This is a genomic window from Bacillus sp. FJAT-27225, from assembly GCF_001685025.1.
Classification (GTDB): Bacteria; Bacillota; Bacilli; order Bacillales; family Cytobacillaceae; genus Bacillus_D.
Window position 1 is genome coordinate 115,343 of record NZ_MAYU01000025.1, and the last position, 57,671, is coordinate 173,013.

At 43.0% G+C, this 57,671-nt stretch carries 58 protein-coding genes, 1 pseudogene, 1 riboswitch and 1 other annotated feature (2 of these 61 running past the window's edge); of the genes and pseudogenes, 35 read left to right on the forward strand and 24 right to left on the reverse strand.

Annotated features, from left to right (window positions below; genetic code table 11):
- On the forward strand, positions 1–740 hold the 3' portion of the coding sequence (locus A8F94_RS23065) for an exonuclease SbcCD subunit D (RefSeq protein WP_066206952.1). Its footprint begins 409 nt before the window's first position; the window shows 740 of its 1,149 coding nt (coding positions 410–1,149); the start codon falls outside the window, past its left edge; the stop codon is at positions 738–740.
- Positions 737–3,874, forward strand: coding sequence for an AAA family ATPase (locus A8F94_RS23070; RefSeq protein ID WP_066206358.1), 3,138 nt, complete (start codon positions 737–739; stop codon positions 3,872–3,874). Before A8F94_RS23065 ends, A8F94_RS23070 begins: the two co-directional genes overlap by 4 nt.
- A gap of 54 nt (positions 3,875–3,928) precedes the next feature.
- Here the strand turns inward: A8F94_RS23070 and A8F94_RS23075 are convergent, their stop codons facing one another.
- The gene (locus A8F94_RS23075; RefSeq protein WP_066206361.1) at positions 3,929–4,180 is read right to left on the reverse strand and encodes a hypothetical protein; all 252 of its coding nucleotides are present in this window, start codon (positions 4,178–4,180) and stop codon (positions 3,929–3,931) included.
- A 228-nt stretch (positions 4,181–4,408) separates the two neighbouring features.
- Here A8F94_RS23075 and A8F94_RS23080 point away from each other — a divergent pair, with 228 nt between their 5' ends.
- Positions 4,409–6,286, forward strand: a complete 1,878-nt coding sequence (locus tag A8F94_RS23080) for an MASE3 domain-containing protein (protein ID WP_066206364.1) — start codon at positions 4,409–4,411, stop codon at positions 6,284–6,286.
- A 211-nt stretch (positions 6,287–6,497) separates the two neighbouring features.
- On the opposite strand, the gene A8F94_RS23085 is transcribed toward A8F94_RS23080, so the two are convergent.
- Positions 6,498–6,971, reverse strand: a complete 474-nt coding sequence (locus A8F94_RS23085) for a GNAT family N-acetyltransferase (protein ID WP_066206368.1) — start codon at positions 6,969–6,971, stop codon at positions 6,498–6,500.
- Between the two features lie 251 nt (positions 6,972–7,222).
- On the opposite strand from A8F94_RS23085, the gene A8F94_RS23090 reads away from it, so the two are divergent.
- Entirely contained in the window at positions 7,223–7,534 is a 312-nt protein-coding gene (locus A8F94_RS23090) for a hypothetical protein (RefSeq protein ID WP_066206370.1), read from the forward strand.
- 38 nt (positions 7,535–7,572) lie between these two features.
- On the opposite strand, the gene A8F94_RS23095 is transcribed toward A8F94_RS23090, so the two are convergent.
- The gene (locus tag A8F94_RS23095; RefSeq protein WP_066206372.1) at positions 7,573–8,085 is read right to left on the reverse strand and encodes a DUF3231 family protein; all 513 of its coding nucleotides are present in this window, start codon (positions 8,083–8,085) and stop codon (positions 7,573–7,575) included.
- Positions 8,086–8,182: 97 nt separating this feature from the next.
- Positions 8,183–8,920, reverse strand: a complete 738-nt coding sequence (locus A8F94_RS23100) for a hypothetical protein (protein WP_066206375.1) — start codon at positions 8,918–8,920, stop codon at positions 8,183–8,185.
- Positions 8,921–9,093: 173 nt separating this feature from the next.
- Between A8F94_RS23100 and A8F94_RS23105 the strand changes: the two genes are divergently transcribed.
- Positions 9,094–9,810: a hypothetical protein gene (locus tag A8F94_RS23105; RefSeq protein WP_077247882.1), complete on the forward strand. Its 717-nt coding sequence runs from the start codon at positions 9,094–9,096 to the stop codon at positions 9,808–9,810.
- Between the two features lie 172 nt (positions 9,811–9,982).
- Positions 9,983–11,866: a selenocysteine-specific translation elongation factor gene (gene selB / locus A8F94_RS23110; RefSeq protein ID WP_302621327.1), complete on the forward strand. Its 1,884-nt coding sequence runs from the start codon at positions 9,983–9,985 to the stop codon at positions 11,864–11,866.
- A 112-nt stretch (positions 11,867–11,978) separates the two neighbouring features.
- On the opposite strand, the gene A8F94_RS23115 is transcribed toward selB, so the two are convergent.
- Entirely contained in the window at positions 11,979–13,052 is a 1,074-nt protein-coding gene (locus A8F94_RS23115; protein ID WP_066206379.1) for an AI-2E family transporter, read from the reverse strand.
- 1,055 nt (positions 13,053–14,107) lie between these two features.
- Between A8F94_RS23115 and A8F94_RS23120 the strand changes: the two genes are divergently transcribed.
- Together A8F94_RS23120 and A8F94_RS23125 are read left to right on the forward strand one after the other, a co-directional pair.
- Entirely contained in the window at positions 14,108–14,941 is an 834-nt protein-coding gene (locus tag A8F94_RS23120) for a nuclease-related domain-containing protein (protein WP_066206381.1), read from the forward strand.
- A gap of 239 nt (positions 14,942–15,180) precedes the next feature.
- Positions 15,181–15,525, forward strand: a complete 345-nt coding sequence (locus A8F94_RS23125; protein WP_066206386.1) for a hypothetical protein — start codon at positions 15,181–15,183, stop codon at positions 15,523–15,525.
- 98 nt (positions 15,526–15,623) lie between these two features.
- Here the strand turns inward: A8F94_RS23125 and A8F94_RS23130 are convergent, their stop codons facing one another.
- Entirely contained in the window at positions 15,624–16,370 is a 747-nt protein-coding gene (locus tag A8F94_RS23130) for a TPM domain-containing protein (protein WP_066206389.1), read from the reverse strand.
- Positions 16,370–16,948 carry a LemA family protein gene (locus A8F94_RS23135; protein WP_066206393.1) on the reverse strand — a complete coding sequence of 193 codons (579 nt, stop codon included), beginning with the start codon at positions 16,946–16,948 and terminating at the stop codon, positions 16,370–16,372. Before A8F94_RS23135 ends, A8F94_RS23130 begins: the two co-directional genes overlap by 1 nt.
- Before the next feature lie 233 nt (positions 16,949–17,181).
- Between A8F94_RS23135 and A8F94_RS23140 the strand changes: the two genes are divergently transcribed.
- The 11 genes from A8F94_RS23140 to A8F94_RS23190 all read left to right on the forward strand — a co-directional run bounded on the left by A8F94_RS23140 (position 17,182) and on the right by A8F94_RS23190 (position 27,420).
- Positions 17,182–17,775 (forward strand): DedA family protein, encoded by a 594-nt coding sequence (locus A8F94_RS23140; protein WP_066206396.1) that lies wholly within the window; start codon positions 17,182–17,184, stop codon positions 17,773–17,775.
- A 238-nt stretch (positions 17,776–18,013) separates the two neighbouring features.
- A complete protein-coding gene (locus A8F94_RS23145; protein ID WP_139070165.1) occupies positions 18,014–18,811 on the forward strand; it encodes an SGNH/GDSL hydrolase family protein in 798 nt (265 codons plus the stop codon).
- A complete protein-coding gene (locus A8F94_RS23150) occupies positions 18,811–19,722 on the forward strand; it encodes an ABC transporter ATP-binding protein (protein WP_066206399.1) in 912 nt (303 codons plus the stop codon). The genes A8F94_RS23145 and A8F94_RS23150 overlap by 1 nt, the downstream gene beginning before the upstream one ends.
- Positions 19,715–20,695, forward strand: a complete 981-nt coding sequence (locus A8F94_RS23155; protein WP_066206402.1) for an ABC transporter permease — start codon at positions 19,715–19,717, stop codon at positions 20,693–20,695. The genes A8F94_RS23150 and A8F94_RS23155 overlap by 8 nt, the downstream gene beginning before the upstream one ends.
- A gap of 189 nt (positions 20,696–20,884) precedes the next feature.
- Entirely contained in the window at positions 20,885–21,520 is a 636-nt protein-coding gene (locus A8F94_RS23160; protein ID WP_066206405.1) for an FMN-dependent NADH-azoreductase, read from the forward strand.
- A gap of 219 nt (positions 21,521–21,739) precedes the next feature.
- Positions 21,740–23,047 carry a hypothetical protein gene (locus A8F94_RS23165; protein WP_066206409.1) on the forward strand — a complete coding sequence of 436 codons (1,308 nt, stop codon included), beginning with the start codon at positions 21,740–21,742 and terminating at the stop codon, positions 23,045–23,047.
- Entirely contained in the window at positions 23,044–24,267 is a 1,224-nt protein-coding gene (locus A8F94_RS23170) for a hypothetical protein (protein ID WP_066206412.1), read from the forward strand. The genes A8F94_RS23165 and A8F94_RS23170 overlap by 4 nt, the downstream gene beginning before the upstream one ends.
- A 196-nt stretch (positions 24,268–24,463) precedes the next feature.
- Positions 24,464–24,946, forward strand: coding sequence for an RNA polymerase sigma factor (locus A8F94_RS23175; RefSeq protein ID WP_066206414.1), 483 nt, complete (start codon positions 24,464–24,466; stop codon positions 24,944–24,946).
- A gap of 1 nt (position 24,947) precedes the next feature.
- Complete coding sequence (locus A8F94_RS23180; protein ID WP_066206416.1) at positions 24,948–26,402, forward strand: anti-sigma factor; 1,455 nt, start codon at positions 24,948–24,950, stop codon at positions 26,400–26,402.
- 16 nt (positions 26,403–26,418) lie between these two features.
- Positions 26,419–26,976, forward strand: a complete 558-nt coding sequence (locus tag A8F94_RS23185) for an HD domain-containing protein (protein ID WP_066206418.1) — start codon at positions 26,419–26,421, stop codon at positions 26,974–26,976.
- 75 nt (positions 26,977–27,051) lie between these two features.
- Entirely contained in the window at positions 27,052–27,420 is a 369-nt protein-coding gene (locus tag A8F94_RS23190) for a VOC family protein (protein WP_066206420.1), read from the forward strand.
- A 141-nt stretch (positions 27,421–27,561) separates the two neighbouring features.
- On the opposite strand, the gene A8F94_RS23195 is transcribed toward A8F94_RS23190, so the two are convergent.
- Together A8F94_RS23195 and A8F94_RS23200 are read right to left on the reverse strand one after the other, a co-directional pair.
- Positions 27,562–28,791: an MFS transporter gene (locus A8F94_RS23195; protein ID WP_139070166.1), complete on the reverse strand. Its 1,230-nt coding sequence runs from the start codon at positions 28,789–28,791 to the stop codon at positions 27,562–27,564.
- Positions 28,792–29,140: 349 nt separating this feature from the next.
- A complete protein-coding gene (locus A8F94_RS23200) occupies positions 29,141–30,367 on the reverse strand; it encodes an NAD(P)/FAD-dependent oxidoreductase (protein WP_066206426.1) in 1,227 nt (408 codons plus the stop codon).
- Between the two features lie 256 nt (positions 30,368–30,623).
- Here A8F94_RS23200 and A8F94_RS23205 point away from each other — a divergent pair, with 256 nt between their 5' ends.
- Complete coding sequence (locus A8F94_RS23205) at positions 30,624–31,187, forward strand: hypothetical protein (RefSeq protein WP_066206429.1); 564 nt, start codon at positions 30,624–30,626, stop codon at positions 31,185–31,187.
- A gap of 474 nt (positions 31,188–31,661) precedes the next feature.
- Here A8F94_RS23205 and A8F94_RS23210 read toward each other — a convergent pair whose 3' ends face one another.
- Both A8F94_RS23210 and A8F94_RS23215 read right to left on the reverse strand, forming a co-directional pair.
- On the reverse strand, positions 31,662–31,913 hold the full coding sequence (locus tag A8F94_RS23210) for a hypothetical protein (RefSeq protein ID WP_066206432.1): 252 nt from the start codon (positions 31,911–31,913) through the stop codon (positions 31,662–31,664).
- Between the two features lie 164 nt (positions 31,914–32,077).
- Positions 32,078–32,539, reverse strand: coding sequence for a hypothetical protein (locus A8F94_RS23215; protein WP_066206435.1), 462 nt, complete (start codon positions 32,537–32,539; stop codon positions 32,078–32,080).
- Between the two features lie 295 nt (positions 32,540–32,834).
- Between A8F94_RS23215 and A8F94_RS23220 the strand changes: the two genes are divergently transcribed.
- Positions 32,835–33,563 (forward strand): GDSL-type esterase/lipase family protein, encoded by a 729-nt coding sequence (locus A8F94_RS23220; protein WP_066206438.1) that lies wholly within the window; start codon positions 32,835–32,837, stop codon positions 33,561–33,563.
- Between the two features lie 69 nt (positions 33,564–33,632).
- The gene (locus A8F94_RS23225; RefSeq protein WP_254660934.1) at positions 33,633–34,220 is read left to right on the forward strand and encodes a M15 family metallopeptidase; all 588 of its coding nucleotides are present in this window, start codon (positions 33,633–33,635) and stop codon (positions 34,218–34,220) included.
- 50 nt (positions 34,221–34,270) lie between these two features.
- Here the strand turns inward: A8F94_RS23225 and A8F94_RS23230 are convergent, their stop codons facing one another.
- The 5 genes from A8F94_RS23230 to A8F94_RS23250 all read right to left on the reverse strand — a co-directional run bounded on the left by A8F94_RS23230 (position 34,271) and on the right by A8F94_RS23250 (position 39,266).
- A complete protein-coding gene (locus A8F94_RS23230) occupies positions 34,271–35,581 on the reverse strand; it encodes a hypothetical protein (protein ID WP_066206441.1) in 1,311 nt (436 codons plus the stop codon).
- A gap of 182 nt (positions 35,582–35,763) precedes the next feature.
- Positions 35,764–36,138 carry a response regulator gene (locus A8F94_RS23235; RefSeq protein ID WP_066206445.1) on the reverse strand — a complete coding sequence of 125 codons (375 nt, stop codon included), beginning with the start codon at positions 36,136–36,138 and terminating at the stop codon, positions 35,764–35,766.
- A 60-nt stretch (positions 36,139–36,198) separates the two neighbouring features.
- Positions 36,199–36,285, reverse strand: a riboswitch (cyclic di-GMP riboswitch).
- Between the two features lie 326 nt (positions 36,286–36,611).
- The gene (locus tag A8F94_RS23240; protein WP_066206448.1) at positions 36,612–36,812 is read right to left on the reverse strand and encodes a CsbD family protein; all 201 of its coding nucleotides are present in this window, start codon (positions 36,810–36,812) and stop codon (positions 36,612–36,614) included.
- A 78-nt stretch (positions 36,813–36,890) separates the two neighbouring features.
- Positions 36,891–38,153, reverse strand: a complete 1,263-nt coding sequence (locus A8F94_RS23245) for a dicarboxylate/amino acid:cation symporter (RefSeq protein ID WP_066206451.1) — start codon at positions 38,151–38,153, stop codon at positions 36,891–36,893.
- Positions 38,154–38,249: 96 nt separating this feature from the next.
- Positions 38,250–39,266 (reverse strand): M42 family metallopeptidase, encoded by a 1,017-nt coding sequence (locus A8F94_RS23250; RefSeq protein WP_066206965.1) that lies wholly within the window; start codon positions 39,264–39,266, stop codon positions 38,250–38,252.
- A gap of 265 nt (positions 39,267–39,531) precedes the next feature.
- On the opposite strand from A8F94_RS23250, the gene A8F94_RS23255 reads away from it, so the two are divergent.
- Positions 39,532–39,840 carry a hypothetical protein gene (locus A8F94_RS23255; protein WP_066206454.1) on the forward strand — a complete coding sequence of 103 codons (309 nt, stop codon included), beginning with the start codon at positions 39,532–39,534 and terminating at the stop codon, positions 39,838–39,840.
- A gap of 366 nt (positions 39,841–40,206) precedes the next feature.
- On the opposite strand, the gene corA is transcribed toward A8F94_RS23255, so the two are convergent.
- A complete protein-coding gene (gene corA, locus A8F94_RS23260; protein ID WP_066206457.1) occupies positions 40,207–41,160 on the reverse strand; it encodes a magnesium/cobalt transporter CorA in 954 nt (317 codons plus the stop codon).
- Between the two features lie 499 nt (positions 41,161–41,659).
- Positions 41,660–41,872 (forward strand) — a binding site (T-box leader).
- 73 nt (positions 41,873–41,945) lie between these two features.
- Between corA and proS the strand changes: the two genes are divergently transcribed.
- The gene (gene proS, locus A8F94_RS23265; RefSeq protein ID WP_139070167.1) at positions 41,946–43,376 is read left to right on the forward strand and encodes a proline--tRNA ligase; all 1,431 of its coding nucleotides are present in this window, start codon (positions 41,946–41,948) and stop codon (positions 43,374–43,376) included.
- A 72-nt stretch (positions 43,377–43,448) separates the two neighbouring features.
- Here proS and A8F94_RS25990 read toward each other — a convergent pair whose 3' ends face one another.
- On the reverse strand, positions 43,449–43,625 hold the full coding sequence (locus A8F94_RS25990; protein WP_175384505.1) for a hypothetical protein: 177 nt from the start codon (positions 43,623–43,625) through the stop codon (positions 43,449–43,451).
- Between the two features lie 20 nt (positions 43,626–43,645).
- Positions 43,646–43,846 carry a hypothetical protein gene (locus A8F94_RS23270; RefSeq protein ID WP_066206460.1) on the reverse strand — a complete coding sequence of 67 codons (201 nt, stop codon included), beginning with the start codon at positions 43,844–43,846 and terminating at the stop codon, positions 43,646–43,648.
- A 97-nt stretch (positions 43,847–43,943) separates the two neighbouring features.
- Here A8F94_RS23270 and A8F94_RS23275 point away from each other — a divergent pair, with 97 nt between their 5' ends.
- Positions 43,944–44,519: an HAD-IA family hydrolase gene (locus tag A8F94_RS23275; protein ID WP_066206463.1), complete on the forward strand. Its 576-nt coding sequence runs from the start codon at positions 43,944–43,946 to the stop codon at positions 44,517–44,519.
- A gap of 304 nt (positions 44,520–44,823) precedes the next feature.
- Here A8F94_RS23275 and A8F94_RS23280 read toward each other — a convergent pair whose 3' ends face one another.
- On the reverse strand, positions 44,824–46,029 hold the full coding sequence (locus tag A8F94_RS23280) for a TIGR04053 family radical SAM/SPASM domain-containing protein (protein ID WP_077247907.1): 1,206 nt from the start codon (positions 46,027–46,029) through the stop codon (positions 44,824–44,826).
- 386 nt (positions 46,030–46,415) lie between these two features.
- Here A8F94_RS23280 and A8F94_RS23285 point away from each other — a divergent pair, with 386 nt between their 5' ends.
- Entirely contained in the window at positions 46,416–47,423 is a 1,008-nt protein-coding gene (locus A8F94_RS23285; protein ID WP_066206466.1) for a C40 family peptidase, read from the forward strand.
- Between the two features lie 219 nt (positions 47,424–47,642).
- On the opposite strand, the gene A8F94_RS23290 is transcribed toward A8F94_RS23285, so the two are convergent.
- Together A8F94_RS23290 and A8F94_RS23295 are read right to left on the reverse strand one after the other, a co-directional pair.
- Entirely contained in the window at positions 47,643–47,978 is a 336-nt protein-coding gene (locus A8F94_RS23290; protein WP_066206476.1) for a DUF3243 family protein, read from the reverse strand.
- Between the two features lie 64 nt (positions 47,979–48,042).
- Entirely contained in the window at positions 48,043–48,372 is a 330-nt protein-coding gene (locus A8F94_RS23295; protein WP_066206478.1) for a hypothetical protein, read from the reverse strand.
- A gap of 131 nt (positions 48,373–48,503) precedes the next feature.
- On the opposite strand from A8F94_RS23295, the gene A8F94_RS23300 reads away from it, so the two are divergent.
- From A8F94_RS23300 to A8F94_RS23310, 3 genes are all read left to right on the forward strand, one after another.
- A complete protein-coding gene (locus A8F94_RS23300) occupies positions 48,504–49,331 on the forward strand; it encodes an STAS domain-containing protein (protein WP_066206481.1) in 828 nt (275 codons plus the stop codon).
- A gap of 173 nt (positions 49,332–49,504) precedes the next feature.
- Positions 49,505–49,939: a DUF2243 domain-containing protein gene (locus tag A8F94_RS23305; RefSeq protein WP_066206483.1), complete on the forward strand. Its 435-nt coding sequence runs from the start codon at positions 49,505–49,507 to the stop codon at positions 49,937–49,939.
- A 52-nt stretch (positions 49,940–49,991) separates the two neighbouring features.
- A complete protein-coding gene (locus A8F94_RS23310; protein ID WP_066206486.1) occupies positions 49,992–50,888 on the forward strand; it encodes an NAD-dependent epimerase/dehydratase family protein in 897 nt (298 codons plus the stop codon).
- 79 nt (positions 50,889–50,967) lie between these two features.
- Here the strand turns inward: A8F94_RS23310 and A8F94_RS23315 are convergent, their stop codons facing one another.
- Entirely contained in the window at positions 50,968–51,306 is a 339-nt protein-coding gene (locus A8F94_RS23315; RefSeq protein ID WP_066206489.1) for a DUF948 domain-containing protein, read from the reverse strand.
- A 265-nt stretch (positions 51,307–51,571) separates the two neighbouring features.
- Between A8F94_RS23315 and A8F94_RS23320 the strand changes: the two genes are divergently transcribed.
- Together A8F94_RS23320 and A8F94_RS26605 are read left to right on the forward strand one after the other, a co-directional pair.
- Positions 51,572–53,035, forward strand: a complete 1,464-nt coding sequence (locus A8F94_RS23320; RefSeq protein ID WP_254660935.1) for a PstS family phosphate ABC transporter substrate-binding protein — start codon at positions 51,572–51,574, stop codon at positions 53,033–53,035.
- 121 nt (positions 53,036–53,156) lie between these two features.
- Positions 53,157–53,581 (forward strand): annotated as a pseudogene (locus A8F94_RS26605) (GNAT family N-acetyltransferase).
- 254 nt (positions 53,582–53,835) lie between these two features.
- Here the strand turns inward: A8F94_RS26605 and A8F94_RS23325 are convergent.
- Complete coding sequence (locus tag A8F94_RS23325) at positions 53,836–54,759, reverse strand: carbon-nitrogen hydrolase family protein (RefSeq protein WP_066206493.1); 924 nt, start codon at positions 54,757–54,759, stop codon at positions 53,836–53,838.
- Positions 54,760–55,140: 381 nt separating this feature from the next.
- Between A8F94_RS23325 and A8F94_RS23330 the strand changes: the two genes are divergently transcribed.
- The 4 genes from A8F94_RS23330 to A8F94_RS23345 form a co-directional block, all read left to right on the forward strand.
- Positions 55,141–55,341 carry a PLD nuclease N-terminal domain-containing protein gene (locus tag A8F94_RS23330; RefSeq protein WP_066206497.1) on the forward strand — a complete coding sequence of 67 codons (201 nt, stop codon included), beginning with the start codon at positions 55,141–55,143 and terminating at the stop codon, positions 55,339–55,341.
- Complete coding sequence (locus A8F94_RS23335) at positions 55,341–56,249, forward strand: ABC transporter ATP-binding protein (RefSeq protein WP_066206503.1); 909 nt, start codon at positions 55,341–55,343, stop codon at positions 56,247–56,249. Before A8F94_RS23330 ends, A8F94_RS23335 begins: the two co-directional genes overlap by 1 nt.
- Complete coding sequence (locus A8F94_RS23340) at positions 56,246–57,025, forward strand: ABC transporter permease (RefSeq protein WP_066206506.1); 780 nt, start codon at positions 56,246–56,248, stop codon at positions 57,023–57,025. Before A8F94_RS23335 ends, A8F94_RS23340 begins: the two co-directional genes overlap by 4 nt.
- Before the next feature lie 131 nt (positions 57,026–57,156).
- Positions 57,157–57,671, forward strand: partial view of a M20 family metallopeptidase gene (locus A8F94_RS23345; protein WP_066206509.1) — the beginning only. It continues 670 nt past the right edge of the window; the window shows 515 of its 1,185 coding nt (coding positions 1–515); its start codon is at positions 57,157–57,159; the stop codon falls past the right edge of the window.

Here is a 57,671-nt window from a genome sequence, read left to right on the forward strand (position 1 = left end):
TGCTTGATGACCCTTCTATCCATACCCATCATGATGCAATGAAGGCCTTGATCGGCAAACTGGAAGAAACGATTAATCCTGATGAGCCGAATGTGTTTGTCGGGCATGCATTTGTGACCGGGGGGCAAAGCTGTGATTCAGAAAGGCTTTTATCAGTGGGTGCATCCGGGAGTGTCGGTGCCGAACTATTCGCACCTTTTTCCTACACCGCGCTTGGCCATCTTCACAGCCCGGACGCAATCAGGCACAATACAATTAAATATTCAGGCTCTCTATTAAAATATTCTTTTTCAGAAGCAAGGCATAAAAAAGGTGTTTCCATCATCGAGATGGAAAACGACGGAAGCTTTACACATCGATTCAGGCCGCTCGCGCCAAATCAGGATATGCGCGAGCTTGAAGGGTACATCGACGAGCTGCTAGACCCTTCTTTCTTTGAAAAACAAAAACGTGATGATTTCCTGAAAGTAACTCTCCTCGATGAAGGAAGCCTCCTCGACCCGATGGGCAAACTTCGCCAGGTTTATCCGAACGTTCTTCATTTGGAAAAAAGAATCGATGCACTTGACCAAAGAAGAAAACAATCCTTCTCTGTCGGGGAGTCGCGGCAAAAGAAAACCGAACTTGAATTGTTCGAGCAGTTTTACAAGGAAATGACGTCGTCCGATTTCACAGACGAAAAACGGTCGATCATGGCCAGTGTCATCGAAACAGCGGTTAAGGAGGAGGTTCCTGTATGAGGCCGATAAAATTAACAATGCAGGCATTTGGCCCATACGCGGGCAAAGAAGAAATTGACTTTTCCGAACTCGGAAACAGGACCATGTTCGTCATTTCCGGAAAAACAGGTTCAGGCAAGACAACCATCTTTGATGCAATCAGCTACGCAATCTATGGAAAAGCGAGCGGTGAAGACCGGACAGGAGCCGATTTGCGCAGCCAGTTTGCCGATGAAAAGCTGCCGACGGAAGTTTCACTTGATTTCTCGCTCCGCGGGAAAATGTACACCATTACCCGGACCCCCCAGCAGGAACGTAAAAAAGAACGGGGCGAAGGGACAACAACGGTTCCAGCAACCGCTTCTCTTTACGAAATGGACGATAGCGGCAATCCAAAGCTGCTGGCCACAAAAATCACCGAGGTAGAAGACAAGATAAAGGAAATCATGCTGATCGACGCGAACCAGTTCAGGCAAATCCTGATGATTCCCCAAGGTGAATTCAGAAAGCTGCTAACCTCCGACAGCCGTGAAAAAGAGGCAATCCTTCAGCGGCTTTTCCATACCCAGCTCTACAAGCTAGTGGAAGAAAAACTGAAAACGGAAGCCCAGGAACTAAAGAAAAAGGTCGAAGAAAAAGTTGGAAGGCGCTCCGAAACACTTAAACAAATCCATTCAGTCTTTCACGAGGAGCTAAAGGAGCTGCTCGAAGCCGGAAGTACCAACGATACGCTGTTACTCCCGCTCTTGCGCGAAGAAATCTCGGAAATGGATGCTGAAATCGAAAAACTTTCACAGCAAGCAGAGCAAAAAAGGGTTGAGCAGGATAAATTGAAACAGGACTATTTTGCTGCCGAAACAATCCTGAAGCAAATGAAAGACCATGAAGAACTCGAAGTAAAGAAGCAAGCCCTTGAAGGACAAAAAGACATATATTTGGAAAAAGAGCGGCACATTTCTCTCGCCAGAAAGGCAGCCCTCCTTGCATCACAGGAACAGCTTTGCCACCGCTTGAAAAAGGAGGTCGATGACGCGACCCGGTCGGCCGACGCGCTCAAGGACAGTGTAAAAAGGCTCGCCGAACTAAAAGACGTCCGCCAAAAGGAATATGAAATAGAAAAACTCCGTGAGCAGGAGCGCCAGCAAGCAACGGAAGCTGAAAATAAATTAGCGGCAATGAAAGAAGATGTTTATTCCCTTGACTCGGTGCAGAAGGAAGTTGAAAAGATAAAAATCCTTCATGCCAAGAAAAAGGAACAGGAAGGAATGGCTGAAAAAAAGCTTGCAGAAACGGATAAGGCTGAACAGCAACTTCTGTTACAAAAGGCTGAAATAGATAAGGCGTATATTTCCAAGATGGAAGCCGAGCACAAGCTTGAAAAGGTTCAAGCGGCTCTCGCCAACCTTGCCAAACTGGAGAAGCTCCAGGAGAGTCTGCAAAAGGCAACATCCGACACCGAAACTAAATCAAAGCTTTTCCAGCAGTCTGAAGCCCGGTTCCTGGCTGCAAGGGAAAAAGTTGAGAAACTTGAGGAAAACTGGCTGAAGGGCCAGGCATCCATACTGGCGGGAACACTTCATGATGGCAGCCCGTGCCCGGTTTGCGGCTCTGCCCATCATCCATCTCCTGCAGCAAAAAATGCAGCAGATATTCCAAACGAACAACAGATTAAGGAAACAAAACAAATTGCCGCTTCCCTTGAAAAAGAAAAGAGTGAAGCAGAAGCTGCCTATTCAGGAAGCCGGTTTTTGGCCGGGAGATTGTCAGAGGACGAAAAGGCCGCAACGGCTGACCTTGCTGCAAGCAACCCTGGGTACACCCAAGGTCAAGAGCCGGAATTTCGGACATACTTACTGAAAGAACAAACTGAACTTAGTGCTGCCATGAGCAATTCCATTCGGGTCCTTGGAAACAAGGGCAAAGTCGAAAAAGGATTAGCTGATGCAATCAATTCCAAACAGGCACTGCAAAAGGAAATCGAGGAATGCCGGACCGCGGTCAGCGGGCTTGCCATCCGCGAAGCCGAGTTGAAAACCCAGCTGGAACGGATGCTGGCCGTAGTCCCTGAAGGGTTGCGCTCTGCCCGGAACTACGAGAATGCTCTCCAACAGGCTAAAGCAAATCGTGAGCAGTTGTTCGCTAAGTTTGAACATGCAACAAACCTTTACCAGGAGGCAGTACAGAGGCATGGTGCTGAAGCAGCGCGGCTTGAAGAGGCCGACCGCTTGCTTGAGCGGAAGAATACTGAACTGGCACAGGAGAGGGAGACCTTTAAGTCGCAAATGCAATCCCAGGGCTTCTCAACCTATGGAGCATATGCGGAGGCCAGACTTACCGACGGGCAAATCGGCGTCCTGGAGCAGGAAGTCCGCAAGTACAACGAAGAAGTTAATCTCTGTACGGTTAAATTGACTGAGCTTACTGCCCAGCTTGCAGGAAAAGCCCGCCCTGATTTGGAAAGCATTTCTGCCGCGCTCGGGAAAGTTGCTGACGAAATTTCCGTGCTCACTAAGCAGGCCAACGACTTGTTTTTAAAAAAGAGCCAAAACCAGAATATTCTTGAGCGGGTTGAAGCGTTGAATAAGGAAGTGAAGGAGCTTGAGGGCAGGTACACAGTCATCGGGCATCTCTCGGATATCGCACGTGGCCAGAACAGCCAAAAGCTGACGTTTGAGCGATATGTGCTTGCCGCTTTCCTGGATGACATTTTACGCGAAGCAAATGGAAGGCTTTCAAAAATGACATCCGGCCGCTTTGAACTCCGCAGGAAAACCGACCGTTCAAAAGGAAATGTGCAAAGTGGCTTGGAACTGCTTGTTTTCGACCAATATACAGCACAGGAACGACATGTTAAAACGTTGTCAGGAGGCGAAAGCTTTAAGGCGTCCCTTTCATTGGCCCTCGGCCTTGCTGATGTAGTCCAGGCCCATGCCGGTGGGGTTTCGCTTGAAACGATGTTCATTGATGAGGGATTTGGTACACTCGACCCTGAATCACTTGATCAGGCGATCGATACATTAATCGATATCCAGTCGAGCGGGCGGCTGGTCGGAATCATTTCCCACGTACCTGAACTGAAAGAGCGAATTGATGCAAGGCTTGAAGTTACCTCAACCCAGGCTGGAAGTAAAACAGAGTTTGTTGTAGGAGTATAAGAAGTGAACTGTACCCTAATTGTTAGGCAGACTTAACAATTGGGGTGCAGTTTTTCACAATAATATGCTATAACCTGCCTTTGTAGATAAAAACCATTGTTTTATCTTCTTAATCAATCTGATTGTCCAATAAACAAATACATAATTTATAAATAGCCCCAATGGATTGAAGCTAAGAAATATTTCATCGGCTACATGGACAACAAGGGTTGCCATTGGAAACCCGAAATTACCTGCCTCGCCATAAGAAACCAACGATAGTAAACCTGCTAAAATCCAACAGAAGACATGCCAATTTTTCGACATCGCGCACCTACCTCAATTTTGCTCTTTCCTTATTTTAACATATTTTTAACCTTGGTATTTTAAGGAGATTTAACCCCCATTGTATGAACATGCCCACTTTAGAGGGTCGCTTCAAGGAGCTGGGGCTCTTTCCTTATTACTAAATATGTAAAATAGTAATTTACTCATTACTATTTTCCTGTATAATCTAATTAACTGAATTTTCTTAAGTCTGAAAGTGGTGTTAAGGTGACTCTACTATCAAAGTTGGAAAAGAAATTCTTTTTCTACTCACTTCTCTTGAGTGCAACATTCATTTTTGTTGTCCTGAATTCAAGTGAACTGGCAAACATGGCGAATCCTAGAAACTCTCGCGCTTTTCATACAATATCCGAATTAATTTCAATTGCTATATCGTTTACTATTTATACATATTCCTGGAGGAAATATAAACATACGAAGTCCAATCAGCTCCTTTACCTTTCCCTTGTCTTTTTCATCATAGGGATACTGGACTTTTTTCATATACTAACCGGTGCAGAAATGCCCTATTTTTTTGGTGAAGGATCTGTTCAAAAAACGGTTTGGTTCTGGATTTTTGCTCGCGGCAGCGGTGCAATTCTGATGCTAATCGTACTCTTTTCACCGTTGAAAGTTCAAAAAGTAGACAGGCGTGTTCCACTAATTATGGCTGCAGCTGGATACATAATCCTCATAGCGTTGATGGTGTTCCGTTATGAACATGCCTTGCCAGTACTAATCCGGGAAGGCGAAGGACCGACCTTATTAAAAAATCTGCTTGAATACGGGATTTCCACACTTTATTTGATTGGATTCATACTGACATTAAGAATTTACCGGTTAACTGGAAGGTCGATTTACCTGTACCTTTCGCTCGCATGTCTTTGTATCTTTATGTCCGAACTGGTATTCACTCTGATTCACAGTGTCCATGATGTTTTGCATTTCACTGGCCATGTTTACAAAGTTATTGGCTACTATTTCGTTCTTCAGGCTGTCTTTTTCAAGCTGATTGACGATGACCAGGAAAGGGAAAAAGAAATCAAGCGTGCCAGACAGGAACTGGATATAATTCTATCCGAAGTTCAGGGAATTATTTTTAAAGTAAGAAAGATTGAAAATGGCAGGTTCGTCTATACGTTCTGTAATGGTGAAGTAATGCGTCTCCTAAATTTATGCTCTTCCGAGATAGTTGGAAAATCAATAAGAGAGATAGATGAGACAATGGCTGACAGGGTGGAAGGATATTATGCACTGGCCTGGGACAAGCTTTGCCATGTCGATTATGAAGTTGAATTGAACGGAACAAAGCTATTTGTTTCGTTGAAACCGCTCATTTTTGAAGGGGAAGTGTATGAGCTTGTCGGGTCTGCATTGGATATTACCAGAGTCAAAGAAATGGAGGAGGTCATCCGCAATAATGAAAAGCTGGGCGTCCTCGGCGAGCTTGCTGCCGGAATTGCCCATGAAGTGCGGAATCCACTGACTACATTGAAAGGATTCCTTCAGCTTATAAATTCAGATCTCGACGAGCATAAAAAGACATTCGTTACTCTGATGCTTTCCGAGGTTGACCGGATTGAGATGATAACCGACGAATTCATGACCGTCGCCCGTCCGCACTCAAGACCTTACAAAAGGGAAAACATTCTGGAAATCGTAGACCAGGTGTATAAATTCATGCAGCCGCAGGCTCTGTTAAAAAGTGTCTCCATGAATATTGAAATCAAGACCCAGCCTGAAATGATCGTCTGTGAAAAGAACCAGCTTAAACAAATTTTTATCAATATTATTAAAAATGCGATTGATGCGATGCCGGGTGGCGGCAATCTGTATATCCGGGTCACCCAGCCCAATTCGGAGGAAGTCAAGCTCGATTTTGTCGATGAAGGTGTTGGGATACCCGAAGATATGCTTGAAAAAATCGGCCAGCCTTTTTTCACTTCAAAAACGGGAGGCCATGGCCTCGGATTGATGATGTCTCGGCGAATCATTGAACAGCATAATGGCAGAATGGAAATACGGAGCAAACTTGGGGTTGGAACGACTTTTTCAATCATTTTTCCGACTCATCAAATCGTTGAAAAAGAAAAAATAGCAATTTAACTACTCCAACTAGGTCGGTTTTCGAGCACAAAACCGAAGAATTCGAAGATAAACTTGAAGAATTAGCCCTAAATTTAATTGACTTTAAAAGGGATAGTATCATTTGAGTCATTCGATTTCTTATCAAAAAATTGCCTGGAGGCAAGCTCCAGGCAATTTTTAATGCAAGCTTACCAAATTGCCTGCTATTTCAAGTTTCTACTTAAAGTTTTTAAGGAAGACAGAATTCTTGAACGGTCCTATTCTTTTCATCAGTAGTCTCTGTAAAATTTCCACCCGTATATGAGCCAATAGCGCTCCTCCAAAAAACTTGGGCTAGGGTGTTTGCCTCGATTTGAGTAATTCGCCAGTGCCCGCGAAACATCTCAAACAAGAGGCAGGCAGCCTGTTTGCCAAGTCCGCGTCCTGTGTATTTTCTGATAATATGGAACTCTTCGATTTGGTTAGGCTCTTGTTCATTCCCTTCAGCAATTAGCGCAAACCCAATGAGCTCATCCTTTCTCTTGATAAAAAAAGGATGATAACGGGTGTCCTGCCAGTAGTGCCGCAAGTCAAAACGTTTATACGTTCCATCCGCTTCAAGCGAGATGTCATTTTTATAGAATGCAAATTCATAAATGTAAAATTGCATTAAATGATGCAAAGTCTCTTCCTCATGTTTATCTACTCTCACTAGTTTTAGCATCTTTATTCCCCCTTATTAAAACCAATTCGCCATTGGGAGGATAAATCCTCTTGGTTTGATAATCCATAAATTTGGCTAAGTATAAAGTAAACTTCAATCAATTAACTGATTGTTAGTCCCATTCTAATGGGGGATAATTGGCCGAAAGACCGCGCCGGTAAGCGGTACTACGAATCTAATTGGTTCAACTAATCGGCACAGCGGTAAGTTTCGTGTCACATTCGCTTCATATAAAGAGAGGAGACTTCCATATGAAAATAGTATATGGATTAATGACAAACACAGGAAGCGGCAATGAACTTTTACATGATCTGGGGGTATGGGAAACAGAAGAAGCAGCCAGCGAGTACCTCGAGCATAAATTGCCGCATTCCACTGGGATCTGGGTAGAGAAAATTGAGATAAATGATGCATCAACAGAACAGTTTATACCACTTACAGATGAAATGATAGAATGCAGCCAATGCGGAATCGAGTATAGTGCAGATGATATTGTGATTATTGAAGATATGGAAGTTTGTCGGGAATGCGAACCTGCCTTCAGGCAAAACATGACAGGATGAAAAAAGGATGGCGGCTGCCATCCTTTTCATATGTCTATTTATTCCTCTGCCGGCTTCATCATATGAAGAGGAGGCGGTATCAGCCAGCCTTTCTCTTTATTCAGTCTCAAGAAACGTGCCCCAAGCTGAAGTTTGGAGGCATGGATTTCACCAAAGAGCATCGCAATATCTTCGCGAATGCAGTTTCCAATCATGCCGCTGACCATTACCAGACCGGCAGCGATGTCGGCGGAGGAGGCCATGGCAATTTCGTTGTCCATAAGCCGCGCGCCTGGAGGAATCTGCTCCAAATCAGCCAAAGGCCTTTCAGGAGGAGTTGGCGGAAGGGCCACCCCATTTTCCTTAAGAATTTCCTCTATTCGTTTTTCGTGTTCCTTGCATGTCGCAATGTTTTCTTCAACAAGCTTTTTCAAATCGTCATCCCCAATATGGTTCAGAAATGTTTGATAACCTGCTGTCATTGCTTTGCTTCCTGCAACGAAAGACCACATACCATATACTTCCCCATAATGAAGGGGTTCATTTTTCGGATTTCCGCTTAAAATCCCCATCTTGAATTCACACTTCCTTTGGAGTGGATTTTATATCAAGATTAGAATCTCCCTGATGGAAAAAATTATACAAAATAGTTTCTGCTCTAAGGCGGCTTTATGGTTTATTCGAATCAATAAAAGAAATCAATTCTTCTATATTTGCCGATTGAAATACTGGACCTTTCTGGTCAAACAGGACAAAGCTAGGCTCAGCAGTCATATCAAGCTCTGGATAGATGAGCTTAACTTGTTTTACAGTAGGCAGGCTTAGAATTTCATTTACATATTGAATGACTTTTTCGTTTGTTTCAAGTGGCGTTTTCTCATCATGCACGCCCACTGCCAGCATCGAGTATGTGTGGCGTTCTTCAGGCAGAAGCTGAGGATAGGCAAAATTGGTTACAACCTCTTCAAGTTCAATGGCATTGACAGTGAAAATAAAGTCAGCATTTCCGTTAGGGAAGTTCGCTTTTACGACAACTGTATGTTTCCCTTCAGGAAGGGACGGGACCATAAACACTCCTTCGGTTACGTCTTTAAGCTCCGCTTCTCCGGATGCTTCATCTAGGAATCCGGCTTGGAGGGATGTTGGCTCTTTGCTAAATGCGAGTTTAATAGAATCAGCTTCAGCCACTTCAACCGGCTTGCTATTCTTGGCTAGCTCTACAGGCTTGCCTTTGTCTTTTTGGTCAGTCTCGCCATCCTCAGCCCATGTATAGGAACCAGTGACAGCATTAATCTGTAGGCTGCCAACAGAAAATTTGGCAATTGGAAGGTTTTTTTCAAGATTGGCATCTTTGCAGCCAGAAAGCAATGCCAGGGAAAGGCTGAGAATCATTATTATTTTTTTCATAGGTGCTCTTCCTTTTGTTAAAGTATGGATCGTGCTCTATGTTCACAATAGCATAAAACCAACCCCCTGCCCGGCTCCGTTTATGTAAGAATCGTGACATATTCACCTTAAACTAACAGACTGGCAGAGAATACCTTTATAATAATAGGAAAAACAATGAGCGGAGGGGTGACATGAAAAATAGAGTAATAGGAATAGATGCAGGAGGCACTCTTATTAAAATCGTTTATGAAGAAGGAGGCAAACTGCATTATCGAAAAGCAGCCTATGAAGAGGCGGATGCACTGTTTAACTGGCTGAAACTTGTTGCTCCCGGAGCACGGATTGCTGTTACCGGTGGAAGGGCAGAATGGGTGAAAAGGAACTTCTTCCCTGAAGCGGAGTTAACAATGGAGTTCCCTGCTGTCGGTGAGGGAGCACATTTTCTTCGTTCAAAGGATACGAATCCATCCTTTCTTTTGGTAAACGTAGGAACCGGTACGTCAATATTGCTGGTTGGTGAAGGGGACTGTGACCGGCTCGGTGGAACCGGGATGGGAGGCGGGACTCTGGTGGGTCTTGGCCGGATCCTGGCTGGCACTGGAGATTTTGCGGAGCTGTCAAGGCTTGCCTCGATTGGTGACAGGCGGAATGCTGATTTGCTTGTAAAAGACATTTACGGTGATGGCAGCGAACCTTTGCTTGGCGAAATCACTGCCTCCAACTTTGCGAAAAATGAAAATGCCAGCAAGGAAGATCTGGTTGCTGCACTATTCAACATGGTGGCCGAAACCATTTTCTTGCTAGCCTCACAATTTGCTGCAGCGCACTCAATGAACAAAATTACGTTTGCTGGAGGAGTATTCTCTGCCAATAGCCTGCTAAAAGAAAACCTGGAAGTGTATTGTTAGATGGCGGACCTCAAAGCTGAGTTCCTCGAGAATGGTGAATATTGCGGTGCATTGGGGGCATTGCTGTCCCAGACGTAAACCTTTTAAAAAAAGTGTTTATACTCATGCCTTGAAGAAAAGCCGGGTTTCATTCACAATAAACGTAACGAAGTTTGAAGAAGGTGGCATAGTCTTGGAAAAAAGGTTTTTCACAATTGGAATGGCCGGCCATATCGACCATGGCAAAACATCGCTCACAAAAGCACTGACAAATGTCGATACGGACAGGCTAAAGGAAGAAAAAGAACGGCAAATCTCAATCGAACTTGGTTTTGCACCGTTATATGAAGATAAAGAAATCCAAATATCGGTCATTGATGTTCCGGGCCATGAGCGTTTTATCCGCCAGATGATTGCTGGTGTAGCAGGGATCGACCTTGTTGTCCTCGTTGTTGCCGCCGATGAAGGGGTTATGCCGCAAACAAGGGAGCATCTTGATATCCTTGGCTTTCTTGGCATCCGGAACGGAATTGTGGCGATTACGAAAATCGACCGTGTCGAAGAAGAGTTTATTGAGCTGGTAAAGGACGACATCCTCGGCGAGCTTGAAGGAACAGTCTTTGAGGATGCACCCTTTATGCTCGTTGACAGCCTATCGAAAAAGGGCATAGAAGAATTGAAACAACTCATCATTTCAACCTTAAAAGAGCAGGGTATGCGGGATGCGCGCGGTGCATTCAGGCTGCCAATTGACCAGGTGTTTACCGTCAAAGGGCAGGGAACCGTCGTCCGCGGAACCGTTTATGAAGGGACCGTTGAGGAAGGACAGGCTCTGAAAATCATGCCAAAGGGTGTTGAGGTAAGGGCGAGGCAGCTCCAGGTCCACCACAAGCAGGCGGAGAAAGCATATGCCGGCCAAAGGGTTGCCATCAACCTCTCCAACGTTTCAAAAGAGGATTTGGAGCGGGGAGATGTACTGGTTTCATCAGAACATTTCATCGTTTCCAAAACTCTTGATGTAGCTCTCAGGGTCGTCGAAGACCTTGATTACCTTGTCAAACAGCGGATGCCGATTAAGCTGCATATTGGTACGACAGAAGTAATGGGCCGGATTGTCTTTTTTGACAGAAATGAGCTGAAGGAGGAATCCGATGAAATCCTCTGCCAGCTGCGCCTTGAGGAGGAAGTGCTGACCAAACGCGGCGACCGTTTCATATTGAGGCGTCCAAGCCCTCAGGAAACGATTGGCGGCGGCTGGGTCATCGATCCACGAGGAAATAAGTATCGCTTCGGAAATGAAACAATTGAGGAACTTGAGAAAAAGAAGGTTGGAAAACCAAAGGGGCGGATTACAGCGGCGCTCTATGAGGCCAAAAGCCTTGATTTTAATGAGTTGATGAAACGGACCGCCCTGGACAGTGATATTCTGTCCGAGGAGCTAAAGGATGAAGCGTTCCGTCTTTATAACGGCAAGGAATACACGATGGTGTCCATCATCCATTCAATCGAGGAGGACGTGTATGACCGCCTCCGGGATTTCCATGCGAATCATTCGATGAAACAAGGATTGAACAAAGCAGAACTGCTACAATCCATGGCAAGAACTTTCCCGCGGAATTTACTTGATTTCACGGTTGAGCATGCCATCGGTGAAGGAACATTTGCCAGAAAAGGACAATTTGTATCCTTAGCTGATTTTGAACCTCATGTGCCGAAAAGCTGGCAAAAGCGCGCAGATTCGATAATTGACAGCCTGAAAAAGGACGCGCTGCAAACCCGGTATTTGGCCGATTATTTTACAAGTGCCGGGATTCCAGACTCACTTACTGCGGATTTGAAGCGATTCCTTGAGGAAACAGGTCAAGTTGTCCCGCTTGATGACCAGTACTCTTATGATGGCGAGATCTTTAAAGAAGCGGTCGAAACTCTCCGTTCCAAAACGGGTGCTGAATTTGAAGTTGGAGATGCCAAAGAGGCACTGGGCCTTTCAAGAAAATACATGATTCCATTCCTTGAAAGGCTTGATGCGCTCGGATTGACCAAACGGGTTGAAAACAAGCGCGTCTGGAAGAATTAATAGAAAGCCCGTCCAAATTGCTGGACGGGCTTTTTATACATGGCTCGAGCTAATGTCAAATACGGTCTTTTCCAGGCCCTCCGGGTGCACCCGAAACTAGATGGCATATTCCCTAAATCGCTCTTTTTATTTTCTTTAGGTTGAAAAACTCCCTTATATTGTTAAAGGTTACTTTCACAACCGCAAACAGTGGCACGGCGATTAGGATGCCAATAAAGCCGTAGACTGAACCGGCAATGAGCAGTACGAATATAACGGTAAGCGGGTGCAGATGAAGTTTTTTCCCCAGTACTCTTGGTGTGATCAAGTTGCCCTCAAGCTGCTGGACGACGAACATAACCAGCAGCACCTTGACAACCATTGCCGGGCTGTCCATTAATGCGATAAAGACAGCTGGTATAATGCCAATGATAGGCCCTAAAAATGGAACGACAGCGACGCTCATCGCAAACAAAGCGAGCAGAAGAGCGTTATCGAGGCCGATCATCAAGTATCCGGCATACAGGAGGACGCCATCAGCGACAGCAATGATAAACTGGCCGACAATATACGATGATAGCGTCTTATCGATGTCGCTGAGGATGGTTTTACCCTCCTCCTGCCTGTCTTCAGGGATCATTCTCAGTAATGCCGGCTGGAACTTCCCGCCATCCCTTAGTAAATAAAAGAGGATAAACGGGACAACGGCCAGGACGGTCACAATTCCGGTTATGGCAGATAAAACAGTGCCAAGGTTCTTTTCAGCCGCCTTGAAAAACATGCCGGTTAATGTGTCGGCTTTCTTCTTAATTTTATCAACTGACTCACTGGCTGATTTGTTTTCCTTCACCATTTTCTTTGATTCGTCTGTCAGCTCTTCTACTTTAGAAGGGAAGTTGCTGCTAATTTGCTTCACTTGCCCGGCTATTGACGGACCTGCAAAATGGACAAACGCGTAACCCATTCCGAACAAGATGATAAACACAATAAGGATGCTCGGGGTTATAGGAATGTGTTTCGCTAAGAGCCTGACTGGCGGCCGTAAAATATAATAAAGAAACCCTGATAATAGCAAAGGGAAAAACACACTTGCAATTACCTTTTTGAATGGCCAGATGAAATAGTCAATTTTTCCTAAAAGAAATATAATTAGTAATAGCAGGATAAATGCTGTTGCATACCTGAAAAATGGTTTATTGATCCACATATGACTCCTCCGAAATTCCTAGACTACCCATTGTTTTCCCTATTCCCCTGGCTAGGTAAACTAGCTGGAAAAATAAAGGCTGCCTCCCTTGAAAAAGAGAGGCAGCCTGTGCCGGGGGATAGATTGTTTCATGGGCCGCTGCACCTTTTAGGGTGTAGCGGTTATTTGTGTGTGGCGTGGATGTGTCGGAAATTGTGAAAAGGGGCGATATATTTTTCGTTGAGGGTGAAATAACTGGGATTGAGGGATAAAAAAAGTTCATTCAGGGCGATAAAGTTGTCAAAACGGGCGATAAAATTTATGCGGGGGTGAAAGGGTGGTCCTCCTGGTCGCTGGGTAGAAGATAAATTTTTATAGGTGTGTTTTCATTGGCTTGGCAGTATTCGCGCGCGGCCGGGATATGTCGGAATTGTGAATAGGGGCGATATATTCTTCGTTGAGGGTGAAATATTTGTGATTGAGGGATAAAAAAAGTTCATTCAGGGCGATAAAGTTGTCAAAAGGGGCGATAAAATTTATGCGGGGGTGAAAGGGTGGTCCTTCTGGTCTCTGGGTAGAAGATAGATTTTTATAAATGTGTTTTCATTGGCTTGGCAGTATTCGCGCGCGGCCGGGATATGTCGGAATTGTGAATAAGGGCGATATATATTTCGTTAAGGGTAAAATAACTGTGATTGAGGGATAAAAAAAGTTCATTCAGGGCGATAAAGTGGTCAAAACGGGCGATAAAATTTCTTCGAGTGTGAATGGGGGGTCCTCTAGATCTCTGGATAGAAGAAAGATATTTATAAATGTGTTTTCATTGGCTTGGCAGTATTCGCGCGCGGCCAGGATATGTCGGAATTGTGAATAGGAGCGATATATATTTCCTTAAGGGTGAAATAACTGGGATTGAGGGATAAAAAAAGTTCATTCAGGGCGATAAAGTGGTCAAAACGGGCGATAACCGTTATCACCCTAAAAGGTACTTAATTTTGTAACATTTAAACATAAATGAATGCAGGGATAGAGGGTGGGCAGGCAGAAATTATCGTAAAAAAGAGGAGGAATGCATATTGGTAGTATTAGAAAGAGCTGTACCTTTAATCCTATTAATGTTGGAGGCGTTATTAAGGAGACTTCCAAAGACACATTATAAGAGAATGGAGGTTGAAGAATCATATAGAACATATAGTGCCGGGTATAATGGTGAGAAAGCCGTTGACTTTTACCTTAAGTATTTAAAGCAAGAAAAATTCATGATTTTTAAAGGGATTCGGTTAAAAGTTAATGGTATCCATTTTCAAATTGATACTCTTCTTGTTACCCCTTTCTTTGCACTGATTCTCGAAGTTAAAACCTGGGCAGGAGAGATAAGCTTCGAGAAGAACTTTAGCCAGGTCACACAAGACAAGGATGGGAAAATCAACATCTACCCGAATCCAATTTCTCAGGCCAAGCTTCAGCTTTTGCAATTAAAGAATTGGCTACGACAAAATCATTTCCCTGACATACCCCTTGAATTTTTAGTTGTTATGAGCAATTCAGCCGCAAAGCTTAAGTCTGATCCAAACTACTTTGAAGCCCATCAGAAGGTAATTCACTCCATTCGCTTAGTAGAAAAAGTGGAAGAGCTAGAAAGGAAGTATAAACGGTTATATTTAGACGAATCTTGCTTAAACATGTTAAAAGACAAAATGCTATCGGAACACACACCACATAGGCAAGATGTCCTCAAAATGTTTTCACTCTCATATAAGGATATAAAACTCGGTCCACAATGCTTGTTTTGCGATTATATACCGGTTGTACAGTTCAGACGGAAATGGTTCTGCAAAAACTGCAATAAAGTTTCTAAAGATGTCTGCAATCAGGCAATAGAAGACTACTTCTTGCTGATTTCACCGTAAATTACTAACAGACAAGCCCAAGATTTTCTCCAAATTGAAAGTTTCAAAAAAATTTATAACCTCCTCACCTCCATGAACCTCCCAACCACAGGCACCAAGAAAGGCCGTATCTACCATCAACCCTCCCTTATTCGGTATTCACTCCCTGACAAAAAAGACACCATACACTTCCAAAAAGGTTAGAAATTCCATCAAAGTGGTAAATGTACAGCATAGAATGTGGAACAGGAGCTGATCGTATGGAAGACAAGCAATTGTATTTTGTTGATATTAAATCTGGTGAGATTACGAAGGAACCAACTCCGGAAAATACGTTTACGATCATAGCGGACGAGGATGAGATTCAGGACTTGAGAGACCTGTTTGAGGAAAATTACAAGGCAGATTTAAAAGGGTATGCCAGAACGCATTTGCCTGCACAGGAGTATCACACTTTCTCTGAAAATGAAAATGCGGAATACGATACAACGATGGAAACTATTTACGCAATTTTATATCGGCTTGGCGATGCCGATACGAGGAGGCACATTAAAGAAATGGGCATCTTAAGAGAACAGGATTATGACAATGGAAATTTCCGTTAACGGTCCGTCTATACGATAAACAAGGGCTGCCTATATCCGGCAGCCCTGCTTTTGCTATAAAATAAGGCTGCCCGCTTTGGACAGCCAAACCACAAATCTTACCATCCCCGGCTTGCACCGCCTCCACCAGATGATCCGCCTCCACCGCCAATCGATCCGCCGCCGCCACCGCCGCCACGGCCGATCATGGACAGAATCAGGAAAGTGAAAGTTCCTCTGAAAAACACCATATCCAAAATAATAAGGCCAGCTATCAGTAAAATGAACAACCAATTCGGCATACCAGTATCCTCGCCCTGGCCAACTGAAATTGGCTGCGGAATCGGATTGCTGCTAGCATCAAAGCTGTCCATGACTTCGTATGCCAGAGCCTGATAGGTGTTCATAACCGCTTCATTTGGGCGGCCGGCCTGCAGGGAAGGGATCGCGTAACTATCGAGGATCCTGCCTGCTTTTCCATCCGGGATAATGCCTTCAAGGCCGTAGCCGACCTCTATCCGGATTCGCTTTTCCTGCATGGCCAAAACGAGCAAAATGCCATTATCTTCGCCCGCCTGGCCAAGCCGGTATTTCCTGAACGCTTCGTTTGCATAGCCTTCAATATCACGCCCGCCAATTGTATCAACTGTCAGGACCGCGATTTGGGCACCGGCCGCGCCGCTCTGAATTTGTCTGCCCCAGCCGCGGATCTGCTGTTCTTCGGCTGGGCTCAATACATCCGCAACGTCCTGAACGTAGATATCTCCACGCGGCGCTGGAATTTCCTCGGCAGCCAGTATAGTTGCGCTTCCAACCAGGAGAAGGACCAGCAGCGCAAGTATGCCAGCGGCCTTCCTGCGTATCATTATCCGTTGCCTCCAAAGTCCACCTCAGGAGCTTCCTGGGAACGCGGATCGGCACGGAAATATTCCTTCTCATCAAAGCCGGTTATTCCTGCGACAATTGCACCTGGGAACCGTTTTACCTTTCTGTTATAAGCGGAAACTTGATCATTATAATCCTTTCGGGCAACGGCTATCCGGTTCTCTGTACCGGCCAGCTCGTCCATCAGCTGGCGGAACTGGGCATCTGCCTTCAGGTTTGGATAATTTTCTACAACAACAAGCAATCGGCTCAAGGCACCGGACAGCTCAGCGTTTGCAGTTGCCTCTTCCTCTGGAGTACGGGCACCGGCAAGCCTTGCACGTGCATCCGAAATCGCCTCGATTGTTTCTCGTTCATGTTCAGCGTAACCTTTAACTGTGTTCACTAAGTTTGGTATTAAATCCAGCCTACGCTGCAGCTGGTTTTCAATTTGTGCGTATGCCTGGTCAACATTTTCCTCTGCGTTGACAAAGTTGTTATAACTGGACATCAGCATAAATCCGAGAACCACGATGATGCCGATAACGACCAGGCCAATCCCCATAAATCCTTTTCTCATAATGCCACTCCTAACTCTGTTGTTCTATACATCTATCTTTCCTCTGCAACTGAGGAATTAAACCAATGTCCGTATAGGCAAACTTTATGCCTATCCCGGACCCATCAAGCATACAATGTACAAGTTAGGAATGCCAGTCTCAACAAAGGAATAATTTTCCCTTGTCAGAATTTACAAATAAGAATATAGTTAAAATGTTGTCCTATAGATAAACATCAAGGGGGAAGGGACTCATGCAACACGCGGTAACATTCATGAATGAATACGGGTATCTGTTCCTTTTCTTTTCAATGGCTTTTGGAATGATTATATTGCCAATACCATTGGAAGCCCTTCTAGGCTACTCGGGCTATTTGACGTTTACTGGCGAGCTTCACTGGCTCATAACGATTACGTTTGCAACAGCTGGCACATTTGCCGGAATGATCACGAATTATTGGATAGGTAAAAAACTTGGCCTTAAGTTTGTAACAAAATATGGACATTATATATATTTAAATGTATCTTCATTGGAGAAAATCGCAAACTGGTTTGTAAAATACGGAAACAAATTATTAATTCTCGTTTTCTTTGTTCCTGGGGCGAGGCATGCCATTGGATTTTTTGCGGGCATCACCAAATTTCCGCCTAGAATCTATGTAGTTTGTACCGTTACCGGAGCGTTCATATGGTCATCGGCCTTCATTCTGGTCGGCAACCTTGCAGGGCCGGGATGGGAACTTTATAGCATTGAAATTAAGAAAATCCTGATATACAGCTGCATCGTCTTGTTGTTCCTGCTGGCAGCAGTCTACCTCGGGCGCAAGTTTATTGACCTATTAAGATAAGGCTTCCGTTGATTCGGAGCCTTTTTATTTTTAAAAGGAGCTTCCGGCGAATCGGGAGCTTTTCTTTTTTTGAATGCTTCCGCCTATCAACTTTTTAGCTTCGGTCAATTTTTTAAAAAATCTCCTTCGATTTCAGAGTGCAGAACATTCCTAACGCCCCTAAGCTTCCGCATTTTAAAACAGCCTAGTTGTATGGTTAAATATAGAAATAGGAAGTATTTTGAAAGGAATGGTTTTTTTGGGAAAAAGGACGGTTTGGATTTGGACTATTGCTTCGGCCCTTTTTTTCGCGCTATGGTTTGGCGGCTTGGCATGGGCGGTTGCTGATTACTATGGAGGGGGAAATGGCGGCAGGGAAATGGCTAAACCGGAAGCAGAAGCCCCGGCTGCAAAACAGGACAAGGATGAGCTCAAGCTCGTTGCAATGGGAGACTCTCTCACAAGGGGCTCTGGTGATGCAGCTGGCAGGGGGTATGTCGGCTATCTGATGGACAGCCTGAAAGAGCGATTGGATGAGGATGCCACGCTCGTTAATCTCGGTATAAACGGCCAGCGTTCCGCACAGCTAGCGGAGCAGGTGAAGCAGGCGGAAGTTCAGCGGCAGCTGTCGCAGGCGGATATCGTGCTGATTACAATTGGCGGAAACGATTTGTTCCGCAGTGGACAGGGGCTAGTTGATTTTGAGTCCAACAATAGTGGGAACATCCAAAAAGACTATCTTGCCAATGCCAGTACAATTCTTACACAAATAAGGTCTGTTAACAATGATGCGACGATTTTTTTAATCGGTCTTTATAATCCCTTCATTGAATTTGAGGAAGGCAAGGAAATGTCAGCGATCATCAGAGGCTGGAATTTTGCAACAGCAGAGCTAGCTACCGGATTTGACAAGGTTGTTTTTGTGCCGACCTTTGACCTGTTTGAATTGAATGTAAACGATTATTTGTATACCGATAAATTCCACCCGAACACAGAGGGCTATAAATTGATAGCCGACCGGGTTTCGGCATTGGTGAAGTGGGAGGGGGAGGAATAATGGGCAGTGTAACCCTTTCAGTCAAGGATTTGAAAAAAAGAATCGGCAAAAAGGAAATTATTAAGGGAATCTCGTTTGAACTCCGCCAGGGTGAGGTGTTCGGTTTCCTCGGCCCGAATGGGGCTGGCAAAACGACAACAATCCGTATGCTTGTCGGGCTGATTAAGCCGACATCGGGATCAATCTCGGTTTGCGGCTACGACATTCAAAAAGATTTTTCTAAGGCGATGCGGAATATGGGCTGTATAGTAGAGAACCCGGAGCTTTATCCATATCTGTCGGGCTACGATAATCTTGCCCATTTTGCGAGGATGATTGACGGAATTGGCTCGGAACGGATTGCTGAGGTAACAGAGCTAGTCGGTTTGAAAGAGCGGATAAATGACAAGGTGAAAACATATTCGCTTGGAATGCGCCAGCGGCTTGGCATTGCCCAGGCACTCCTCGGCAGCCCAAGCGTCCTGATTTTGGATGAACCAACCAATGGACTTGACCCGGCCGGTATACGCGAGATGAGGGAATTTATCCGCTTTCTGGCAGAGAAGGAAGGGTTAAGTGTGTTAGTCTCTAGCCATCTATTGAGTGAGATTCAGCTCCTCTGCGACCGTGTCGCCATCATTTCGAAGGGAACTGTTATTAAAACAGATTCGGTAGAGAAGCTGCTCGGAAACCGTGAAAGAATTGTTTGGAAGCTTTCACCTCTTGAGGAAGGCAAACACATTCTCGGCGGCTTGACTACTATTGAGGTCCGCGGTGACGGGACAATTTTAACCGAATACAGCCCGGAAAAAGCGGCGGACTGGAACCGAAAACTTGTCCAGTCTGGCGTCGAGGTTTCGGAAATGAACAGGAAAATGCCGGTGCTCGAAGACCTGTTCCTGGAGCTGACAGGGGGTGACACGATTGACTAAACTTGTCTATAACGAGATGCTCAAGCTTCTGGCAAAGAGAAGGCTGCTTATTATTGCGGCTATCATTGCAATCCTTGTAGCAATGTTCACTTATGCACAGATGAAGGAGGTTGAGACCCAGCGGAAACGGATGGGGACAACCGACTGGAAAACAATTCTCCAGCAGCAAATTATTGATACGCAAAACCGCCTGTCATCAAACCGGATCAGTGATGAGTGGAAAAACGAGCTGCAAATCAGGCTCCAGCAGCAGCAATATTACCTCGACCACAACATCAATCCCTCTGAGCCTGGGGCACCGACCTTTATGCGGATGTTCATTGAAAACTCAATTGACTTGTTCCTGCCGTTGATGGTGATGGTCATCGCAAGCGACCTTGTATCCTCGGAACATAGCCAGGGCTCAATCAAACTATTGTTGACTCGGCCCGTCCGGCGATGGCGGGTATTGTTGAGTAAATACATTACTTTATGTTTATCTGTTTCAGTCATTGTTGGTTTTATGGGGATTCTCTCGTATGGGATATCCGGTTTAGTATTCGGTTTTAAAGGCTGGACTGCTCCGGTCCTGACCGGTTTCACAGCTTCAGGCTCGACATTGGATACTTCCGGGGTCAGGCTTGTTGACCAGTGGCAGTATTTGTTGATGGAATTTGGCCTTGTCTGGTTCGTGGCGATCGTTGTTGGAACGCTATCTTTCATGCTGTCCGTACTAATCAGGAGTACCGCAGCCGGAATGGGAATCATGCTGGCGGCACTAATTTCGGGTGCCATTTTAAGCAATATGGTATCTTCGTGGGAATCGGCCAAATATTTCTTTATGGTCAATCTGCGCCTGACAGATTATATGAATGGGACAGCTCCTCCTATTGAAGGCATGACTTTGTCATTCTCGCTTGCCGTATTGCTTGCCTGGTGGGCAGCAGCTATGTTTGTATCGTTCTATGTATTCATGAATAAAGATGTGTACTAATTTTACTTAGTTCAGGTTTATCCTTCCAAAAATGAGGAAAGATAAAGTGAATCTTCCATCAGTGGCGGTTTTCTTCTGATGGTTAGATGAACCAATCGGGACTCTAGGGAAAGCAGCCGACAAAGGAGGCGTACTGACCATTGAGTCGGGTTAAACAAGTCGAACATATTGGAAGGGTAGGATTAGTACATGGCACAAGTTTTATACATCACCGCACATCCGCATGACGATACTGTATCTTATAGTATGGCGGTCGGAAAAGCATTCGTTGAAGCATACAGGGAGGCAAACCCAAACGATGAGGTAATTTATCTGGACTTGTATAAAGAGGATATCCCGCAAATTGATGTTGACGTGTTCAGTGGCTGGGGAAAGCTCCGTTCAGGTTCTTCATTTGACCAATTGTCGGACGAGGAAAAGCGGAAAGTTACAAGGCTCGGTGAATTAGTTGACCAGTTTGTAGCATCTGACAAATATGTCTTTGTCACTCCTCTTTGGAACTTTTCTTTCCCGCCAGTCATGAAGGCATATATTGATTCTATATGTGTAGCAGGAAAAACCTTCAAATACACCGAGCAAGGACCGGTTGGACTGCTTGGCGAAAAAAAAGCTTTACATATTCAGGCAAGAGGCGGAATCTATACCGAGGGACCTGCCGCAGCATTGGAAATGGGCCACCGCTACCTCAGCGTTGTTATGCAGTTTTTTGGAATAAAAGATTTTGACGGATTATTCGTCGAAGGCCATAACCAGTATCCTGACAGAGCAGAAGAAATCAAACAGGATGCCATCAATCGCGCTAAGAGCCTTGCCAAGGAATTTTAACTATCGCTTCATGCAAAATACCAACCATAGAGATTTCAGATAAGGCTATCCCAATTCGGCTGCAGGGAGCAGTTAGGAGGGGATGGCCTTTTATTGATTAGGTCATCGGCATGCTGATCCGTGATTACTGGCGACATCCTGCTAGTGGAGAAATTAACCAAAACGCCCGGGCTCGTGTGGTATAATTTTTAAAAAAGAATTACAGCGGGAGTGGAAGGATTGGCTACAGAATTACAACTCGTTCCGCAATTGGTGCTCGACGGGACGATTATGAGGCAAGACGGCCGCAATAGTGGCGTGGTTTGGATGTTTAATAGAGAAAAAATAACCAATTTGGCTGTGAAGGCAGGAGAGTGCCTTTCCCTGCTTGGGCAGGAAACGGGCACTCTGGTTGTTTGGCAGGAAATACATAACGGATTTACACCAAATGAAATATACCAGATCCACCAGGAGCTTGAACAGGAGATTCAGAGCCTGCTTCCAGAAGGATGGGAAGTTGAAGCAGTCACACCGAAGGCAAACAAAAATGGAGGAGACCAATCTGAGGTAAGCAGGATAGTACATTTGATTTCCAAGCGATACCCGTTTGGAATTTTTGCACAACTGACAGGTATGGGACATGGAAGACTATTCGATCTTGTATTCCAGGAAGGAATCAGGCTGTTTGAAAACCGCTATGCTGCTGTCTATTTTAAAAACGGACAAGCTTTCGTAGAGCAGGCTGTCATTGTTCCGCAAGGTTCAGACTGGCTAAGTGAATTTCAATCATTTATTCTCGATTATGATTATATGGCTGCATACGAGCTTCTTGATGAGCTGGAGGAATCAGCTGTCAAACTTTCGGTTTCCAGCATGTTAAAGCTGATGATTCATCGGATGAATTTTAATTTTGAAGATGCGCGCCTTGCTTTGATGGATGCTGGTCCACTTGCCGGCGAGGGTGAAGTATTGATTAAGACAAAAGAAATTCTTGGACGGCTGCTTTCAGACGACCCGGAAGAGCGTGATTTGGAGAGGATACTGGAACTGTATCGCCACCTTGATGTCTATCTGGAACTTGATGATATGGTTTCATTCCTTATTCGTTTTTACCGGGCGCGTGAGGCTATCCTTCATTATTTAATTGAATATAAGCAGAAGGCAGGATTCCCTCATAAAAAGGGTGCGTATTCTTCCATATATCAAGTAATTGAGAAAATGGAGGAAATGTACACAAAGCGGGAAATCGATAGCCATTATGGAACGTATTTTTACTTAAAAAGCCTGAATGTTGCGAAGCTTCTGCAGGGACGGAATCAGAGCTTTATCGGGCATGGCAGGAGTGGCATTGACAATGATGTTGCCTGGCAGTCATATTTTGGGACATCCAGGACGACTATTTCACGCGCCAAAAAGAGATTTATAATCGATTCCAGTTTAATGTTAAGGGAATTAGGATTGGAAATGGATGAGAATATTGAAGAAATCAATAAGGCGCTGTTAGCAATGAGCCAAAGGTTGGCCTGGAAGGATGCGGTGGCCCGATGACAAACATGCATATCGTCTTAAAAGACAACTTGAAGCAACGCCATTTTTCCACTATGAAAGACACAGAAACATGGATTCTCTATTCCGGTGAAGCTGATGGGACAGGGAAAACAAGCATCCCCATTCCATTTGAATCAATTGAAGAAGAACGAAACTGGGCTGAACAATTTGCGGCATCGATTAAAAATCGATATGAATCGATTGCAATCTTTACGATTGATTTTTCCGACCAGGCCTTTGCCCATATGCTCGCCTTAAAAGTGATGCAGAGATTCCCATCGAAAACCAAATTAAATCCTATAATTTTTAATAAAAATGACGGAATGCCATCGAAAGATCTAAATGTATTTCACCATTTGCATCAGCTTCTTCAATCAGGGAACTACAGAGCCGCAGGGAAGCTGGCAACGGGAAGATTTAAAAACCGAAAAATCACCCAGATGCTCGAACTGGCCCAGGGGTTGCGGCAATTCGATTTTACCTTGAATGGGTTGAAGACGGAAAGCTATTGGACAAATCTTACTGAAACTCTCGAACATATTGACCCCGAAGAAGCGGCCAGCGAAATAGCTTTCATTGTGGAATTCAGGAAAGTTCAAAGAAAGGATCAGCGTGCGTTTATTACCTACTTGTTCAACTATGCGGAGCTGCTTTATAAGGATAATAACTTAGTCGATTTTGTTGTCCTGTATTACCGGCTCGCAGAGGAAACCCTCCTTTATGCGCTCGGCTGGGATATTAATTGGGCAATTTATGATGACCAAAAGCAATTTCAAATCCGGAGGGATGCTGAATACTTTCTTAGAATTCCCGCCAATGAGAGGCTAACCAAGCATTATCACCGCTATTTGAAGGTGCTCGAACAGGAAATTTACCGGTTAAACGGCCGTCCTGGCGTGATTATTCGCCCGGGTGGTTCAGTCGGCCTTGATAAGCTTTCGGGCAGAGATGAGTATTTTGCAATGTTGTATTTATTCTTTAAAGAACCGTCCTTTAGCAAATTCCTTGACCTTCGCCATCAGGGCGTTAGCGGACACGGGTTTGCAGACTTTAACAAAGCCGATTTTGAAGAGATGCTTGGCGGTGCCCCGCTTGAAAAAATAGCACCACTTCTTGGGAAGCTTGGCTTAAGGCCCGATTACTCGATTTTCGGATTAATTTCCAAGGCTGCACTTGCTCTTGCAGCCGAAGAAGTACAAAAGCAAGTTCCGCTTTCATAACTTAATAGGATATGTTGTGCAGTCCAGCCGAAGTGGGCTGCACATTTTTTTCTGAAAATGCGAACGGTGCCAGGCACGCCCCGGTTTTTCTTGATACACAAGAAATATTTCACAACTAGAGTTCTGAAAAAATAGTAATTTTGAATGTAACCTTTTCGAATCTATATTGTCAGTAGGGGTGAGAGGGGAGAACGGAATGGCTGATCCGCTGGAAGAGCTCTATGAACAATACAAAAAGCCGGTATACAATTTCCTTTGCGCGATGTGCCGTAACCGTTCAGTCGCCGAAGAGTTGACCCACGATACCTTCATTAAGGCGTTCAAGGGTTTAAAGAGTTATCGAGGGGAGGCCTCACTTAAAACATGGCTGTTCAGGATTGCCCGGAATACATATTTAAACAATGTGAAAAAAGCTTCCACAAGATACGAGCTGTCATTTGCAGATCCTGAACGTGAAGCCGCAGGCAGCTATGAAAATGCCGATGTCCAAATGGCGGTTACGGAAACGCTCCTCCAGCTGTCTGAGCAGGAAAGAACACTTCTGACACTCCGTTCTCACGGATTTTCGATAGCCGAGATGGCTGTGGTACTTGGCCTGACAGAAGGGAACATCAAAGTCGGCCTTCATCGGGCCAAAAAGAAATTCAGAAAGCTTTATTTTGATGGGGAGGTGACGTAAATTGAAATTGGAATGTCCGGTTGTTGAGGATTTGTATCCTTTATATATGGAGGATGAACTTAGGCCGGAAACACGGCTTGCTATCAAGGAGCATCTCGGGAGTTGTCCAAGCTGCAGCAGGATTTATACAGAAGGAACAGGTTTTTCCGAAGACATTGCAGAGGGTCAGTATTTGGAAGAAAAGGTACCCGATTCACTCGATGACAAAATCCGCTTAAAAATCAAGCTCATTTGGATGCGGATCTTGGCTGCTGCCCTTGCGTTGATTATCATGGTATCAGTCATCAATCGCTATATTGATAATAGGCAGGAAATTGCAGATCGCTTTCATGACGTTTACCGATACAGTGAGGACCTAACCTTCATTACTGAACACCCACAAGAGATGAATGCTTTTACCTCCTATCAGCTAAGCTACTTACAAGAGAAATTAAATGAGTTTACAGACAACTTAAATTGGCTCGAGAAGAAAAAGCTTGATGATAGTTGGCTCTTTGTTGAAACGAGCGGACTTCAGAGAATGGTCAATACTCTCGTAAAAAGGCAGGAGCTTGGCTTGCAGGATGAAACAGATAGGCAGGCGATGGCAGAACTTAAAATAAACATCAAAAGTCTTCATAAGGAGATTGAAACCCAGTACCGCCTTTTTCACCATGGTAATAGTTCATATTTTGAATTAGTGGATGTAGAGAAATTCTCAAAGCAAATTGCAAAGATTAATAAAACTCTTTATTTTTATAACCGCCATCACATGGTTTCCTCAGAAGCAGACTTGCTAAGCCAGGCTGAACTTGAAGATAGGATTAGAGATATACTTGGATTTAATAATGGAAAGCTTGAACTTAAACAAGAGGTTGGCCAGCCTGTCCTGTACGGTTTCAAACTGGAGAATAAGGGGCTAACTGTCAATGGGAAAATTAACAGTTTTACTGGGTATATCCTTGATGCTTCTTCCCATAGTGAAACTGAACAGAAATCTTTAAATAGTATCGATTATACAGAGTTGGAAGAAAATGCGAGGGGTATTTTGGAACGTCAATACGGTGAAAGAACTAATTTTAAACTAGATTACCGGGAAGGGTTCAATGGCATTCAGGATCAAGGTTATTTTGATTTTATTCCTGTCGTGGATGGGTACGAATTCTTTTTTCAATATGAATTGAAGAACACTGTAATAGTCGATCTTAAAACTGGTGAGTTTTCCGAGTTAAGGGCAGACTCGATCCCACTCGGTCCTGAATTTTTCTCATTTACGCCTGAAGAAAACATTAAAAAAGACGAAGCAATCGAGATCGCTGCCAAGGAAACTGGCAAATCGATAAAATATAAGGCAACGAAAGTGATTTATTCGCCACTTGCTGGCGGATACGTCCTCGCGCATATATTTGAGGACGGCGGGGAAGAAATCTTTATCGACGCAAAAAATGGAATGGTTGTAAATGCCTATTACATGTAGAAAGGGAGAATGGAAGATGTCGAAGGCAAAAGCACTCCTTTTTGCAAGCAAGGCCCATGAAGGACAAACAAGGAAGGGCACAGGTTACCCTTATATCATGCATCCTGTAGCGGTCGGCCATATTTTGGATGAATCAGGTTTTTCTGATGAAGTGGTGATGGCCGGCTATCTGCACGACACAGTTGAGGACACCGCGGTTACTAGAGAAGACCTTCTTGCTGAATTTGGCTTGGACGTATCCGAGCTGGTCATGGCGAATACCGAAAATAAACAGCTCAGCTGGGAAGAACGGAAGCAGCATACGATTGAATTCGTTGCAGAAGCTCCTGTCAGCGTGAGGGCAATTATTGTTGCCGACAAGCTGGACAATCTTAAAGCACTCATAAAGGATTATGAGACTTTCGGTGATGAAGTGTGGACCTTTTTTAAAAGAGGCCGGGACAAGCAGCAATGGTATTATACAAGCATTGCCAAGAAAGCGTTCAGTGGACTGGAGCCGGATGAAGTGCCAGATCTGTTCCATATTTTTAAAGAAGTAGTGGATTCTTTTTTTAACAATAAGCCTGCCTTATAGAAATAATAAATAATTTAGTCATTTCCATATTAAGCTGTTCGGCCTATACTAGTCTTGATAAAGGGGGAATGGGAAGTGAAATTTGAATTTAAGGCAATTGACCATGTGCAGCTAGCTGCACCAACAGGCAGTGAAGAGGAGGCTCGCCGTTTTTACGGAGATATTCTCGGGTTTTCGGAAATTGAAAAACCTCCGGTATTGAAAAAAAGAGGCGGGGCCTGGTTCCAGACAGGAAGTGTCCAACTTCATATCGGAGTGGAAGAATCGTTTATCCCTGCTAAAAAAGCACATCCTGCGTTTGAAATTCAAAACTTGGAAGAACTGAAAGACCATCTAAGAGGGCAAGAGATTGAAGTAATTGAAGATGACGATTTGCCAGGTGCCAAGCGCTTTTACGCAAGCGACCCTTTTGGAAACCGGCTCGAGTTCTTGGAGTGGAAGTAGGGTTAAAATGCGAACAGTGCCAGGCACGCCCCGGTTTTTCTTGTTTCACAGATAATGTTTCACAGCCTTTTTCAAAAAATAATAGCCCTGTACAATAAAAAAGCCAGTGAAGCTTATGGTTGCCTCACTGGCTTTTTGTGTTTATACAGCCTCTGCAGGCTGCTTTCTTTTTTCAAATTTAATCGCGACTAACAGGAAGGAACAGCCAGCGATTAACCGTACAACTGAACTGATGGCCATAGCTGAGAACATTCCAAATTGGCCGAGCAGGTAAACCCCCAATTGTGGCGCAATGAATCCGATAATGGCCAGGATGAATTGATAGTTTGCCAGATAGGTTGCCCGGTTCAACTCAGGAGTCGCTTTAAGCAATTGGTTGAACAGCAGCAGGTTCGTACCAGAAACAAACAATCCAATCCAGAAATTAAGAGCTGTAAGATAATACAGGTTGGTTGACAGCATCGTTAAAATCGGCGCAGTCGCCATACCTGCTGCACCGATAAAGAGCACCATTGTATTCCCGTGTTTGTCGGCGGCCTTTGCCCACCATTTGACACTGATGATTTGCGCAAATTGATTCGTGACAGAGAAAAAGCTGAACCAAAGTGCTGTTGCATTGGCCTCGCGGATATGGTATATGCTGAAAAGGGACCAGGCCATTTGCGCCCCAATATTGAAGATGATCGCACAAATCAAAAAAGAAAGAAACGGTTTATGGCGGAACACGTCCAAAGAAAAATTCCGTTTGGCCAGATTTTTTTCAGGCTTCGCCGGGACTGCCGGTGAGTCATTATGTTTATATAAATAGTAGACTTCTACAAGAGCAAACAAAAATCCAAATACAAATAAAACCTGAAAAGGGAACGCATCGTCTGTTGCATATCTCTCAATAAAAAAGCCGGTTAAAAAGGTTACCGCCATTGCAGCGATGGTGGTCAAGCGGTTGCGGGTGCTGAAGAAATCACCTCGGCGTTTTTCTGGTACCAAATCACCAATCAAGGTTTGCCACGATAACCCGGACAAAGCGCCGGGAAAATTCAAAGCGGCGATTAAGAAGACTAACAGCCATGCGGCATACGGTTGATCCACAAACGGAATAAACAAAATCAGCATAAACATAAGTCGGGTCGCAAAGGTTGACATAACTGCAAAGTTCTTTTTGCTTCTGGCTTTGTTCAGCCATAATGCTCCCGGTATAAGAGCAAGCATGGCTACAATTGAAGGCAGCGATGTAATTAATCCCATCTGCTCATTACTGGCACCAAGGACACTTAGCGCGAATAGTGGAATATAGCCATTGACCGCAGTAGTTGAAACAGTTGAAGCAAGGCCGTGATATATACTAAGTTTTTCATTTTTATTTAAGCTCAAGCAAGTCGTCTCCATTCAATTAAAAATCACACGAATTGGATTATATTACGACTTTTTAATTAAAGGAAGATTAGCGGCTAAAAACAGTTATATCCGCATGGCTTCTCAATGGAGAACGTATGCAAATATACTCAAAGGGAAAGAACAATCAGTAAATTGCAAAGGCTTACGTAGAGATATTCCTCATAGTAAAAGCCCTTCCATAATGGAAGGGCAGTGGGGGTAGGTGCAGCATGGCATCAAGGGAAGGTTTCGGGGGAATGCCATGCTCCGTTGAGACAGAGATATATAACAGGGAAGGGAATTGGGGGGATTCCCTCTCCCGTAATAAATAATGTAAGATTAGTACTTAATGTTGTTTTGCAGTTGCCTTAATCGGTTCACGGTTAAGAAAGAGTGTTTGTTTTATAACAAGCGCGGGTCCGCCAAGGACAAACAAATACCGGTTTTCAACCACTCGTTTCATAACCGCTGCAAACCAGCCGGAAATTTTAAGCGGGCCGACAATGCCGACAGCGGCACGGTCACCGATTGAAGCGACGGAACCTTTATGGTGATATTCAAAGTTCTTCATTTCTGTGCCTCGGATGGCAGCTACTATATTCGCTCCGCAAATGTCTGCCTGCTGCATGGCAACCTGTGCAGTTGGAGGCAGCGCATTCTTTTCATCCTTCATGAACAGGGCACAGTCACCTACACAGAAAATATTTGAGTATCCTTTCACGCGAAGGTCTTTTCCAACAGGTAACTTTCCCCGTACAAGAGGAAGGTTGAATTTCTCAAGGATTGAATTTGCTTTTACTCCGCAAGACCATATCAATGTCCTGGTTGGAATCTCCACACCGCTTTCAAGTATGACTTTATCTTCCGTAAGTCCGGAAATTTTTGTTGAGGTAAGGATTTGAATATCATGTTTTTCCATTACCATATTTGTGAAGTCAATCAGTTCCTTTCCAAAGAAAGGAATCAGTGAATCAGCGGCTTCAATGCCGTAAATTTTAACCTTGTCAAAAGGAACATCGTATTCCTTGCAAAGCTTTGGAAGCCCTTCGCCAAGCTCACCCATCATTTCAATGCCTGTAAAACCGCCTCCTGCCACAATAAACGTAAGACGGGAAGAATCGTTGTCTTCTTTATATAACTGAAGCTGCTTAATCACTTGATAGTAGATCGCTTTTGAACTGCGGAAACTCCTGATTTCAAAGGCATGTTCCTTGATTCCCGGGATTCCGAACGTCGCCACTTCAAAACCAAGGGCCACAACAAGGTAATCATAGGCAATCGTTTCGCCAGATTCAAGGAATACCTTTTGTCCAGAGGGATCAACGGATGAGACCGTTCCTATCATAAAGCGGGTTTTTTCCGGATTGATCAGTTCAGGGATGGAAAGAGCGAGTTTCCGGTCGCGGGCCGTGCCAACTCCTGCTTTATGAAGCTGAGTGGTAATATAATGATACTCGTGCTTATTGATTAACGTTACGTCCGCTTCGCCCGTACGAATCAGCTTTTCAATTTTTTTGTCCGTTACAAGGCCGCCATAGCCGCCGCCAAGGATAACAATATGTGGTTTTTTCATCCAACGTCCGCTCCTATCAAAGTGTAAGTGCAAGTTTGTGAAAACATTCACATTATAACCGAAAAAAATATGTTTTATCTTAGAAGCTGTTATATGCTTGTGAATTTATTCACATAATCTATGATATATATAGATTAATATACTTTATGAATTTATACAATACCTTTTTTGAAAAAAATTTTCCTTTTTTTCAATATTTCTATATAAATTGGAAATAGTAACCGTGTGTGAAGCGATTGAAAAGGAGATGAATTTAATGCGTTTAGTATCGGCCATCGTAAGCCTTTTGCTCGTGCTCCCATCCGTTGCAGCCGCGAATACAATGGTTCAAAACCCAGAAAAAAACCATAATGAAACCGAAATCCATGATTGTCCAATGGGAAGACACAGCAAGGAAAGGATTCCGTTTGAAGTAAAGCAAGCTGAATTGCAATCCTGGGCAGAAACCTACACCCCTGACAAAGCAGCGGAGTGGAGAACAGTCCTTGCAGAAAGAAACCAGCTCCACGAAAAATGGATGAGTGCTGAAATGGCTCCAAGACGGGAATCATGGAAACAGGAAAAGCAGGCTAGAATCGAGGAAATCAAATCGCTTAGAAGGCAGCTGGAAGAGGGCAAGATGACAAGGGAGGAGTTCCTAAAAAGGGTACATGAAAAGATGCACGGCAAGGGAGCTTCTAAACTAAAAGGCCATTTCATTTACCCTCGACTGAAAGCAGCTGTCGAAAAAGGGGACAAGAAACAAGCAGCTCAACTGTTAGATGACATGCTTCTGTTTTTTAAAAGCCATAACGAAAGAATGGCAGAAAGAATGAAATGATGTGGAACGTCATTAGCGGGTTCGCCCGCTGCGTTCTATTGCCGCTAGTATATTCGGGCGCTTTAAAAAATCGGGAGAAAGAAAAGAGGGCGCTTATTTGGCGCCCTGGTTGTTCATAGTTGTTCGAGTGGCTGTTTATAAATAATGCCGGCTCCCTGTTTGTAGGAATAGCTGTCCCGTTCATATCCGCCGCTTGCAGGTTCACAAACGACCTTGTTCGAAAAACGCGAATAGTCGAAAATGGAGTAGCCGATGCCTGTGGAATACCGTTGGACGCTGTGGCTGTTACTGCTTCTGATAGAATGGTGCCTTTTTATAGTAATACCTCCCCGTTCAGGCCTTTAGCCATTCGGCAGGCCAATATTTCTCACATGGCTATTCCTTCCTTCTCATCTATTTCTATTCCCGTTTATCGAAATAAAAAACCGGAATAGTGAAAAAATTCCGGCTTTTTAAGAAGAATATTCAATTTGTTTACAAATTTGATGGCGTACCTTCTAAAGACTCCAATGCCTCCAAGATGGCAGCAGCTGCCTGTTCTGCTTTGTTGTAAAGGATTGTCTGCCCTAATTCCATGTGGCTGACAAGAAACTGTTTCTCCGCTTTCGAATACTGCAAAGAAAGCAGCTTCCTATTTCCCGATGTGAAAATATGCGTCACCTCGGACTCGATATAAGGAACTTCACTTAATTCCTCGACTAAATTTTGCAACTCTGCGTAGTCCATCTTCTCAGCCCCTTTTAATGGATATCCTTTGGCTTTCCAGTAGATGGATGAAATAGAGGGTTCTTTACTAGTGTAACAGTCTAATTTTGTTAATGTGAAAAATAACCTAAACGTAAACAAATCTTAATCGTCCTGTCATGGGCAGAGTGTAGAATTGATTCATTTTAAACCGAAAGCTGTTCATCTTGAGCGACAGATTCTAGATCCATCCGGTGCACGCTTTCGACCTCTATAAGGATATAGTTGCTGTAATAGACAGTGAGACACGTTCCTTCATCGAGTTGCTGTATTTTTTTAATAACCTCCTCTCTTTTGCAAAATAACGGAACTTCGTATTCTCCATTAAAAAAAATAATATAGGTGAAACAATCAGAAAAAGGGGACTTATTATTCTGAATTCCGACAAGCCTGCCAGTAAACGAAGAAAGTTCACGGATGTTCTTTTTCTCAGCGTTTAATGCGTCTTTTAACAGTTTCTGTTTTGTTGTCTCCAGGCACTCGTTCAAAAACAACAGGAAGGTTATGAAACCCATCAGTACAAAAGTGAGTGAAGCATGATCGTTCGGAGCGGGGATGAGTAAACCGATTGACCAAAAAAGAAGTGCAGCCGAAAGATGGAAATACAAGGAGTACACCTTCCTTCCGTAAAAAAGTCCAACACAGTGTACAAAAAAACTGCCAAGGCAAAGGAGCAGGCAGCTGTGTCTAGAATGTATGAGGTCCTTCAATTCCATAGTCCTATAGTACATAATATGTATTTATCAGAATATTTTATCATCTTATTTTAAAGAATACTACATAAATAGCTTATTTGCAAACGGCAGGAAAGAAGCTGCTTTTTTAACAGTAGTTGTTAGATTTAGAGGTTTGTAGTTGGGTATAGAATAAAGAATAAAGAGAGATATATTTGGGAGGACATCTATGAAAAGCGCAAAAATCATCATGTTTACTTTATTGCTGGCAGCGGTGGGTCTGGCAGCCTATATTATATTTGCAAATAATGGGCAGGCAGACAAAGGCAAAACAGTCATAATGGCATTTGGTGATTCGTTAACCTACGGCCAGGGTGACAGGGACGAGCAAGGATACGTAAAGAAGCTTGAACACGAACTAAATGCGCGATATCCTGGTGAATCATATAAAATAGAAAACTATGGTGTTAAAGGAAGAGAATCAGGAGGGGTTTTAAAAGAATTGGCTGATCCTCAAACTGCCGCACGCTTAAAGAATGCTGATTACTTCATTCTGTTTATAGGAACAAACGACTTTATAAATAGCAATGGCGGGCATTTAAAGCAGCTGCATCTTGAAAAAATCAAAATTGGCCAGGACCAGTATATCCAAAACCTTGAACTAATCATTGACATTCTAAAGACTGCGAATGAAGAAGCCCCAATGCTTGTACTCGGCCTTTACAACCCTTATCCAGAAGGCGGCGATAGAGTTGAACGAATACTCGATGAGTGGAACAAGGCAACCATTCAACTTGTTAATACTAAAGACCAGGTTGCCTATGTTCCAACGAATGACCTTTTTAAAGGGAAGGACAAAGAGGACTATTTCAGCGATGTGCTGCATTTAAATGAAAATGGCTACAAGCTGCTGGGAAAGAGAATTCTGGAAGAGTACCAATTCGACAAGCATAAGTAATGGCAACTCTCCGATTAAAGGGTAAAATGGTATCATGTTTACCATAGATTTTTTGTTGGAGAGAGTGCAATGAAACATTCAAGAAGAAAGCGGAAAGCAGGAAGAATGAAAAACCTTGCTTTTGTGGTTCTGCTTGCTGGCGTGCTTTTCCTTGTCTGGAGGGCATCGGGCTATCCCGGACTTTTTTATCCTGGAAAAGATGCACCTATGCCAACGGAACTACATCCAGAGGTAAAACAAAAAGCAGATATACTCGTCAGCAGGGCAGCCGAAAAAGGCATCACCATACAAATCACCGAAGGTTTTCGCAGTCACGAGGAGCAAGAGGCTTTATACGCAAAAGGAAGGACCGCCGAGGGCAATATCGTCACTCACGCCAGGGCGGGCGAATCATATCATAATTTCGGCCTTGCAGTTGATTTTGCCCTCGTTGCCAAGAATGGAAACCTGATTTGGGATATGGAATACGATATGAACGGTAATAGCCAAAGCGATTGGGAAGAAGTTGCTCTAATAGCCAAGGAGCTTGGTTTTGAATGGGGCGGGGACTGGCAAAATTTTAAGGATTACCCGCATCTGCAAATGTCGTTCGGGCTATCAATCAGAGAACTTCAGTGGGGGAAAAGGCCTCCAGGGAGCATCGTGGCAGAAAAATAATTAAAGGAATTAGAAACGGCGGGCCATTGGGGCACCGCCGTTTTCATCGGTTATTTTTTAAAGTATGCTTGTGAAGCTTTTGAATTTTTGATTAAGACAGCGTACTGAAAATAATTGGCTGTTCCGTCTTTAATTGGCCTGTCAAGAAATAGAGTTTCTTTCCAAAAAGGCGAGTTTTTTCCGTTTAGCTTAAAAAGTGTGGTATCTGTTTCCGCAAACATGTCTAATTTTTCAATATCAAAAAAATCATCCTCGAATGGGGCAGAACGAATGTTAGAATGCGGTTGATAGCTGTGAGAATCCTTATACATATATGCAATTGAAATAACCTTGCCCTTCGTCCTAGGAATTTCCTCATTAAGGATTTGCCCGAGGTGCGGGATTTGTTTTGAATAATAGTTTACGGGGTCACGGGTTGCTAACTCCGAAAGAAAAATATGATCCCTGCCCCATTCGCCAAAAAATTTCGTGTTTTGGTTTAGTTTTTGAATCCAGTAAGCGAAGTTTTTTTTGAAAATTCCTTCTCGGACCACATTAAATTCGCCTGCGCTTATTTTTAATGCTTCCATTTCATTGATTCCATTTTGCAAATTTTTAATCGTAAACATAAAAGAATCGAAGTCGTCTCCAAGCAAGTTCTTATACATTTCCTTCTTATCCTCGACATGTTCAATTAAATTTTTGACATATTCCTTATACTTTTCATCCGTTCCTTGCTCAAACCCATTTCCATCTTCCTTAATAAATGCTAGAATACGGCTGAATAGTTCCAATCCATCTATAGACAACGGCTTTTCTTTAATGAGCATATTTATATAAGATAATGCAACATTTGGGACAGTTTCTCCATCAATTCCTAAAAAGAAAATCCGTTTTTCTTCGGGTAATTCTTTATTATAGTGATATATATTCTTAAGCATCGTAAATGTATCATCAATTTCACCATGAGTGCCGCGGGCCTCTAGGGCAAGATAGGTAAATAATTTCTCGTCTCCTGTCTTAAGATACAGATTATAGTATTCACCAACTGAATATGGAACCTCTGCGAGATAACGGGTAACACCGGCTTTTTGATTCAAGTAGAAGAGAAGCTTTGTCTGAATGGGAAAATTCAACTGGACAGAATGATATTCCCCGGTCAAAAATACAGTGTTGTTCAGAACATCTTTTTCTAATAATGCAAAATCTGAAAAATCGGTCGTGCTGTTAATGTTGATAGGAGTATAGTTATCTCTTAAATAGTCTCTTGGTGAAAGTTGTTTTTTTGCTGAAACGGGTAAATCTTTCTGGGATTCCTGGTTAACACGGCATCCTGGTAATAGGATTGATAAGATGAGTAAAATCATAGCCAGCTTCCGCAAACTGTCCCCCTCCTAAAATAAATTAACAGCATATTAATCATATCACTGACAAAGAGGGATGGAATAATTTTCTTGTAAAAAATATACAAAAAACGCCCAAATTTAGAAATTTGGGCGTTTTTGGGCAAATTCGGAAGAAGGCTTAGCAGGAAAGCTGGGACGGAACTAAATTAACACCTGTGCTAGCTATGTATGTGCCGGGCCATCTCTAGCTGTTCAAATGAAGCTACTAACCCTTCAAAATCTGGTTTTTGAAAAAAACCTTTTGCCCCAAGTTCGAGTGATTGAGTGATAAGGCACTTGTCCTTGAAAGTGGACATCATAAAAACCGATGCTTCCGGATTAATCCGGATAATTTCTCTCAATGCTTCATACCCGTTCATTTCAGGCATAAGAAATTCGAGCATAACGATATCAGGGCCTGTATTCAAAAATTTTTCTACGGCCTGTTTACCATTTTCAGCTTCCCCTGTAATTCTGTACTTTGTTTTATGAAGCTTCTGTTTAAGTACGCCTCGGATAAGGATGGAACGATCAGCAACTAATATGGATTTCATGTCTACGACCCCTTCGCCGTTTTAAAAGGCAAATCAGGTAGTGATTTTAAGTTATAGCGTACCTGCAACCCGGCTGCCATGACAATTACTTGTTTTAGGCCCGTGGCTTTGCGTCTTTTACTTTCGTAAAATTTGCCCTTTCCCTCATAGTAGCATGGGTAACTAGTGAAACAATAGGACTTTCGGCATGTTTTTTTCGACAAATCGAACGTGTTTTCGGTTAGTTGTCTGGCAGAAAACGCAGTAATATAGCGGATTTAAGAGATTTAGCAGTATGTATGGAGGCAGATATAAAAGGGTTGGGAAAATTCTCACAGACGAAGGTTTGGAGGAGATTGGATTATATTATCCCGCGATTTTGAAACATGCGTAGGAAGCCACTGCCGCGACGAGGAAGAACTGTCACTGTTTGCCGGAAAAGGAGAGGGTTCTCGTTGGCAAACAAGAACCCTCCCACATGGTTAGTTATCACTTTATCTCATTTTGTCGATGTGATCGTTGAATTCGCTGGCGAGTTTTTCTTTGGCATGGCCCAGTTTTTCTTCGGCTTTGCCCTTGCCTTTTTCTACATTGCCCTTGGCTTCTAACGATTCATTTCCTGAAAGTTTGCCGGCTGCCCTTTTTGCCTCGCCGGTAAGCTGGTCGAATGCACCTTTTGATTCATGTTTGTTCATGTTTGCAGCCTCCTTTGAAAGTAGCTCTATTCTTCTTTACCCGGTTAAGGAAGGAGCGAAACAGGGAGGCTAATTTATTTATTGGGCAGTCCTGGCTGCGAGAGAGTTCTTAAGCCAATTTTTCCCTTCGACAAGGCGGGCCACAAGCATTGCGCAAACCGTATTTCCTGTAGAATTCAAAAGTGTTGCAGGCGCGTCAATGATCGTTGAAATAACGGCTATTATTGGCAGGACCTCCGGAGGAAAACCGAACACACTAATAATTAGCATTTCGCCAATCATACCACCGCCAGGAATGGCCCCCATCACGGCCCCGACCAGGAACGAGACAGCAAGGATACTCAAAATGCTGGAGAGGCTCGTCATGTCCTTCCCGAATAGTCCGAACAAGAAAACAATCTTTAGAACACCGCCAAAAACGGAACCGTCCTTATGGGTATTCGCACCGAGGGGAACAACCGTTTCTGCTATGTCCTTCGGAACACCCATCCTTTTTGTTGCTTCAAGATTGACAGGAATGCTGGCAGCGCTTGAACAGGTTGCAATCGCTGTTACGGAAGGAGTAATGACGTGCTTCCAGAACGTCCGTACTCCGGCCTTGCCTCCTGCCAAAAAGGCGTACAAAGTAAAAAAGCCAAAGTAATAAATGACAGTAAGGCCAAGGTATAAAAGGAACGTCCGAAGATAGCCCTCCAAAATTTGCGGGCCAAGCTCACCAATCACGGCTGCAAAATAAGCTCCAAGCCCAATTGGAGCATAGTACATGACTAGCTTGACCACCTTCATCATGACCTCAGTTGCCGACGAAAGAAAACCCGCTACAGGCCTGCCTTTTTCACCAGCCATTGCTGTGGCCAGGCCAAACAGCACCGAAAAAACAATCAATTGAAGCATATTGCTTCTGGAAAAAAGATTAATAAAATCCGGGACCGTAACCGTGGCAACCAATTGGTCGGCAAGCGATATGTCTTTTACCTCTTCAGTTTCGGCATTTTCCATTAATTTTTCAACTGCAGAAATATCAGTATTTTCAAGTGGATTAACAAGTGTAGTTCCAATAAAGCCGATGATTGCAGAAAGGGCGGCGGTAAGGAAGAACACGAGGAAAATACTGCCCATAATCTTTCCAAGCCGTTTCATACCTTCCATATTGGCAATCGCTGCTGAAATACTAAAGAATACTAGAGGAACAATAATGGTTAATAATAGATTCAGGAATAAATCCCCTAGCGGCTTTACAACTGTGGCATCCGGCCCAAAAACGATTCCCGCTATTCCTCCGATTAAGAGAGCTGTCAAAAGAATGATAGACCAGGCGTAGTTTTTAAATAGTGAAGCCATGTTTATACCTACTTCCTTTTAAACTGCATTATTTAGTGTGTTGGCTCATAAAAAAAAGAAGGGGATGCCACAAATTTGTGCCATCCCCTCATTGGGTTAGATCACCATTTCAGTCTGGACGTATTCAACCAGAAGAGAGAAAGTGTGTTCTAGGGAAGAGCGATGCGTCCTTTCAAAGGCATGCGAGGAATCAATGCCAGGGCCAACAAGACCATGGACAATATCGTGCCCGGACCTGATTGCTGCTGAAGCATCCGATCCGTAATAAGGATAAATATCAAGCTTGTAAGGAATCCCTTTTTCTTCGGCAAGCTGGGTTAATTTTTTCCTTAATCCATAATGGTAAGGGCCGCTCGCATCCTTCACACAGATGGATACGGTATATTCGTCGGTTTGCTGGCCATCCCCCATTGCCCCCATATCTACAGCCAGGTATTCGACTGTCTCAGGTGTAATATTCGAGTTGCCGCCGTATCCAATTTCTTCGTTGTTTGAGAAGAGAAAATGAGTTGTATAGGGGAGTTCGATTCCTTCTGTTTTGACCTTTTTGATTAACTCGAGGAGGATGGCTACGCTAGCCTTATCATCCAAATGGCGAGACTTTACATAACCTGACTCCGTTACCTGGACCCTTGGGTCGAAAGAAACAAAATCGCCTACCTCTATTCCAAGTGCGCGCACTTCTTCAGCGCTATGTACCTTCTCATCAATTCTAATTTCAATATTTGCCTGGTTCCGTTCGGCTTTTCCAGCATCTTTATAGACATGTACCGATTGCTGGTGCATTAGGATAGTTCCAGAATATGTCTTGCCTGAACTTGTTTCAATCGTGCAATATTCTCCTTCGATGGAATTAAAGGCAAATCCGCCAATCAAGTCGATTTTCAGTCGTCCGCTTGGCTTGATTTCCTTGACCATCGCCCCTAATGTATCAAGATGGGCAGTCAGCATCCTATGTCTGTTGTTGTTTTTTCCAGGAAGCGTTGCGATTAACCCGCCTTTTCGATTTCGTTTCATTTCAACGCCGAGATCGCCGAGAAACGCCTCTACGTAAGCAATCGCTTTTTCGGTATTGCCTGTTGGGCTTGGGATTGAAACCAAGTCGGCAAGCATAGTTACAATATCATTCGTATGTCCTTTTTCCAAGTAAAAAATCGCCTCTTTCCTGTCTGAATTCTTTCTCAATTATACCTCCATAGTTTGGTTGTGGGAAACAAAATACGAACCTTATGCATTTTTTCCCCAAACAGGCATACGGTAAATAGGTGGACGGAATTTTCTGAAAGTTGATTAAATCCAATTTTTGATGGGTATAACTGTGTATAGAAGAACAGGCTATAGCCTAGTTCAAAATAATAAAGATAGCGGGGGAGACAAAGTGACAAGGTTCGAATTACACCATATGAAACCTAAAAAATCCAGTTTGTACAAGTGGATTGCTGCGTTTGCTTTCTTGCTAGTCTGCATCGGGCTCATGGTGGGATTCAGCAAATACGCACAAAGTACAATTAAAATAGAAGCGCCTGAGATTGACCATGGGCGTAAAGTCATTGTTCATTTACCAAATGGAAAAGAAGTATTCACCTATGAAAACCTTATCGTAAAAGAAGGCGATAAGCTCCTGTATAAAGGCGAACGCAACACACTCGATTTGACTGGCGGAAAAGTAGAATATAAGGAATGGTAAGGAAGAGGGCTGCACCGAAGGATGGTGCAGCTCTTTTCTGTGGGCGAATTAGGTTCATATTAGGCGGTTGGGTGGAATTTATATCATTAATTCGTATGCTAAGTGGGAGTCCGAACTTCATTTAGTAGCATTAAATGACGATTCGCACACTAGGATTAATACACGAAACCGCGTTTAGTAGATTAAACTGTGGTTTCGGCGCTGAGATTTATCTGCCAAACCGCGTTTAGAAGATTAATCTGTGATTTCGGCGCTGCGATTTATCCACGAAACCGCGTTTTGAAGATTAATCGGTGGTCTGGGCGGAGGATTAATCCACGAAACTATTCTTAGCAAATCAATCCTTGTAAAAGGAATAGCCTAAAATTATTTAAACCACCCTTTTCTCCAGAAAAACAGGAACATTGCCAAACCAATCAATCCCATTGTACCCAAAGCTGCAAAATACCCGTATCTCCAAACAGTCTCCGGCATATATTCAAAATTCATCCCATAAATCCCGGCAATAAACGTTAATGGCATAAATATAGTCGTTATGACAGTCAAAACCTTCATTACCCGATTGGTTTCGTGACTATTCATGGAGAGTATACTGTCGCGGATATCCTTCGTGAGTTCCCTGTTGGAGTCAACTAAATCGGTCAGCTTCAGCAAGTGATCATGAATATCGGAGAAATAAGCACTCCGAAGCTGCAGCTCCGTAAGTTTTTGAGAGTTGAGCATCCTATAGATCAAATCTCTCATTGGTGCAACAGTATGGCGCAGCATCAACAAGCTTTTCCTAATATCAAAAACCTCTTTTAACAAACCTTCTGTTGAGCCGCCCGTATAGGCTTCGTCCATTTCATTCAGCTCATCCTCAATCCTGTACAAAGGCGGAAAATAATTATCAACGAGTTGATCTAATATGTGGTAAAGGATAAGCGACGGGCTATAGCTATCGCGATTTTTCGATGAAAGTACCCTGCGCCAAACTTCGCTTATTTCAGAAGAAGGGTGCTTATGAAAAGTAACGATGTAATTTTCGGCAAGAAAAATGTCAACTTCCTCTTTCTCGAGCGTTTCCTGGTTAATCGAATGTGCCACAAAGAAGGAATATCCTTCGTAATAATCCAGCTTTGGCCTCTGCAGCCTGTGGAGGCAGTCCTCAATGGCAAGAGGATGAAAATGGAGAGGACTGGCAAGAACGGATACTTCATCATCAGTAGGACTATTAAAATCAATCCAGTACCAGCTATCGGAATCATTGCCGGCAAGACTTTCCACCGGCAAATTTTCAACAACTTCCCCGGCCTGGTTGAACGATATTGTACGAATCATAGCTGTCTCCTCAAACGTATTTTGTTCATCATATCAAACATGCCTTCCTGAGGAAAACTAACAGTATTAGGGGAGGTGCAGGTGCTTGTGAGCACCAGGACACGGACGAGAGTACTCTGTGAGATTGAAATTCGTTTAAAAGTACAGATTATTGGCTATACTTTTTATGTCGCCAGCGCTTGAAATGAGTTCAATACGATTTATTGGTTACATTTTGAAGGTCTCCAGAACTCGAAACGCGTCCAATAGGATTTATTAGTTACATTTTGAAGGTCTCCAGGACTCGAAACGTGTCCAATAGGATTCATTGGTTACATTTTGAACGTCACCAAAGCTTGAAACGTGTCCAATGCCAACAATTGGCTACATTCTACATTCTGCCGAAGCTTGTAACTTGCCTGCCGAACCTATAGATTTGTCTGGTTTTTTTTCAGAGAACCAAAAAGCCAGTAAAAATTTGACTTGGCATACCGTAATTTAATATAATTTTGAAAAAACAATCGAAACTGTGATGGGGACTAGTAAAATGGACCGCAACCTTTCCAGAGAGGAAGCCGCATGCTGAGAGGCTTCCAGGCTGCACATTTGAACCTGCCCCGGAGTTCTGTATCGGGCAATTTGCGAAGATACGGCGGAGCGTTCCGTTATACGATAAGTGCGCAAGGAAGTTCCTTGCGAATTAGGGTGGTACCGCCAGGCCATGGTCCCTTTTTATAGGGATTATGGCCTTTTTGTATTGGTTTGGGGACGGAACGCTAAATTCAAAAGGAAAAGGAGAGAGAATCATGCAAAAGGAATTTGTAAAAAGTATTACCGCGATGGATGTCGACTTTGCACAATGGTATACCGATGTTGTCACAAAAGCCGACCTGATTGATTACTCATCGGTCAGGGGGTCGATGATCATCCGGCCTTATGGATACGCGTTGTGGGAGAATATCAAGAATGCGCTTGATGCTCGCATTAAGGCGACAGGGCATGAAAATGTCTATATGCCATTGTTCATACCTGAGAGCTTGCTTCAAAAAGAAAAGGATCATGTCGAAGGTTTTGCACCAGAAGTAGCCTGGGTCACACACGGAGGATCAGAGGAACTTGCGGAGCGGCTTGTAGTCCGGCCGACCTCTGAAGTGCTTTTCTGTGAGCATTACAAGAACATCATTCACTCCTATCGTGACCTGCCTAAGCTTTATAATCAATGGGCAAACGTAGTCAGGTGGGAAAAAACAACGCGCCCATTCCTGCGTACGCTTGAGTTTCTTTGGCAGGAAGGCCATACTGCCCATGAAACGGATGAGGATGCCCATGAAGAGACAAAGCGGATGCTCGATGTGTACGCGGATGTTCTTGAGAATATACTTGCCATCCCTGTGATTAAAGGGCAAAAAACGGAAAAGGAAAAGTTTGCGGGAGCCAAATTCACGTATACCGTTGAAAGTTTGATGCATGATGGAAAAGCTCTTCAATCGGCAACATCCCATCACCTTGGCAATGGTTTTGCCAAAGCGTTTGGAATTCAATTTTTGGATAGGGAAGGGAAGCTCCAGCATGTCCACCAGACATCATGGGGGTTCACCACCAGGGTAATTGGAGCGCTGATTATGGTTCACGGAGATGACCGGGGACTGGTTATTCCGCCAAAGGCTGCTCCAACCCAGGTAATGATTGTCCCAATAGCACAGCACAAAGAAGGCGTTTTAGATTTCGCCTATGATTTAAAAGAAAAACTGTCAGATGATTTCAGGGTCGGCATCGATGCCAGTGATAAACAACCTGGCTGGAAATTTAATGAGTATGAAATGAAGGGTGTGCCTGTGCGGCTCGAGGCTGGGCCTAGAGATATAGAGAAGAACCAGGTTATTCTAGTTAGAAGAGACACTGGCGAAAAGCTTGTCACTCCGCTTGATGGACTTGAAGGAAAACTATCCTCTCTGCTCGAAGAGATTCAGAATAACTTATTCACCCGTGCAAAGGAGTTGCTGGAAAAGAAAACTTCCACCGCAACAACACTGGATGAATTCAAGGCTAGCCTTGAAGCAAGTCCAGGTATGATTAAGGCAATGTGGTGCGGCAAACAGGAGTGTGAGGATAAAATCAAGGAAGAAACCGGCGCCACATCGCGTTGCATGCCTTTTGAGCAGGAAAAGGTTTCCGACAAATGTGTTTGCTGCGGGGAAAAAGCAGAACACATGATCATTTGGGCAAAAGCATATTAAAGCTTAAAAAAATCCCGTACCTCGATAAAGAGAGGCTCGGGATTTTGAAAGAATACTAAATCATGTCGTTTCCTATTGCCGATCATCTGAGTTGTCATCACAGCAGCTTGGGTTTTCGGCGATAATTTTTTCGATTTTTTTTGTATCGCCTTTAGCATTAATAATGCTGACCAAGTCCGTCATATTTTCAGCAATCTGCTCATCGTCAAGTCGTTCCTCGTCAAGTAATTGATGCTCGTTTTTAGTCATTCTATCACCCCTTGATTTGCTTATTGTTCATATTCTTCGCGATCAAGGTCTTCGGGATCAGTGTTAGGGCTGTCTTTTCCTGTATCGTTACTCGGACGGTCGCTTTGTTTTTTGCCATCTTCATCAACGACAGGAGGAGCCGGATCTTCGGCACCACCACAGCCTGCAATGCCAAAGGCAAGTAAGAACGCGGCAATGCCTGCTTTCGTAAACTTAAGCATGGGTAACCTCCATTCTTGCTGGTCTACTATTTATATACCCAAAAATTAGGATATTTAACGGTGTAAAAGAAAGCCTGTTCACAGAAAGGGGATCACAATGAATTTTTTATGGGATTTTGATGGAACCATTTTTGATACATATCCTTCTTATACAAAATTATTCAGGGAAGTCACTGGGAATCGAATACCGGAAGAAGAAGTGCGATCACAGCTCAAAGTTTCCTTTGGACATGCTTTTTCCTATTTTAAGTTGACCGAAGAAGAGAGCGCGCGGATGAGAAGAGAAGTCAGGCTGATTGGAGTGGATGCATTCAAGCTTTTTCCGGGAATAGAAGAAGTTTTGAAGATGGCTGATACAAACGTCATTATGACTCATAAAGAGAAGGAAGATGTGCAAAAAGTTCTTGAACATCATGGACTCTATCATTATTTTACTGAAATTGTCGGGCAGGAAGACGGATTCCCGCGAAAACCCGACCCTCAAGCCTACCGGTATCTTCACGACAAGTACCGGATAGACCTCGCGATTGGGGACAGGGCACTCGATTTGGAGCCTGCCAGGATTCTCGGCATACGAACACTTTCTTTTCAAAACAGAAATTCAGATGCGGATTACTATCTTGACGATTATAGGGATTTTGAAAAGAAAGTCTGGCCACTGTTGGAAAAGTGATTGAAGATGCTTAATTAAGGTGATGGAGAGGGGGGAGCATGTGCAAGTTGATTTTCACTAGTAATAAAGTGTCAGACGGTTAAGTTATTTATGGTACTACTCGGAGTATTACTAGATTTCGAAGTGGATTGCCTAGTGAATCTCTGAGTAGTGCTAGTGAAAAATAATTAGTATCCCAAGCGGACTAATAGTAAAGTGTTCGGTCTCATTATTTTAACCCAAAACCAAACTCGCCAGTTCGTCCGGCAAAACCGATGCCAGAAAAAAAGACAGCCAAATTTCAGGCTGTCTTTTTGCGTTTGAATTAAACCGTAACTGCATCTTTTCCGCGCATTGCCTTTGGAATATAGACGCAATATGGTTCGCTCTCCATATAGTCTCCGGTGACTGCATAGGTTCTCGAACGGGAGCCGCCGCAAACCTTATTAAATTCACATACACCGCATTTACCTTTATATTTATCAGGCTGGCGGAGGTTTTTTAAAACTTCTGATTCCCGATAGATGGTTGCCAAAGGCTGTTCGCGGACGTTTCCGACTACGATTGGAAGAAGGCCGCTTGGCAAAACATCTCCGATATGGTCGACGAAAATGAAGCCATTGCCATCATTTACGCCTTGTGGGGCACGCTTCAACCCATCAATGATGCCTTCCTGGTCCATCGTCATTGTATCCTCATACCGAATCTCCCCACGGTCAATTAAATGGTCACGGGCTTTCTCCTGGAGGACAACCCTGCGATAATGCTGGGCAGCCGTTGTCTTAATGTCGTAAGGAGCTGTTTTGCTTAGTTTATATAGCCAACGGAATACCTTTTCATGTTCGGCAGGAGTGATGCACTTGTCTTCCTGGCCGCGTCCTGTTGGCACAAGCAGGAAGATGTACCACATTACTGCACCGAGTTCAGCAACAAGCTTAGACATTTCTTCAAGATGGTCATAATTATAGCGTGAAATAACGGTGTTGATCTGAAGCGGCATTTCAAGCTCGTTTAAGTATTTGATTTTTTCAATTGTCATGTCGAATGAACCTGGAACACCTCGGAATGCATCATGTATTTCAGCATTTGGAGCATCGAGGCTGAAGCCCCAGCGGGATAAACCGACATCCTTTGCCTGCTTCATTTTTTCCTTTGTCACATTTTCGGTAGCACTTGGCACCATTGATACACGCATGCCCTTTTTGACTGCGTAATCCGCAAGCTCCATCAAATCCTCGCGCATCATACAATCTCCGCCGCTAAAAACAAGCATCGGGTTGCCCATATCATAGATTTGGTCGATTAAGTCAATGCCCTCCTCGGGATTTAGTTCACGGGGATCCTTGGTTAGCTGGGCATCGGCGCGGCAATGTACGCATTTCAGCTGGCAAGCCCTTGTTACTTCCCAGATTACAATAAACGGATTTTCATTATAGTCCATTTTGGGTCCAAGTCCCATATTGCCGTGCGGATGGCCGCCTGGATGCCCGCCTGGGTGTCCGTTTCTGTGTGGATGTCCCATTCCTTGCATTTTCATCACCATGCTTCTCATATATTTTTGTCATGCGTCTGTGTTTCTAGGAAAGCAACATAAACATGATGTTCTATAGGTTAATTATAGGTTTGAGCAAGGTGGAAAAATGGGTCCGATTGTTACGATATTTCTACATTCCTGTGCCAAAAAAGAAAACTATCTTACTATATTACAATTCTATTACATTAAGATTTCATGAGAAAAAGAAAAAGAAGGTAAAAAGGTAGTATTGATGGGGATTTGGGCAAATATTACCATGTAAAATTAGAGGATTTATTTTCCGTAGGTGGAGGTTTATTCCTGTATGACCATAATTTAGAGGTGTTTTTCCTGTTTAAAAATACATTAAGATGGAAATGCAAACAAATTTAGGAGATGACACCATGAAAAAACAAATCGCAACTTCAGCCATGGCAGCCGGAATTATGTTTGGATCATTTAGTGGACAAGCTAGTGCTTCTGAAATATATAATGTTAAATCTGGCGATAGCCTTTGGAGAATATCGCAAAATTACAATCTGACAATCTCGCAGCTGAAACAATGGAATAACCTTTCAGGCGACACAATCTATGTTAATCAGGCTTTAAAAGTGTCCGCACCTGAAGCGGCTGCAACAACAACTGTAAAAACAACAAATGCAACACATACAGTTAAATCCGGTGATACCCTTTGGGGGCTTGCAAGAAATTATGATACAACTGTCAGCCAATTAAAATCATGGAATGGATTAACATCTGACATAATCCATATCGGACAAGTCCTTAATGTTGGAAGCACATCAACCGTTGTTGCGTCTACACCAGCTGTTTCGAGTTCAAATGTTTCCACCTACACAGTTAAATCCGGTGATACTTTGTCCCATATTGCTTTAGACTTCAAGACAACTGTTTCGTCACTTAAGTCACTTAACGGCCTTACAAGCGACATCATTTATGTTGGACAAGTATTGAAAGTATCGGGAACTGCAACAGCAACACAAGTCAAATCAGCAACAACCACAGCTACAACAACATCAACAACAGCATCAACCACATCAACGGTCGATGCGCTTATAACTGAAGCGAAAAAACATCTCGGAGCTCCTTATTTATGGGCAGGGAATACACCAGCAGGTTTTGACTGCAGCGGATACCTTAAATATGTTTTTGGAAAAGTTGGCGTAACAATCCCACGTACAGTAGCTACAATCTGGGATGCGACTAAACCAGTTTCTTCGGTAAAACCGGGTGATATCGTATTTTACACTACCTACAAAGCTGGACCTTCACATGCAGGTATTTATATTGGAGATAATAAATTTATCCATGCGTCGTCATCAGGTGTTATGATTACAGATATGTCTAACTCATACTGGAAGCCTCGCTACTTGGGTGCCAGAACAGCTTTTTAATAGAATAGAACATAGCTTATTGCTATAACCGTACCCAATCTTTGGTGGCGGAAAACCTAGTAAGCCTAAAAAACACCGGTAAATTTCACCGGTGTTTTTTACTGTGAAAAATATGAATTTTTCACAACTTTATTTTTTTCGTTAAACTCCAGTGACTATTGCCCATAAAATCACATGGACAGACGCCCTTTGTCTGTCACGTGGTGTTCTGTGCTCTTCTTAACTATCCGCCCATTTGACAAGCATATGGGCGAGCATATGCCGTTCTTCATCATTGCCGACTTGCCAAAGATTCATAAGCAGAGCTTCTTCACGGTTTTGAGGCTGTGCATGGTCGGACAGGTAATTGGCAACTTTTTGTGCACCAACAGCGAGCTCCTCTTCATTCAAGCCAAGCCGTTTACCGAGCTCTACCCGTTTGCCAAGGTAGCGTTTGAACTCTTCAAAATCATGAAGCTTCTCATTCATTTGATCCTGGTCGATGCGGTCAACCACTTCGTCTACTCTCGATGCGTCAAAATCTCCATCTTTATGCATTGCATGTTCCTTTTCCATATAGAACCCTCCCTGTGTGAGTGTCCCTTTACCTTTATCCAGAAAAAAACAGCATCAAACATGGCTAGAAGGGTTGTATAGGCAGGTTAGTGGCAGCACTATCAAGAAAGATTACCTGATTGAAAAAACTTTTTAGGAGCAGCCAGCGAGCAGGATAGGTTTTGATAAAATCCTTAGCACATTCCTCTGAATATACAATGAGAAAAGGGACTTGTTTTGAATGTTTTTTAAGGTCGAAAAGAAGAGCATGGAAATTTGTATAATACGTATATAACTGCCAAGGGTTCAGTATTGCAGGTATAAGGCCAAGTTCCTCACGTAATGCGCATACGGCCATGCTCTGTTCTTCTGTTGGTATCAAACATCTTTCGTTAACAAACAATATCGCTTCCATAGTTCCACCTGATCTTATAATTAGTAATACCATAATTGACGGAAAATTATAAAAATATACACCTTTAAATTTTCCTTCATAACGCTTTCATGGTATTGTCAAAGTAGAATTTAGATAGGAGAAATTAATCCATGGAACTTACTCAGCTCAAATTACACTTAAGCGGAAAAATCGAAGAGAGTATAAATCTGCTCACCGAAACTTTAATGAGGGAAATGTCTCGATTTTATGCCTACGATTTCGCAAGTGAGGAAATACGGGAGCGTACTAATTCATATTTTCAAGAATTAGTCAGAATGGTATTGGAAGGGCTGAAGGAAGAGGATGTAAAGGAACATGCATTCAAATGGGGAGAAAAAATCGGACATTATTCAGTTGAAAACAATGGGGATTTGGGCAATACAATTAGAGGTGTAACAGTTTATAAAAATGTCATTTGGTCATTTATTTTTGAAGAAGGCAAAAAAATAAACGCTCAAGCCGACGATATCCTACATGTAATTAACGAGATAGACCATATTTTTAATATGATGGTTCATGGTTTCAGTACCGCCTTTACGAAAAATGCGGAGCAGCTCTTAAAGGAATCCCGGGAATTATACCTGAAAATTTCTGTACCCATTGTGCCGATTTCAAGTAAATTGGCAGTTTTGCCATTGATTGGCGACATCAACGAAATGAGATCGGAAACCCTTATCGCCGACACGCTGTATACCTGTGTCAGGAAAAGAATTGAAACTTTGGTGATTGATTTATCAGGAGTCGTCGAAGTAGACTTGATTGGAATTGAAGTGCTTTTCAAATTGCTTAAATCGCTGAATCTGTTAGGAGTAAAACCTGTTATTACAGGGATGAGCGGGGAAATCAGCAAAACCTTTGTTAATCTAGGTATAATGCTTGAAGACATAGCAATATACAGTAATTTGGAACAGGCTTTGAAAGAGTTGAAATTTTTCTAAAAAGGGCTTCACCCATTTTGAAGGGGAGCCCTTTGTTTTGCTCCACAAAGGCTGGAAAATGTAACTCTATAAGTGAAGATTATGGAATGAACGAGGCTTGCTTTCTGAAGTTCAATTGGTTTATAGCTCCTTTCCAGAGGCAATAATGGGCATAAAAAGGAAGGGAGAAAAGTATGAAATCATTTTGGGGTCCGTTTCTATTCGGGATTGGCATGATCGGAATGCTTGATGGAATTATTCTTCACCAGCTTTTGCAATGGCACAGTATTTATATGCATACGAACCGGGAAGGGCAGATTTTCAGCGATGGTGTTTTCCATCTGTTCGTAACCATTGTTATTTTTATTGCCGGACTTTTAATGTGGCAGGATCTTTCAGGAGGAAGAAAGGGCAGCGGCTATACGTTTTGGGGCAGCTTTCTGCTAGGTGCTGGTTCTTTTAACCTTGCTGAAGGAATCATCAATCATCATATATTGCAAATCCACCATGTTCGCCCATTCAGCCCTTATTCCTTTACGTATGATTTATCCTTTGACGGACTAGCGATTTTAATGCTGGCAATTGGCTGGTTTATTTTTAAAAAAGGAAAACGGTTTGCTAGTCTCTGAAAGCAGTACCTTTATAAAGAATCAAATTAGATGGGATGAGGGGGAGATTTCATTGAAAAAAGCATTAGTCCTGGGGGGAACGAGGTTTTTTGGGGTACACCTGGTTGAAGCGTTACTGGAACAGGGAATCGATGTGACTGTTGCGACGAGGGGAAACACCATTCCGCAATTTTCGGAAAATGTTGGCACGATCAGATGTGACAGAACAAAAGGGAATAACTTTAAAAAGGCTTTCTCGAATACAGAATGGGACATTGTCTTTGACCAAATTTGTTATAAACCAGATGATGCCCTTTTGGCAATTGATACGTTTTCCGGAAAAACCAAAAAGTATGTATTTACCTCAACAAAATCCGTATACGATCATCTTGACCAAAAAAACGCCTGCATAGAAGCGGATTTCGATCCGTACACATATAATTTTGCCGTTGGCAATAGTGAGAACCTTCCATATGGAGAAGGAAAACGGCAGGCCGAAGCAGTATTCTTCCAGAAAGCTCCGTTTGAAGTTTCAGCGGCAAGAGTGCCAATTGTAATGGGACCCGATGATTATACTGGGCGGCTGGACTTCCATATTAAAAAGGTTATGGACGGAGAAGAGATTTTTTTTCCGGATGTTGAAGCCGAGATGGATTATATTTTATCAAAAGAAGCTGGGAGATTTATTGCCTGGGCAGGAGTTAATGGAGTTATAGGGCCAATCAACGGAAGTTCCGATGGAACCGTTTCGATGAATGAAATAATATCTTTAATTGAGAAAGCGACTGGCAAAAAAGCAGTACTGGCAAAGAAGGCGACAAAAGAAAATCATTCTCCGTATGGCATACCATTTTCATGGATTATGAGCAATGAAAGAGCAAAGAAAGAGGGCTTTTTGTTTTCCGATGTCCATCAGTGGCTGCCTGAATTAATTAAACAATCGGCAGACAGACATAGAACTCGAGTGTAGAGGTGAACTATCAATATGCTAGCATATTAATAGCAACTAATAGCACGTTAAAAAGCCCGTGGCACATGGCCTCGGGCTTTTAATATGCAGGACGTCTTGATTTCTTTTTCCTTGATACTTTTGAAAGAGGCCTGAATTTAATCAGTTTTTTAACATTAGCTACTGTCTGTTTACCTGCTTCAGTTGTATACTGGATTGCTTCTTTTTTATAATCGATATCTTCCATAATTTCCTGTTGGTTTTCAGTTAGCTGTGTTGTTTCTACTTTAATTGTATCAACCTTGCGCTGGAGCCGGGCCACAGTTTCATTCAATTGATCGATGGCAGGCTTAGAAGCTTTCAGTGTTTTGAACGCCGAATAGCCAAGAAACCCTATCGCCCCTACAAAAATTGCGATACTAATGTACACAATCCACATTTCCATACCTCCCTGCTTCTAGTTTGTATCTATTTACCCAAAATAATGAACAACGTAACGTTAAAGCTGGAATTAAACCCGGAACCCGGCTGCTGCTTGGTTTAGGCTCCCCATAAATGTGCTAAGCAGTGAACCATCCAAACAAAATTAATTTCTAAAAGAAAAGAGCAGATGATTTTATAATTAAAAAATTCAGAAAAATAATTGTGTAGATGTATTGGATAGTGTAAAATTACACTAAAGTATATTTTAGGGGATGAAGAAGTTGAAACGGAATACAATCCTTGTTTTGCTTTATTTTCTATTTGTGCCATTCGTGATATCGGTGGGGGCATTAGGATTGGCGCTGGCACTAGGCGAAGCAACTTCGTATTATGCGCTGTTTTTGTATATTGCATCCGGAATCTGGGCCGGAGTACATTTTGCTAAAAAAGATACTGAACCTAAAACAAGTGTTGCTCGATTTCTTCCTGTTTCACTTCCTGCTTTAGTAGCCGTCAGCCTTGGAGCGGTTCTGATGTTAGCTACAAAAGGCTTTGTTGGCGAAAATCTCTGGGGGGTTTACGTATTCGGATTTTTCCCGTTTTTACCATACAATTTTATTACCTTTCTTACCGGGCTGAGAATTGCCGGCTTACTTGCTCCATTCCTCTATTATTTCATGTTTCTCCTCGCTTATTTGATCTACCATAGAAGAGCTCTTAAATTAAGTATAGCAGTATCAGGAACAGCAGTATTTGTACTATGTATAACTACAATTGGCATCACCCACTGGCATAGGATTCAGGAAGTACTTCCATCATACGGGTTTAAGTATGAAAATGGCTATTCCAGTGTAGACCTTGAGCCTTATTATGTACACAATGAGAATAATAAGCTCCCAAAGCTAAATGAACCGGCTACTTTTAGTATTAATAATCAAGAAGAAATGCCAGTTCTTGATGGTGCCGAGGCAGCCTTTCCGGTCTATTCTGCCTTTGCAAATGCAGTTTACACTGGAATAAGTGATATATATTTCAATAATAAAAGGCAAATTGAAGTTGTCAGTTTTACGAATACGATTTATGCGTTTGAACGGCTTGTTAAGGGAGAAGTAGATATTTTCTTTGGGGCCCAGCCTTCCCAAGAGCAGAAGCAACTGGCAGAGAGATTTGATAAAGAACTCGTTTTAACTCCGATTGGGAAAGAAGCATTTGTTTTCTTCGTAAACAGCAAGAACTCTGTCGACAATCTGGCAACAAATCAAATAAGAGACATTTACTCAGGCAAACTGACGAATTGCAATGCAGTTGGCGGAAGTGATGAGAAAATTCGCGCTTTCCAGCGGCCTCAAGGGTCAGGTTCGCAAACCATTATGCAAGTCGTTATGAGCGATACCCCTTTAATGGATCCTCTAAAGGAAGAAGTAAGCGGAATGGGCGATTTAATTGAGGAGGTTGCCAATTACCGAAACTATAAAAACGCTCTAGGCTATTCATTCCGCTTTTTTACGACAGGAATGAACCCAAGCAGGGAAATAAAGTTGCTTTCTATCGATGGAGTTGAACCAAACGAAGAAAATATCCGCTCAGGTAAGTATCCATTCGTCGTCAACCTTTATGCAATCACAATAAAGGACAATCCGAATAAACACATTACTCCATTTCTTGAATGGATGCAGGGTCCCCAGGGGCAGCAGATAGTTGGGGAAATTGGATACGTCCCTTTGAAAATGGAGGGGAGAGAATAGGCTAACTTACAAACTATTCTCTTTAAGTTCAATTCTGGTTTAAATATGGCCTGAATTACTCCTGCTAAAAAAACAGTCAATAACCGGCAATCGGCTTAAAAGTAGTGGGAGATAAAATTCTATTTATGGTATTAGGAAACCAAACGATTCGGAATATAAAAAAGGCTTTGTCCCTTTCACCACAAGCTTTATTTGATGGAACATTAAGCCAGACTGTACCATCAAATTGAAAAAGTCAAACAACTTATTGAACCACTATTACAGAAAGGAAGCTAGTATTTAATAGCAGCAACTGAAGGCGATATTCTAATGGGTTGGATTTTTATAGGAACAAGCAAAGACTAATTTACAGAAAAGATAGTTGGAGATATTTATGAATTATGTGTAATAGAAGAATTTAGCGGAAATGGAATTTTAAAAAGACTGATAGAGGCTGGGATCGTACATGAGGGTCGTTTAAGTGTATATACAGGAAATCAAGCCATTAAACTGTATGAAAAATTAGGATTCAAAAAAAGAACCATCACAATGAGGATGCCTATTTAAAAGCTATCTTTATATTAAAGCAAAATGGCTGGTTTAAAGAGAGTTGGGGAATAAATAAAAAATGGTTTCCTAGATTTTTATCGAAAATCACTAATAACTATTAACAAGACCATGTAAAATATGCGGGGGCTCATTAGCCAATTCAACTCTGGAGTTTAGCTTAATAAAAAACGAAAACAAAGAGCGCCTTACCCGGTATTTTAGCAATATCGCTCGTGCAGGCACTCTTAAGAATAAATATACTAAAAGGAAATCTATTGTTTGCCTTCATTCACAATTAATTGAAACACATCTTTCCGATTATAATGTCCGACTGCATCGAAGTCAAAATGGCCCCGTGTGATGTCATCCAAATCTAAAGTCGCGTACAGTATTTTTTCTTTTCCAAATACAGGCTCAACAATAAATTCTCCAAGAGGATTTACGATGCAACTTCCTCCTCGAGTGATTTCATCAGGCATTTTTTTCATTTCGTCTGTTTCAAGTAAATCCTCTTCATACATATCCTTCGTACTATATTGATTGCATGATAAAACAAAGCAACGTCCCTCAATAGCAATATGCCGCATAGTAGCGAACCAAGTGTCTCGCGAATCAGCAGTAGGTGCGATATAAATCTGGATTCCCTTTTCATACATAGCTGCGCGTGCTAGAGGCATATAGTTTTCCCAGCAAATTAGCGAACCCAATTTGCCATAAGGTGTATCGAAAACCGGTAGTGTACTCCCATCCCCTTCGCCCCAAATGAGACGTTCACTTCCTGTTGGTTTTAGTTTTCGGTGTTTACCCAACAGTTTTCCATCCGGACCAAAGTAAATCACCGTGCAATAAAGCGTGCCACCACTAGTTTCTTGGTCACGTTCAATCACGCCAATAACAGTATAAGCTCCCGCTTTTTTCACTGCTTCTCCTAATTGTTCTGTTTCTGGACCGGGTACAGCTATGGCATTTTTTGCGTAACGTAGGAAATCATTGCGTCCATTTGCAGAACGGCTTCCCACTACTGCCCCAAAGCTCATCCCGCGTGGATATGCCGGTATAAAAGCTTCTGGAAAAACAATAATATTGGCACCTTGTTCCCCAGCTTCAAGGATAAACTTTATTGCCTTGTTAACACATTGCTCTTTATTCATCACAATCGAACCAGCTTGTACGACGGCAACTTTGCATGTTGTCATCTGAATTCCCCCTTTTGTCCAATTTTAAGTGGAACCTTTTATATTGTAAAATGATAATCTTATTGATTATGTCCCATAGAATTGAGGGGGAATTTATGTACTTACATGCATTCAATTTTGCAATACCTTCAATGTGTGGAGTAACAGCTATTTGGTCTGGGAATAAAAGATATCTATCCCCGTTTTTAAATTTTATGGCGGTAAGTCAACAGAACGGCTCTGAGAAAGTGATTTTGTCGTCCTCCATAGAATAAGGCAGGAAGAGATTTTTAGTTTAAAATTTTTATTATCAAAAACGAAAACAATGGATGTATTTTTCATGGGTTCTTGATATACTATTCTTGTAATAGGTAAAAAGTAACAGAAAAGGGGGAGATTTTCATGGGATCTATAGCGGGAATTAGTTTAGGACTTTTGCTGCCTGTGTTGTTGATATCATTGATACTTCTAGTTGTGGCACTGGTGGATTTAGTTCGGTCTGAGCGAACAAACGGGCCTAAATGGGTCTGGGCATTGGTCATCGTCATGGTCAGCACGTTGGGACCAATCCTTTACTTTGTGTTTGGAAGGAGAAATTACTGATGCCTCTTGTCCAAATCGACGGGCTGAGGAAAAACTTCAAAGGAAATGAAGTTATCAAGGGCCTTGATTTTATTTTGAAAAAAGGGAAATGTACCGCCTTGCTTGGGCCAAACGGGGCGGGCAAGACGACGACACTGCGGATGTTGTCTGGCCTAATGGAACCATCCTCTGGTTCGATCGTGTTTACGGATGCAAAAAAAGGAGAGGATATCCGAAAGTTTATAGGCTATCTCCCTCAATATCCGGTCTTTTATGACTGGATGACTGGTTCCGAATTTTTGGCGTACGCTGGAAGGCTTGCCGGGCTATCAAAGAGTGAAGCAAAAGCAAGAACCACGGAGCTGCTTGAGCTTGTAGGGATTGCCGATGCAAGCAAGCGGGCTGTCGGTAAGTATTCGGGTGGGATGAAACAAAGGCTTGGAATTGCACAGGCGCTTATTCATCGCCCAAAACTGATTATGCTGGATGAACCAGTCTCGGCACTTGACCCTTTCGGAAGACGTGAAGTTCTTGAGCTATTGGAAAAATTGAAAACCGAAACTACAATCCTTTTTTCGACGCATATCCTGAGCGATGCGGAAGAGGTGTGTGACGAACTGCTTTTTTTACATAATGGGCAGATTGTGGAATCAGGAACAATGGATGAGTTGAGAGAACGCCACTCTGAATCCAAAATAGAGCTCCTTTTTAAAGGCCCTGCAGAAACATATGTAAATAAGTTTGTATCGTTTCCATTTGTTCAAAATTCAACTGTTTTGGGTCCCCAGCTTAATGTCTATGTGTCAGATATTGAACGGGCACGTCAGGCATTTTTAAAAGAGGCTGCGGAACAGGATATGCCGCTGGTCAAGTTTGAAGCGAGCCGGATGACTCTCGAGGACATTTTCATGAAGGTGGTGGCAAAATGAAACAGTGGCTTACACTTTTTGAAAAGGAAGTTCTTGAGATGTGGCGGAACTTCAGATGGATTTGGATGCCCATTACGTTCATTCTTTTAGGAGTCCAGGAACCATTGATTAGCTACTATATGGAGGATATCCTCAATACAGTGGGCGGCCTCCCGGAAGGCGCAGAGATTTCAATCCCGGTACCAAGTGCGCCTGAAGTTCTGATTGCGAGTATGTCCCAATACAATACACTCGGCATCTTGATAATTGTCCTTGTATCCATGTCACTCATATCGGGAGAGCGAAAAAGCGGGACGGCTGCGATGATTCTTGTTAAACCTGTATCCCATGCCTCCTTCATTACTGCGAAATGGGCAGGGACCCTGTTGTTGGTTTGGGTGTCATTATTGATCGGTTTTATTGCATCCTGGTATTATACCGGTCTCTTATTTGACTGGGTTGATTTAAAAAATTTCCTTGGCGCATTTTTCCTCGAAGGGCTTTGGTTAACTTTTGTGGTCACAGTAGCTGTTTTGTTTAGCTCTTTGTTCTTTGTATCAGGAGCCGCAGGGTTTGCCGCACTTGGCTCTGTTATTATCCTTACACTCGTTACCGGTACACTATCCCATGTGCTCGAATGGAGTCCGGCCAAACTGCCGGATTATGCCGGGGAGTTTGTTTTAGCAGGAAAGTTCCCGGAACACTCGGGTATGGCTATTATTCTTTCATTAATTGTAATTGCTATTTTACTTGTAACCTCTATATATGTGTTCCGAAGAAAAGAACTTGCCGCATAACCAGCATGGCCGTCCATATATGTTATGGATGGCTTTTTTAAATGAATTTTTCTTTTAAAACAGCGGATAATACGGTATTGTATAAGTACTTAGGAAATCGAAAGAATTAAGAATCTGGAGGAGATAGATAAATGGCAACCAACGCAACTGTTAACTTGAGTGAATTTGCAGAAAGTGTAACTGCGCAAGTAATTGAATGGAGAAGATATCTACATAGCAATCCGGAATTGTCATTCCAAGAAGAAAAAACTGCCCAGTTTGTATATGATACACTGTCATCCTTTGGTGGCCTGGAGCTATCCCGGCCTACAAAAACAAGTGTGATGGCGAGGCTTATTGGAAGCCAGCCTGGAAAGGTTCTTGCTATCCGGGCAGATATGGATGCACTTCCGATTACGGAAGAAAATGATTTTGAATTTTCTTCAAAGAACCCAGGGGTCATGCATGCTTGCGGCCATGACGGGCATACCGCGATGCTGCTTGGGACAGCAAAAGTGCTTTCTGGGCTTAAAGATCAAATTAAAGGTGAAGTTCGCTTTCTGTTTCAGCACGCTGAAGAACTTGCCCCGGGTGGAGCGGAGGAAATGGTTGCTGCCGGTGTAATGGACGGGGTTGACCTTGTTATTGGAACTCATCTGTGGTCTAC

What these genes read in the sequence shown, in the direction of transcription:
- A8F94_RS23115 (WP_066206379.1), bottom strand. Translation starts at nt 13,052, where the DNA reads ATGTGGATCAATAAACCATTTTTCAGGTATGCAACAGCATTTATCCTG.
- A8F94_RS23280 (WP_077247907.1), bottom strand. Translation starts at nt 46,029, where the DNA reads ATGCAAGGAATGGGACATCCACACAGAAACGGACACCCAGGCGGGCAT.
- A8F94_RS23270 (WP_066206460.1), bottom strand. Translation starts at nt 43,846, where the DNA reads ATGCTTAAGTTTACGAAAGCAGGCATTGCCGCGTTCTTACTTGCCTTT.
- A8F94_RS23285 (WP_066206466.1), top strand. Translation starts at nt 46,416, where the DNA reads ATGAAAAAACAAATCGCAACTTCAGCCATGGCAGCCGGAATTATGTTT.
- A8F94_RS23185 (WP_066206418.1), top strand. Translation starts at nt 26,419, where the DNA reads ATGTCGAAGGCAAAAGCACTCCTTTTTGCAAGCAAGGCCCATGAAGGA.
- A8F94_RS23125 (WP_066206386.1), top strand. Translation starts at nt 15,181, where the DNA reads ATGGAAGACAAGCAATTGTATTTTGTTGATATTAAATCTGGTGAGATT.
- proS (WP_139070167.1), top strand. Translation starts at nt 41,946, where the DNA reads ATGCAAAAGGAATTTGTAAAAAGTATTACCGCGATGGATGTCGACTTT.
- A8F94_RS23205 (WP_066206429.1), top strand. Translation starts at nt 30,624, where the DNA reads ATGCGTTTAGTATCGGCCATCGTAAGCCTTTTGCTCGTGCTCCCATCC.
- A8F94_RS23095 (WP_066206372.1), bottom strand. Translation starts at nt 8,085, where the DNA reads ATGGGGATTTTAAGCGGAAATCCGAAAAATGAACCCCTTCATTATGGG.
- A8F94_RS23295 (WP_066206478.1), bottom strand. Translation starts at nt 48,372, where the DNA reads ATGGAAGCGATATTGTTTGTTAACGAAAGATGTTTGATACCAACAGAA.
- A8F94_RS23340 (WP_066206506.1), top strand. Translation starts at nt 56,246, where the DNA reads ATGAAACAGTGGCTTACACTTTTTGAAAAGGAAGTTCTTGAGATGTGG.
- A8F94_RS23175 (WP_066206414.1), top strand. Translation starts at nt 24,464, where the DNA reads ATGGCTGATCCGCTGGAAGAGCTCTATGAACAATACAAAAAGCCGGTA.
- A8F94_RS23275 (WP_066206463.1), top strand. Translation starts at nt 43,944, where the DNA reads ATGAATTTTTTATGGGATTTTGATGGAACCATTTTTGATACATATCCT.
- A8F94_RS23290 (WP_066206476.1), bottom strand. Translation starts at nt 47,978, where the DNA reads ATGGAAAAGGAACATGCAATGCATAAAGATGGAGATTTTGACGCATCG.
- A8F94_RS23300 (WP_066206481.1), top strand. Translation starts at nt 48,504, where the DNA reads ATGGAACTTACTCAGCTCAAATTACACTTAAGCGGAAAAATCGAAGAG.
- A8F94_RS23235 (WP_066206445.1), bottom strand. Translation starts at nt 36,138, where the DNA reads ATGAAATCCATATTAGTTGCTGATCGTTCCATCCTTATCCGAGGCGTA.
- A8F94_RS23325 (WP_066206493.1), bottom strand. Translation starts at nt 54,759, where the DNA reads ATGACAACATGCAAAGTTGCCGTCGTACAAGCTGGTTCGATTGTGATG.
- A8F94_RS23075 (WP_066206361.1), bottom strand. Translation starts at nt 4,180, where the DNA reads ATGTCGAAAAATTGGCATGTCTTCTGTTGGATTTTAGCAGGTTTACTA.
- A8F94_RS23085 (WP_066206368.1), bottom strand. Translation starts at nt 6,971, where the DNA reads ATGCTAAAACTAGTGAGAGTAGATAAACATGAGGAAGAGACTTTGCAT.
- A8F94_RS23335 (WP_066206503.1), top strand. Translation starts at nt 55,341, where the DNA reads ATGCCTCTTGTCCAAATCGACGGGCTGAGGAAAAACTTCAAAGGAAAT.
- A8F94_RS23225 (WP_254660934.1), top strand. Translation starts at nt 33,633, where the DNA reads ATGAAACATTCAAGAAGAAAGCGGAAAGCAGGAAGAATGAAAAACCTT.
- A8F94_RS23210 (WP_066206432.1), bottom strand. Translation starts at nt 31,913, where the DNA reads ATGGACTACGCAGAGTTGCAAAATTTAGTCGAGGAATTAAGTGAAGTT.
- A8F94_RS23330 (WP_066206497.1), top strand. Translation starts at nt 55,141, where the DNA reads ATGGGATCTATAGCGGGAATTAGTTTAGGACTTTTGCTGCCTGTGTTG.
- A8F94_RS23070 (WP_066206358.1), top strand. Translation starts at nt 737, where the DNA reads ATGAGGCCGATAAAATTAACAATGCAGGCATTTGGCCCATACGCGGGC.
- A8F94_RS23220 (WP_066206438.1), top strand. Translation starts at nt 32,835, where the DNA reads ATGAAAAGCGCAAAAATCATCATGTTTACTTTATTGCTGGCAGCGGTG.
- A8F94_RS23200 (WP_066206426.1), bottom strand. Translation starts at nt 30,367, where the DNA reads ATGAAAAAACCACATATTGTTATCCTTGGCGGCGGCTATGGCGGCCTT.
- A8F94_RS23240 (WP_066206448.1), bottom strand. Translation starts at nt 36,812, where the DNA reads ATGAACAAACATGAATCAAAAGGTGCATTCGACCAGCTTACCGGCGAG.
- A8F94_RS23250 (WP_066206965.1), bottom strand. Translation starts at nt 39,266, where the DNA reads ATGCTTGCCGACTTGGTTTCAATCCCAAGCCCAACAGGCAATACCGAA.
- A8F94_RS23105 (WP_077247882.1), top strand. Translation starts at nt 9,094, where the DNA reads ATGAAAAATAGAGTAATAGGAATAGATGCAGGAGGCACTCTTATTAAA.
- A8F94_RS23130 (WP_066206389.1), bottom strand. Translation starts at nt 16,370, where the DNA reads ATGATACGCAGGAAGGCCGCTGGCATACTTGCGCTGCTGGTCCTTCTC.
- A8F94_RS23150 (WP_066206399.1), top strand. Translation starts at nt 18,811, where the DNA reads ATGGGCAGTGTAACCCTTTCAGTCAAGGATTTGAAAAAAAGAATCGGC.
- A8F94_RS23170 (WP_066206412.1), top strand. Translation starts at nt 23,044, where the DNA reads ATGACAAACATGCATATCGTCTTAAAAGACAACTTGAAGCAACGCCAT.
- corA (WP_066206457.1), bottom strand. Translation starts at nt 41,160, where the DNA reads ATGATTCGTACAATATCGTTCAACCAGGCCGGGGAAGTTGTTGAAAAT.
- A8F94_RS23135 (WP_066206393.1), bottom strand. Translation starts at nt 16,948, where the DNA reads ATGAGAAAAGGATTTATGGGGATTGGCCTGGTCGTTATCGGCATCATC.
- A8F94_RS23100 (WP_066206375.1), bottom strand. Translation starts at nt 8,920, where the DNA reads ATGAAAAAAATAATAATGATTCTCAGCCTTTCCCTGGCATTGCTTTCT.
- A8F94_RS25990 (WP_175384505.1), bottom strand. Translation starts at nt 43,625, where the DNA reads ATGACTAAAAACGAGCATCAATTACTTGACGAGGAACGACTTGACGAT.
- A8F94_RS23140 (WP_066206396.1), top strand. Translation starts at nt 17,182, where the DNA reads ATGCAACACGCGGTAACATTCATGAATGAATACGGGTATCTGTTCCTT.
- A8F94_RS23160 (WP_066206405.1), top strand. Translation starts at nt 20,885, where the DNA reads ATGGCACAAGTTTTATACATCACCGCACATCCGCATGACGATACTGTA.
- A8F94_RS23315 (WP_066206489.1), bottom strand. Translation starts at nt 51,306, where the DNA reads ATGTGGATTGTGTACATTAGTATCGCAATTTTTGTAGGGGCGATAGGG.
- A8F94_RS23090 (WP_066206370.1), top strand. Translation starts at nt 7,223, where the DNA reads ATGAAAATAGTATATGGATTAATGACAAACACAGGAAGCGGCAATGAA.
- A8F94_RS23305 (WP_066206483.1), top strand. Translation starts at nt 49,505, where the DNA reads ATGAAATCATTTTGGGGTCCGTTTCTATTCGGGATTGGCATGATCGGA.
- A8F94_RS23245 (WP_066206451.1), bottom strand. Translation starts at nt 38,153, where the DNA reads ATGGCTTCACTATTTAAAAACTACGCCTGGTCTATCATTCTTTTGACA.